General features: G+C 64.0%; 51 protein-coding genes and 1 tRNA gene (1 of these 52 only partly in view). 30 read left to right on the plus strand and 22 right to left on the minus strand.

The genetic code is table 11. The features are described from left to right. Window positions 1-32: 32 nt before the first annotated feature. From HXX15_RS05085 to HXX15_RS05100, 4 genes are all read left to right on the plus strand, one after another. Window positions 33-491 carry a hypothetical protein gene (locus HXX15_RS05085; RefSeq protein ID WP_296513322.1) on the plus strand — a complete coding sequence of 153 codons (459 nt, stop codon included), beginning with the start codon at window positions 33-35 and terminating at the stop codon, window positions 489-491. A 365-nt stretch (window positions 492-856) separates the two neighbouring features. Next, the gene (locus HXX15_RS05090; RefSeq protein ID WP_296513324.1) at window positions 857-3,601 is read left to right on the plus strand and encodes an EAL domain-containing protein; all 2,745 of its coding nucleotides are present in this window, start codon (window positions 857-859) and stop codon (window positions 3,599-3,601) included. Between the two features lie 144 nt (window positions 3,602-3,745). Further along, window positions 3,746-4,852, plus strand: coding sequence for a RuBisCO large subunit C-terminal-like domain-containing protein (locus HXX15_RS05095; protein WP_296513326.1), 1,107 nt, complete (start codon window positions 3,746-3,748; stop codon window positions 4,850-4,852). Beyond that, window positions 4,839-5,333: a cupin domain-containing protein gene (locus HXX15_RS05100; RefSeq protein WP_296513327.1), complete on the plus strand. Its 495-nt coding sequence runs from the start codon at window positions 4,839-4,841 to the stop codon at window positions 5,331-5,333. Before HXX15_RS05095 ends, HXX15_RS05100 begins: the two co-directional genes overlap by 14 nt. Here the strand turns inward: HXX15_RS05100 and HXX15_RS05105 are convergent. After that, entirely contained in the window at window positions 5,320-5,811 is a 492-nt protein-coding gene (locus tag HXX15_RS05105; protein WP_296513329.1) for a hypothetical protein, read from the minus strand. The genes HXX15_RS05100 and HXX15_RS05105 overlap by 14 nt on opposite strands. Here HXX15_RS05105 and HXX15_RS05110 point away from each other — a divergent pair. After that, window positions 5,782-7,404: a gamma-glutamyltransferase gene (locus tag HXX15_RS05110; RefSeq protein ID WP_296513332.1), complete on the plus strand. Its 1,623-nt coding sequence runs from the start codon at window positions 5,782-5,784 to the stop codon at window positions 7,402-7,404. The genes HXX15_RS05105 and HXX15_RS05110 overlap by 30 nt on opposite strands. A 99-nt stretch (window positions 7,405-7,503) precedes the next feature. Here HXX15_RS05110 and HXX15_RS05115 read toward each other — a convergent pair whose 3' ends face one another. From HXX15_RS05115 to HXX15_RS05150, 8 genes are all read right to left on the minus strand, one after another. Beyond that, the gene (locus HXX15_RS05115) at window positions 7,504-9,861 is read right to left on the minus strand and encodes a DUF3141 domain-containing protein (protein ID WP_296513335.1); all 2,358 of its coding nucleotides are present in this window, start codon (window positions 9,859-9,861) and stop codon (window positions 7,504-7,506) included. 26 nt (window positions 9,862-9,887) lie between these two features. Beyond that, a complete protein-coding gene (locus HXX15_RS05120; RefSeq protein ID WP_296514843.1) occupies window positions 9,888-10,553 on the minus strand; it encodes a 3-oxoacid CoA-transferase subunit B in 666 nt (221 codons plus the stop codon). Continuing rightward, a complete protein-coding gene (locus HXX15_RS05125) occupies window positions 10,553-11,206 on the minus strand; it encodes a CoA transferase subunit A (protein ID WP_296513338.1) in 654 nt (217 codons plus the stop codon). Before HXX15_RS05125 ends, HXX15_RS05120 begins: the two co-directional genes overlap by 1 nt. Before the next feature lie 17 nt (window positions 11,207-11,223). Next, a complete protein-coding gene (locus HXX15_RS05130) occupies window positions 11,224-12,420 on the minus strand; it encodes an acetate/propionate family kinase (RefSeq protein ID WP_296513340.1) in 1,197 nt (398 codons plus the stop codon). 9 nt (window positions 12,421-12,429) lie between these two features. Next, window positions 12,430-13,863: a bifunctional enoyl-CoA hydratase/phosphate acetyltransferase gene (locus HXX15_RS05135; protein WP_296513343.1), complete on the minus strand. Its 1,434-nt coding sequence runs from the start codon at window positions 13,861-13,863 to the stop codon at window positions 12,430-12,432. A gap of 31 nt (window positions 13,864-13,894) precedes the next feature. Then, window positions 13,895-14,665 carry an enoyl-ACP reductase FabI gene (gene fabI / locus HXX15_RS05140; RefSeq protein ID WP_296513345.1) on the minus strand — a complete coding sequence of 257 codons (771 nt, stop codon included), beginning with the start codon at window positions 14,663-14,665 and terminating at the stop codon, window positions 13,895-13,897. Between the two features lie 167 nt (window positions 14,666-14,832). Then, window positions 14,833-15,375 carry a GNAT family N-acetyltransferase gene (locus tag HXX15_RS05145; protein ID WP_296513348.1) on the minus strand — a complete coding sequence of 181 codons (543 nt, stop codon included), beginning with the start codon at window positions 15,373-15,375 and terminating at the stop codon, window positions 14,833-14,835. 30 nt (window positions 15,376-15,405) lie between these two features. Continuing rightward, complete coding sequence (locus HXX15_RS05150; protein WP_296513350.1) at window positions 15,406-17,763, minus strand: Orn/Lys/Arg decarboxylase N-terminal domain-containing protein; 2,358 nt, start codon at window positions 17,761-17,763, stop codon at window positions 15,406-15,408. 284 nt (window positions 17,764-18,047) lie between these two features. Between HXX15_RS05150 and HXX15_RS05155 the strand changes: the two genes are divergently transcribed. Beyond that, window positions 18,048-18,332 carry a DUF427 domain-containing protein gene (locus HXX15_RS05155; RefSeq protein WP_296513352.1) on the plus strand — a complete coding sequence of 95 codons (285 nt, stop codon included), beginning with the start codon at window positions 18,048-18,050 and terminating at the stop codon, window positions 18,330-18,332. Between the two features lie 140 nt (window positions 18,333-18,472). Here the strand turns inward: HXX15_RS05155 and HXX15_RS05160 are convergent, their stop codons facing one another. From HXX15_RS05160 to pqqA, 10 genes are all read right to left on the minus strand, one after another. Further along, on the minus strand, window positions 18,473-19,855 hold the full coding sequence (locus HXX15_RS05160) for a ribulose-bisphosphate carboxylase (protein WP_296513355.1): 1,383 nt from the start codon (window positions 19,853-19,855) through the stop codon (window positions 18,473-18,475). Window positions 19,856-19,904: 49 nt separating this feature from the next. Next, window positions 19,905-20,996 (minus strand): class II fructose-bisphosphate aldolase, encoded by a 1,092-nt coding sequence (gene fba / locus HXX15_RS05165; protein WP_296513357.1) that lies wholly within the window; start codon window positions 20,994-20,996, stop codon window positions 19,905-19,907. Between the two features lie 37 nt (window positions 20,997-21,033). Next, window positions 21,034-23,049, minus strand: a complete 2,016-nt coding sequence (gene tkt / locus HXX15_RS05170; protein WP_296513359.1) for a transketolase — start codon at window positions 23,047-23,049, stop codon at window positions 21,034-21,036. A 34-nt stretch (window positions 23,050-23,083) separates the two neighbouring features. After that, complete coding sequence (locus HXX15_RS05175) at window positions 23,084-23,959, minus strand: phosphoribulokinase (RefSeq protein WP_296513360.1); 876 nt, start codon at window positions 23,957-23,959, stop codon at window positions 23,084-23,086. 9 nt (window positions 23,960-23,968) lie between these two features. Next, window positions 23,969-25,003, minus strand: a complete 1,035-nt coding sequence (locus HXX15_RS05180; RefSeq protein WP_296513361.1) for a class 1 fructose-bisphosphatase — start codon at window positions 25,001-25,003, stop codon at window positions 23,969-23,971. A 408-nt stretch (window positions 25,004-25,411) separates the two neighbouring features. Beyond that, complete coding sequence (pqqE, locus tag HXX15_RS05185; protein WP_296513363.1) at window positions 25,412-26,620, minus strand: pyrroloquinoline quinone biosynthesis protein PqqE; 1,209 nt, start codon at window positions 26,618-26,620, stop codon at window positions 25,412-25,414. Further along, window positions 26,617-26,925: a pyrroloquinoline quinone biosynthesis peptide chaperone PqqD gene (gene pqqD / locus HXX15_RS05190; RefSeq protein WP_296514845.1), complete on the minus strand. Its 309-nt coding sequence runs from the start codon at window positions 26,923-26,925 to the stop codon at window positions 26,617-26,619. The genes pqqE and pqqD overlap by 4 nt, the downstream gene beginning before the upstream one ends. Before the next feature lie 18 nt (window positions 26,926-26,943). Next, window positions 26,944-27,708, minus strand: a complete 765-nt coding sequence (gene pqqC / locus HXX15_RS05195) for a pyrroloquinoline-quinone synthase PqqC (RefSeq protein ID WP_296513364.1) — start codon at window positions 27,706-27,708, stop codon at window positions 26,944-26,946. Then, window positions 27,705-28,634, minus strand: coding sequence for a pyrroloquinoline quinone biosynthesis protein PqqB (gene pqqB / locus HXX15_RS05200; protein WP_296513367.1), 930 nt, complete (start codon window positions 28,632-28,634; stop codon window positions 27,705-27,707). The genes pqqC and pqqB overlap by 4 nt, the downstream gene beginning before the upstream one ends. A gap of 150 nt (window positions 28,635-28,784) precedes the next feature. Next, complete coding sequence (gene pqqA / locus HXX15_RS05205) at window positions 28,785-28,865, minus strand: pyrroloquinoline quinone precursor peptide PqqA (RefSeq protein ID WP_296514847.1); 81 nt, start codon at window positions 28,863-28,865, stop codon at window positions 28,785-28,787. Window positions 28,866-29,379: 514 nt separating this feature from the next. Between pqqA and HXX15_RS05210 the strand changes: the two genes are divergently transcribed. Next, on the plus strand, window positions 29,380-30,636 hold the full coding sequence (locus HXX15_RS05210; protein WP_296513369.1) for a PQQ-dependent sugar dehydrogenase: 1,257 nt from the start codon (window positions 29,380-29,382) through the stop codon (window positions 30,634-30,636). A gap of 131 nt (window positions 30,637-30,767) precedes the next feature. Beyond that, window positions 30,768-31,355, plus strand: coding sequence for a c-type cytochrome (locus HXX15_RS05215; RefSeq protein WP_296514849.1), 588 nt, complete (start codon window positions 30,768-30,770; stop codon window positions 31,353-31,355). A 192-nt stretch (window positions 31,356-31,547) separates the two neighbouring features. Here the strand turns inward: HXX15_RS05215 and HXX15_RS05220 are convergent, their stop codons facing one another. Then, entirely contained in the window at window positions 31,548-33,464 is a 1,917-nt protein-coding gene (locus HXX15_RS05220) for a caspase family protein (protein WP_296513371.1), read from the minus strand. A 526-nt stretch (window positions 33,465-33,990) separates the two neighbouring features. Between HXX15_RS05220 and HXX15_RS05225 the strand changes: the two genes are divergently transcribed. Then, window positions 33,991-34,067 (plus strand) — tRNA-Arg (locus tag HXX15_RS05225). Between the two features lie 260 nt (window positions 34,068-34,327). Here the strand turns inward: HXX15_RS05225 and nikR are convergent. Continuing rightward, on the minus strand, window positions 34,328-34,777 hold the full coding sequence (gene nikR, locus HXX15_RS05230) for a nickel-responsive transcriptional regulator NikR (protein WP_296513373.1): 450 nt from the start codon (window positions 34,775-34,777) through the stop codon (window positions 34,328-34,330). A 185-nt stretch (window positions 34,778-34,962) separates the two neighbouring features. On the opposite strand from nikR, the gene HXX15_RS05235 reads away from it, so the two are divergent. Continuing rightward, a complete protein-coding gene (locus HXX15_RS05235; protein WP_296513375.1) occupies window positions 34,963-37,263 on the plus strand; it encodes a TonB-dependent receptor in 2,301 nt (766 codons plus the stop codon). A gap of 9 nt (window positions 37,264-37,272) precedes the next feature. Here the strand turns inward: HXX15_RS05235 and HXX15_RS05240 are convergent, their stop codons facing one another. Continuing rightward, window positions 37,273-38,346, minus strand: a complete 1,074-nt coding sequence (locus HXX15_RS05240; protein ID WP_296513377.1) for a HoxN/HupN/NixA family nickel/cobalt transporter — start codon at window positions 38,344-38,346, stop codon at window positions 37,273-37,275. 249 nt (window positions 38,347-38,595) lie between these two features. On the opposite strand from HXX15_RS05240, the gene HXX15_RS05245 reads away from it, so the two are divergent. The 20 genes from HXX15_RS05245 to HXX15_RS05340 all read left to right on the plus strand — a co-directional run. After that, a complete protein-coding gene (locus HXX15_RS05245) occupies window positions 38,596-39,618 on the plus strand; it encodes a HupU protein (RefSeq protein ID WP_296513378.1) in 1,023 nt (340 codons plus the stop codon). Beyond that, window positions 39,615-41,054, plus strand: a complete 1,440-nt coding sequence (locus HXX15_RS05250) for a nickel-dependent hydrogenase large subunit (protein WP_296513380.1) — start codon at window positions 39,615-39,617, stop codon at window positions 41,052-41,054. The genes HXX15_RS05245 and HXX15_RS05250 overlap by 4 nt, the downstream gene beginning before the upstream one ends. 327 nt (window positions 41,055-41,381) lie before the next feature. Then, entirely contained in the window at window positions 41,382-42,500 is a 1,119-nt protein-coding gene (locus HXX15_RS05255; RefSeq protein ID WP_296513382.1) for a hydrogenase small subunit, read from the plus strand. A 15-nt stretch (window positions 42,501-42,515) separates the two neighbouring features. Next, window positions 42,516-44,309 carry a nickel-dependent hydrogenase large subunit gene (locus tag HXX15_RS05260; RefSeq protein WP_296513384.1) on the plus strand — a complete coding sequence of 598 codons (1,794 nt, stop codon included), beginning with the start codon at window positions 42,516-42,518 and terminating at the stop codon, window positions 44,307-44,309. 109 nt (window positions 44,310-44,418) lie between these two features. Continuing rightward, window positions 44,419-45,153 (plus strand): Ni/Fe-hydrogenase, b-type cytochrome subunit, encoded by a 735-nt coding sequence (gene cybH / locus HXX15_RS05265; protein WP_296513387.1) that lies wholly within the window; start codon window positions 44,419-44,421, stop codon window positions 45,151-45,153. Then, window positions 45,150-45,779 carry a HyaD/HybD family hydrogenase maturation endopeptidase gene (locus tag HXX15_RS05270; RefSeq protein ID WP_296513388.1) on the plus strand — a complete coding sequence of 210 codons (630 nt, stop codon included), beginning with the start codon at window positions 45,150-45,152 and terminating at the stop codon, window positions 45,777-45,779. Before cybH ends, HXX15_RS05270 begins: the two co-directional genes overlap by 4 nt. A gap of 10 nt (window positions 45,780-45,789) precedes the next feature. Next, window positions 45,790-46,086 (plus strand): HypC/HybG/HupF family hydrogenase formation chaperone, encoded by a 297-nt coding sequence (locus HXX15_RS05275; RefSeq protein WP_296513390.1) that lies wholly within the window; start codon window positions 45,790-45,792, stop codon window positions 46,084-46,086. Between the two features lie 220 nt (window positions 46,087-46,306). After that, the gene (locus HXX15_RS05280; protein ID WP_296513393.1) at window positions 46,307-46,750 is read left to right on the plus strand and encodes a hydrogenase accessory protein; all 444 of its coding nucleotides are present in this window, start codon (window positions 46,307-46,309) and stop codon (window positions 46,748-46,750) included. Beyond that, a complete protein-coding gene (locus HXX15_RS05285; protein ID WP_296513394.1) occupies window positions 46,747-47,619 on the plus strand; it encodes a hydrogenase expression/formation protein in 873 nt (290 codons plus the stop codon). Before HXX15_RS05280 ends, HXX15_RS05285 begins: the two co-directional genes overlap by 4 nt. Further along, entirely contained in the window at window positions 47,616-47,831 is a 216-nt protein-coding gene (locus HXX15_RS05290) for a rubredoxin (protein WP_296513395.1), read from the plus strand. The genes HXX15_RS05285 and HXX15_RS05290 overlap by 4 nt, the downstream gene beginning before the upstream one ends. A 19-nt stretch (window positions 47,832-47,850) precedes the next feature. Then, entirely contained in the window at window positions 47,851-48,330 is a 480-nt protein-coding gene (hybE, locus tag HXX15_RS05295; protein WP_296513396.1) for a [NiFe]-hydrogenase assembly chaperone HybE, read from the plus strand. Further along, window positions 48,327-49,358 (plus strand): nickel-dependent hydrogenase large subunit, encoded by a 1,032-nt coding sequence (locus tag HXX15_RS05300; RefSeq protein ID WP_296513400.1) that lies wholly within the window; start codon window positions 48,327-48,329, stop codon window positions 49,356-49,358. Before hybE ends, HXX15_RS05300 begins: the two co-directional genes overlap by 4 nt. Further along, on the plus strand, window positions 49,351-49,692 hold the full coding sequence (gene hypA / locus HXX15_RS05305) for a hydrogenase maturation nickel metallochaperone HypA (protein WP_296513401.1): 342 nt from the start codon (window positions 49,351-49,353) through the stop codon (window positions 49,690-49,692). The genes HXX15_RS05300 and hypA overlap by 8 nt, the downstream gene beginning before the upstream one ends. Next, window positions 49,692-50,663: a hydrogenase nickel incorporation protein HypB gene (gene hypB / locus HXX15_RS05310; protein ID WP_296513403.1), complete on the plus strand. Its 972-nt coding sequence runs from the start codon at window positions 49,692-49,694 to the stop codon at window positions 50,661-50,663. The genes hypA and hypB overlap by 1 nt, the downstream gene beginning before the upstream one ends. A gap of 7 nt (window positions 50,664-50,670) precedes the next feature. After that, window positions 50,671-52,956, plus strand: coding sequence for a carbamoyltransferase HypF (gene hypF / locus HXX15_RS05315; RefSeq protein WP_296513405.1), 2,286 nt, complete (start codon window positions 50,671-50,673; stop codon window positions 52,954-52,956). Then, the gene (locus HXX15_RS05320) at window positions 52,947-53,183 is read left to right on the plus strand and encodes a HypC/HybG/HupF family hydrogenase formation chaperone (RefSeq protein ID WP_296513407.1); all 237 of its coding nucleotides are present in this window, start codon (window positions 52,947-52,949) and stop codon (window positions 53,181-53,183) included. The genes hypF and HXX15_RS05320 overlap by 10 nt, the downstream gene beginning before the upstream one ends. Continuing rightward, window positions 53,180-54,322 (plus strand): hydrogenase formation protein HypD, encoded by a 1,143-nt coding sequence (gene hypD / locus HXX15_RS05325; RefSeq protein ID WP_296513409.1) that lies wholly within the window; start codon window positions 53,180-53,182, stop codon window positions 54,320-54,322. The genes HXX15_RS05320 and hypD overlap by 4 nt, the downstream gene beginning before the upstream one ends. Beyond that, on the plus strand, window positions 54,319-55,359 hold the full coding sequence (gene hypE, locus HXX15_RS05330; RefSeq protein ID WP_296513412.1) for a hydrogenase expression/formation protein HypE: 1,041 nt from the start codon (window positions 54,319-54,321) through the stop codon (window positions 55,357-55,359). Before hypD ends, hypE begins: the two co-directional genes overlap by 4 nt. A 1-nt stretch (window position 55,360) precedes the next feature. Next, on the plus strand, window positions 55,361-56,866 hold the full coding sequence (locus HXX15_RS05335; RefSeq protein WP_296513414.1) for a sigma-54 dependent transcriptional regulator: 1,506 nt from the start codon (window positions 55,361-55,363) through the stop codon (window positions 56,864-56,866). Next, a protein-coding gene (locus HXX15_RS05340; RefSeq protein WP_296514851.1) for an ATP-binding protein crosses the window boundary here: on the plus strand, window positions 56,844-57,671 show its 5' portion. 600 nt of this gene lie beyond the right edge of the window; 828 of the gene's 1,428 nt are visible here — the first part of the coding sequence; it begins with the start codon at window positions 56,844-56,846; its stop codon lies off the right edge, out of view. Before HXX15_RS05335 ends, HXX15_RS05340 begins: the two co-directional genes overlap by 23 nt.

Raw genomic sequence — 57,671 nt, forward strand, 5'->3', positions numbered from 1 at the left:
GGCCCCCACGACCGGGGTGAAAAGGTAAATCAATGCAATATTGGATCGCTGCTTTCGCAGTTGCAGTTGTGGTCGTCGTCGGATACGCCGCCGGCCCGCTGGGAGCCGTCATATCGGTGCTGGCATTCCTGATCGCGCTGTTTCTTCTATGGGCGCGCGAGCTCGGATTCGCCGGAGCCTGGACCAAGTTCGGTCTCAATCGTTTCTCTCCGCCGCTGTGGAAGCGGGAGAATTGGGAACAGTTCGAGGGAATCTTCGCCGATCGCGAGAAGGTGGTTAAAGCCGGCTCGATCGCGGCGTCGCTGATCGCACTCTCGATGATGTTGCCGCGGAACATGGTGGTGATCGCCTTCCTGGCGATTGCTGTCTGGGCCGTGGTCGAGATCTACCGGGCCAACGGTTCAGTCGCCAGGGCGGCGGGGAACAACAATCTGGACCAGTTCGCTTCGCGGCCCGGTTCGACCCGCACTGATAACCCCCGGATCAACTAGCACGCCGAGCCGGTGATCGCCGGCAGCTCCGCAGCAAAGGCCGGCGGCATAAGCCGCCGGTTTTTGTTCGCATTGGGTTCCACACCCGATTGATCATATTCTTGATACTCACGATACCTATGGCCGCGTGGTCGCCAGGCCGAACTGCTACGCCGATTGTGGCAAGATCCCTGCTGCGGCGGTCGATCGCTCGAGCTCCTTCCCGAATATGCATTTTCTGCCAGACCCGCGAAAACTGGACGCGGTCGGCTGGCCCCCTGTGTGCTGCGGTGCGAACAAGCGCCGATACCCCGCGCCTCGCGTTAAGATTTAGATAACGCTGAATCCTAACCTACCTTCCATCTGTAAGATTTACCGTTGGGAGCATGGACAGGTTCCAAGACCGCGAAAATGATAGCGATATCAACCCGCCGGAGGGCACCAGCCGTCGATTCGTGGTCGTATCTGCGCTGCGCCAGGGACCGATCGGCTGGCTGGTGACTTGCGGGTTCTTGCTGATTGTGGCGATTGCGGTCGCGACCGTGATGGCGATCGGCAATTTCCGCGAGCAGGCGCTGCAAAACGCTGAGCGCGAGTTGAGCAATACCGCATTATTGCTGGCCCGGCATTACGACCGCGAGCTCGGCGATTTTCTGGCGATTCAAAGTGCCGTCGCCGCAATGGTCGAGCAATCGCGGTTTGCGTCGCCGGACGATTTCAGCGGCGAGATGTCCACCCTGGCGATGCACGAAGTGCTGCGGACCAAGCTCGCCGGCGCAGCCGGGGCCTCCAAGATCAGCATCTTCAATTCCAATGGGCTGTTGATCAACGCGTCGGCAAGCTGGCCGGTCGCCGACATCACGATTGCCCACCGGGCCTATTTTCAGGCCATGAAGGCCGGCTCCGCGGCCTCTTCCGTGGCCATTGAGCTGGTTCAAAGCCGCCTTTCCGGAGGAAGACAAGCTTCCGAAGAATGGAAGATTGCGATCGCAAAAAGACTCTCGAGCGCGACGGGAGAGTTTCTGGGGCTCGTCGTCAGAGCCATCCCGATCGCTGATCTCGAACAGTTTCTGGCGTCGGCCGCGCTGGGAAGGGATTCGGCGATATCGATCCATCATCGCGACGGCGTTCTGCTGGCGCGGTATCCCCGCTCCGAGGCGATGATCGGCCAGAACTTGCGTACCGGTTCAGCGCTCCAGCAGGGGGTATTCAACACAAACAACGGCGTGCGACTGACGAGCCCGGTGGATGGCCAGGACCGGCTGGTGTCGTCGCACGCGCTGGTCGACTTTCCGATCGTGATCGTGGCAGCGACCACCGCCGCGGAGGCGTTGGCCGATTGGCGCAACCAGACCCGGTTTCTGATCGTCGCGGCCTGCGTCTCGGCGCTGGTGGTCGCCATCATCCTGTTCTTGATCATCCGCCGCCTGACCAACCAGCATCGGGTCTCGCAACGCCAGCTGACGCTGGACAAGCAGCGACTCTCCACCGCCATCAATAACATGTCGCAGGGCTTGTTGCTGTTCGACGCGTCCGAACGCATGGTGATCTGCAACCAGCGCTACCTCGACATGTACGGGCTTTCGGCCGACGTGGTGAAGGCGGGCTGCAGTTTTCGCGAAGTCATCGCGCATCGCAAGCAGACCGGATCGTTCAAGGGAAGCGTGGAGGAGTACTGCGATCGGGTCATCGACAGTGTTTCGGTCAACGGCGTCTCGATCGTCCAGACCTCCGACGACCGTTCGATCCAGATCACCAGCGTGCCGGTGCTGGGAGGCGGATGGGTCGCGACCCACGAGGACATCACGGAGCGCCAGCGCTCCGATCAGCGGATCGCTTACCTCGCGCATTACGACGGCCTGACGGATCTGCCCAATCGCGCGCTGTTCCGCCAGCAGCTCGAGCAGGAATTGCAGCGCGCGAATCGCGGCGCGCGGCTCGCGCTGCTCTACATCGACATCGACGAGTTCAAAGCAATCAACGACACGCTTGGCCATCCGATCGGTGATGAGCTCCTGAAAGCGGTGGCGGTCCGCCTGCGCGAATGCATCCGGGAGACCGATTTCGTCGCCCGGCTCGGCGGCGACGAATTCGCTATTATTCAAACCGCGGTGACCAGTCGCTCCGACTCCATCGAGCTTGTGGAGCGGCTGTTTCGGGCAATCCGCCTGCCCTATCAATGCCTCGGCCACCATCTTTCGACCGATGCCAGCATCGGCATCGCGATGTTCCCCGACGACGGCGTCGATCTGGACGAGATCGTGAAGAACGCCGACCTTGCAATGTACAGCGCCAAGGCGGAAGGACGACGGACCTATCGGTTCTTCGAGCAGCAGATGGATGCCGACGTGAAAGCCCGCCGCGAACTGGAATCCGACCTGCGTAAGGCGATCGCCGATCGCGGCTTTGAAATCCACTATCAGCCGATCGTCGATCTGCTGAATGACGAAATTGTCGGCTGCGAGGCGTTGCTGCGCTGGCGGCACCCGACGCGCGGCATGATTTCCCCCGCCGAATTCATTCCGATCGCGGAAGAGACCGGCCTGATCGACCAACTCGGCGGCTGGGTGCTGGCGACGGCCTGCGCCGAAGCGGCGAAATGGCCGGGCGAGATCAGCCTCGCAGTCAATGTTTCGCCGATTCAGTTCAAGGGCCAGGCCCTGCCGCTGACGGTTGCGGCCGCGCTCGCGGCTTCGGGCCTGACCGCAAATCGGCTCGAACTTGAAGTTACCGAGGCCGTGCTGATCCGCGATGACGAGACCGCATTGACGACGCTGCATCGGATCCGCGCGCTGGGCGCGCGCGTTTCGCTGGACGACTTCGGCACCGGCTACTCGTCGCTGAGCTATCTGCAGCGCTTCCCGTTCGACAAGATCAAGATCGATCGCAGCTTCGTCGACAGGATCGACGTCTGCGAGGGCTCGGCGGCGATCGTTCGCGCGGTTGTCGATATCGCGGCGGCCCGCCATATGACCACAACGGCGGAAGGTGTGGAAACGGTGCAGCAGCGCGAACTGCTCCGCAAGCTCGGCTGCACCCAGATGCAGGGCTACCTGTTCAGCTCGGCGATATCGGCCGCCGCTTTTGGGCGCCTGCTGCACTCACGCCTTCCCGCAGCCGAAGTCGCGTAAACACAGGCTTGCAGCGTCGGCCGTCGCCGCACCGGCTGGCCGCATCCAGCCCTGTCCGTCATAGGATGGTTGTGATCGGTTGTGATACAGGGACGGCGACCGGCCGGACGATTCACGGCAAGCGGAAACAGGATCAAGCCGCCGATGTTCTCCCAGCGCATTGTCGCGACCTACCATGTCGATAGCGACGCCTCGCGGATCGCCGACCGCGCCAAGAGTCTCGCCATCGAGCAGAGCGTCGAATGCCCGCTGGAGGCCGTGCCCGACCCCGAATTGCTGGAAACCATCGTGGCAAGGGTCGAGGACATCGCCGAGCTGACCGCCGGCCGCTTTGCGGTCCGGATCGGGCTGGCATCGGCCACCGCGCCGGCCGAGCCTGGTCAATTGATGAACATGCTGTTCGGCAACAGCTCGATTCAGCAGGACGTGGTGCTTGCCGATGTCGAGTTGCCGGAGGCCTATCTGCACGCCTTCGGCGGCCCGAGGGTCGGCCTTGCCGGAATTCGCGCGCTCACCGGCGCATACGACCGGGCGATGACAGCCTCAGCGCTGAAGCCGCAGGGGCTGTCGCCCGACGCGCTCGCCGGCATCGCGCGGCAACTGGCCTTGGGCGGCGTCGACCTGATCAAGGACGACCACGGTCTCGCCGACCAGGCCTACAGCCCGTTCGCGGCCCGAGCGGTCGCGGTCGGCCGTGCGGTGCGCGAGGCCAACGCCACGACCGGCGGACGGACGATCTACGCGCCGAATATTTCCGGCACGCTCGACGACATGCGCCGGCAACTCGACGTGATCCGGACCGAAGCCATCGGCGGATTGCTGGTGGCGCCGATGATCGTCGGGCTGTCGAATTTCCACGCCATCGTCAAGGAAGCGGACGGACTGGTGGTGGTAGCGCATCCGGCGCTGGCCGGCGCCGCCAGGATCGCGCCGCCGCTGCTGCTCGGACGGATGTTCCGGCTGCTCGGCGCCGACGCCACCGTATTTCCGAATTTCGGAGGGCGATTTTCCTATACGGCCGACACCTGCCTGGCGTTGGCGGGCGCCGCGCGCAATCCGTGGGCCGGATTGAAATCGTGCATACCGATGCCGGCAGGCGGCATCCATGTTGATCGCATCGCCGAGCTGCTGCAATTCTATGGCCAGGATGTGATGCTGCTGATTGGTGGCGGCCTGCTTGCCGCGCGCGAGCGGCTGACCGAGGAAGCCTCGCAATTCGTGATGAAAGTGGCTGCGCATGGCAAAGGATAAAGCAACGGCGGAGATAGCGGCCGAACCGCACCGCGAACAGCCGGGCGTGCGCTCGGTCGCAAGCCCTGGCCGCTGGCACGGCGTCAATGTGATGGCCTACAAGCAGGATGCTGCCGCGCCGTTCCGCGCGGTGACGCGGCAGGTGCTGTTCGCCGATCCGCGGCTGTCCTGTGAATGGCGCTATTTCGAGGTGGCCGAGGACGGCTATTCGACGCTCGAGCAGCACGAGCATGTGCATGCGGTGATGATCCACCGCGGCCGCGGCCAGTGCCTGGTCGGGCGCAGCATCAGCGACGTCGCGGTCGGCGATCTGGTGTTCATCCCGCCGATGACCTGGCATCAGTTCCGCGCCAACGCCGGCGACGTGCTCGGCTTTCTCTGCCTCGTCAACGCCGAGCGCGACCGGCCCCAATTGCCCGGGCCGCAGGATCTCGCAGCGCTCAGGCAGGACGAAGCCGTCGCGAACTTCATCCGCGCATGATGTTCGGCGCGACGCGTTTGAACGGCGTCAGATCGTCGAACTGGGCCGGTAGATATTCGCGCCCCTGCGCGTCGATGATCACGACACGCCAGCCTTCGCTGGCCCAGACCCGCGCTTTCGCGATTGCGATCAGCGAACTTGCCCGCTCGCTTTCCATCTTCTCATTCTCGCGCGCCGCTGAGATCGTGTAAGCCAAATCTTGGTCCCTCCGGCAATGTGTTGGTGAGTTGTGGCCGATGGATTTGGCCGCAATTCGCCGGCACCGCGGCGAATTGGAGTCCGGCGAAACCGGTACGCCGCTTGCGAAGCAGGAGACACGATTCAAGCGCAGGTCTGTTGCATGACGGCGCGACACGCCGCAAAGTCGCCGACGACGCGCTCCGCCCGATCCTGCGCGACCCGCCCGCGCGCTCGACGACAAATCCAAAAGAACAACGAAGGCAACGCCATGCGTGACCAGTTCAGCAATGCCCAGCAAATCCGCAAACCCGCCGTGGTCTCCAAAGCCGGCATCGTCGCCGCGCAATCGCGCAAGGCGGCCGAAATCGGCGTTCAGGTTCTCGCCGCCGGCGGCGATTGCGTCGACGCGGTGATCGCCACCACCTTTGCGCTGGGCGTACTGGAACCCTGGATGAGCGGCCTCGGCGGCGGCGGCGCGATGGTGCTGTACCGGGCCAAGGAAGACCGCCATGAAGTGATCGATTACGGCATGTGTGCCTCAGCCAGTCTGCGCCCGGAAGATTATTCGCTGACAGGCGATGGCGCCGCCTCCGACCTGTTCCCCTGGGCGCGGGTGAAGGACGACCGCAATCTTCATGGTCCCGGCTCGATCGCGGTGCCCGGTGTCGTCGCGGGCATGGAAGAAGCGCATCGCCGCCACGCCAGACTTCCATGGCAGGAGCTTCTCGCGCCCAGCATCGCCCTGGCCGGCGAAGGCCTCGCGGTGGATTGGTGGACAACTTTGATGATCGGCAGCGCGGCAGCGGATCTCCGACGCTACCCGGCGAGCGCCGCCGCGTATCTCCAGGACGGCCTGCCGCCGCAGTCGCCTTGGGGCATCAAATCCAGCGTGTGCCTGCCGCAGGATCGCCTGAAGGCGACGCTGGCGCAGCTTGCCAAGCAGGGGCCGCGTGATTTCTACCAGGGCGACCTGGCGCGCAGTATCGCGTCTGATATGAAGGCACACGGCGGCGCGCTGACCGTCGAGGATCTGGCGTCGTTCCAGGCGCAGCTACGCGAGCCGCTCGCGATCCCTTACCGCGGCGGCACGGTCTACGCGACCCCCGAACTCACTTGCGGCCCGACTCTGGCACACACGCTACGCCTGCTGCAGCAGAACCTGCAGGCCGGGCAGGATGGCCCGGATGCGGCGGCCTACGCGGCCTATGCGATTGCGCTGCAATCGGCCTATCGGGAACGCCTGCAGGATATGGGCGATGCGGACGGCCGCCGCGCGCTCGGCGCCGAGCATCTGGCGCCGGCCTGTACCACGCATTTTTCAGTGGTTGATCGCGACGGCAACATGGCCGCGGTGACGCAGACGCTGCTTTCGACGTTCGGCTCCAAATTCGTCCTGCCGCAAAGCGGCGTCATGATGAACAACGGCATCATGTGGTTCGATCCGACGCCGGGCGGACCCAATTCGCTGGCGCCGGGCAAACGCTGCCTGACCAACTATACGCCGGTGCTGGCGCAGGCGGGCGATGGCCGACGGCTGGCGCTCGGCGCCTCGGGCGGACGGCGCATCCTGCCGGCGGTGACACAAATTCTGTCGTTCGTGATGGACTACGGCATGGACCTGGACGCGGCGATCCACCAACCGCGCATCGACGCCAGCGAAGGCGCGGTGGTGATCGGCGACGTGCGCCTGCCCGCTTCGACGCGAGACGAGTTGCAGCGGCGGTTCGATTACGAAGAGGCGCGCGTGCAGACCTTCCCGATGAAATTCGCCTGCCCGAGCGTCGTGATGCGCGACGGCGGAACCAATAGCGGCGCCACCGAGATTTCCCAACCGTGGGGCGACGCGGTGGCGCAGGCCGGGACACCGGATGCAAGTTCGGTGGCGCGCTGAAACTTCAGATACGAGGCAAGATCCGCCACGGCAATCCGCGCGCTCCAAGTGTCGTTTGCCGTCAAGACTTGCTCCGGACCGCCGGAATTTCTTCTCCGGTCAGGCGGCCTCCGGCTCGCGCGGCGACTCGATGGCGGCGTCGGCCGGCCGCGCCTCAAGAGTCGGTAGACCCAGCGTGCGACGGAAGCGCTGCAACGCTTGGATCGTGTGCGGCTCCATCTCTTCCAGCGGCCCGGCGATGAATTCGACGACGTCGACCGCCTCCCGCCTGTCCTTGTCGGTGGGCAGCAATTTTGTCAGGGTTTGCACCGCCGCCTCGGGTTCGAATTCGACGATCACGGTCTGCTCGTGGATCAGCGCGGCGCGCCGCTCGGACCCAAGCGAGGCGAACGGCTCGTGCATCGTCAGCACCTGCGCCGAACGCTCGAGCCTTGTGCGGCGCACCGAACCGCGCGCCTGCGCCAGCACGATCAGCATGCGAATGACGCCCTCGGCGAAGCCGCCGCGGTCGACATTGAGCAGATGCGCCTGCACCTCGGGAAGGAAGCGCAACTCGGTTGGGTCCTTCAGGGTGCGCTGGAAATTGTACGAGCGCCCGACGATCTTCATCATCGGCGAACCGAAGATGCCGTAGAACATCGTCTCGTAGCAGGCATCGCGCATGTCGCGGAACAGGTCGAGCCCCTGTTCGACGCTGTCGGACCAGAGCTGTTCAAGTTCGCGGAACGGATGGCTGGCCGGCACCGCCGCCCGCGCACTGGTGATCGCCTGGACCGTCGGCTCGACCCAGGACATCCACGGATTGCGATCAGATAAGGCAAGACGCTGGGCACGGGCCGGATGCGCGGTCCGCAACGCTTCGGCAATCTGCGGGGTGATCGAAGCCTGCACCAGCGGTCGCAATCCGAGATCGTAGGCCTCCGCGCCGAGCTGGGACAGCCGATCCACCGCCGCGAAGGCTTGCTCTTCCTCGCGCTGGCCGTCGTCGAGCGCCCGGATATCGTCGAGCTTGCGCTCGGTGAAACTGACCGTGAAGCGCGCATGGACGCCTTCGCCGTGCTGGTCGGTGATCGCCATCTCGTAGAGGCCCGGCGCCAGCGCCTCGATCGTCTTCATGGTCGAAGCGACTTCGGAGTGTTCCTTGTTGGCGATCGACGACGACACGAAGATGCCGAGATGGCCGACCTTTTCGTGCACCATGTAGATGATGCGCTGGCCGCGGATCTTGATCTCGTTCTCATCGGTATAGGTGTCGACAATCCAGTTCAGCGCCTGCTGCGGCGGGGTGATGTTGTCGCCGTGGCTGGCGAACACGATGATCGGCGAGCGAATCTTCTTCAGATCGAGGTGGCGGCCGTGTTCGAGCCGCGCCTCGCCGCGGGCGAGTCTGTTGCCGACGAACAGCTGTTCGACGATCCAGCGGATCTCGGCTTCGTTCATGAAATGAAAGCCCCCCCACCAGCGCTCGAATTCCAGGAAGCGCTCGCGCCCGGCATCGACGTCGCTGTAGAGGTCGTAATACTTGCCCCAGTGGTTGCGGGCCGGGTTGAGACCCTCGAAATTCGAGACCAGATGGGCGCCGTCGAACTGGCCATGGCCGAGGTCGGAGAACAGCAGCGCAGGCATCAGGCCGCCGAGCAGGCCGCCATTGTAGCGCATCGGATTCTCGCCGACCCGACCCGACCAATAGGCCAGCGGCGCGCCGTTGATCACCAGCGGACCGGTGATGTCGGAATTGGCGGCGGCGAGCAGCATCGTCGCCCAGCCGCCTTGGCAATTGCCGACCACGATCGGCTTCGGCGATTTCGGATGCCGCCGCGCGATCTCGCGGATGAATTCGACCTCGGCGCGCATCACGTCCGCCAGCGTCTGGCCGGGCTCGGGATGCGGGCGGAACGCGACGAAATACACCGGGTGGCCGTCGCGCAGCGCAACGCCGACCTGGCTGTCTTCCTTGAAGCCGCCGATCCCGGCGCCGTGGCCGGCGCGCGGATCGATGATCATGTAGGGCCGCTTCCAATCGAAAATCTCGATACCTTCCGGCGGCAGAATCCGCAACAGCATGTAGTTCACCGGGGTCTTCAGCTTCGCGCCGTCGACCACGATCTCGTATTTGTAGATCAGCACCGGCGGCGTGCCGTCGGCCTCGTGGGCGATGTCGTTGTTGCCGCGTTCGCGCAGCACGTCGAGCGTCAGCACGCCGCGCTGGAACGAATCGGTGACGTAGGACGATGCCAGCTCGAACCAGCTGCCGCCGCTGGCGGGCACCGCGCCGAGCTGTTTCAGCACCGCCATCGTCCGTTCCGAACGGTCGCGGAGCCGCTTGCCGTGGGTCCGGCTGATCCGCTCGGTGTGACGCTGGATCGCCTTCGCCATCAGTTCGCCCTGCCGGATTGTTCCATCGAATGTGGCGGCGGCGCGCTCGGCTGTCTGGTCCGGGCTGAATTGCGGTTCCATAGAAAGCTCCTGTGAGGTGATATTCATCAGACGGCGATTCGGAGGAATTGCATTTCGGCAATGTCGGTCGGCACGATCAGCCGCGCCGCAGTCGCGCCCAGAATCGCTTCAACGGAGACGCCAGGCGCCCGTTCGCGCAGCACCAAGCCGTCGTCGGTCGGCTCGATCACCGCCATGTCGGTGACAATCATGGTCACCCGGCGGGTCGAGGTGATCGGCAGGGTGCACACTGGTACGATCTTCGGTCGCCCCTTGGCAGTGTGCTGCATCGCCACGATCACACGACGAGCGCCGGTGACCAGATCCATTGCGCCGCCCATGCCGGGCACCATGCGGCCTGGCACCATCCAATTGGCGAGCCGGCCGGCCTCATCGACTTCGAGCCCGCCGAGCACAGTGGCGTCGAGATGTCCGCCGCGGATCAATCCGAACGAGAACGCGCTGTCGACCGTCGCCGAACCCGGCACCGCGGTCACGAAACCGCCGCCGGCGTCGGCGAGGTCCTCGTCCTCCATCCCTTCCGGCGGCCGCGCGCCCATGCCGACGATGCCGTTCTCGGACTGGAACAGGATTCCCCATTCCGGGGATACGAAGCGCGATACGCCAGTCGGCAGCCCGATGCCGAGATTGACCAGTGTGCCGGGATGCAGTTCGCGGGCGACGCGTTGCTGGATGATCTCCTCGGCATAAATCACGCGGCTCTCCGAATCAGGTGATCAACCAGCACGCCCGGCGTATCGACGGCGTCCGGCGGGATGGCGCCGACCGGGAGAATCTCCCGCGGCTCGCAAATCACGGTCTTCGCCGCCATCGCCATCAGCGGATTGAAATTCGTCGCGGTGAGCTGGTAGGTGAGGTTGCCGTTGTAGTCGGCGCGGTCGGCGTGCAGCAGCGCGAAGTCGGCGGCCAATGGCGGCGCGTAGAGCCATTCCTCGCCGTCGATCTCGATAATCCGCTGGCCGTCGGCCGCCAGCGTGCCCAGGCCGGTCTTGGTCAACACCCCGCCGAGTCCGAAGCCGGCCGACCGGATCCGTTCGGCCAGCGTCCCCTGCGGCACCAGTTCGACGGCGATCGCGCCGCTCAGCATGCCCTTCTGGGTGTCCGGATTGAGCCCGATATGCGAGGCGATCACCCGACTGACGAGTCCGGCGCTGATCAGCCTGCCGATGCCGAAGCCGGGTCGCGCGGTGTCGTTGGCAATGATCGTGAGTTCACCACGGCCGGCGGCGACCAGAGCATCGATCAGGCGGTGTGGCGAACCGACGCCCATGAAGCCGCCGATCATCACGACGGCGCCGCTCGGAATCAAATCGGCCGCGGCTTCAGGCGTGATGGCGTTTTTCATTTGATCGATCCAATATGTTAGGCGGCCCTTGAACGTCCGGCCAGGCCGGTGACTTCGAGCGTATGGCGCGCGATCATTCGTTCCTCGTCGGTCTTGATCACGAAGGCGCGCGCGCGGCAGGCCGGGCTGGAAATCACCGTGTCACCGCGCTCGTTGGCTTCGTCGTCAGGCTCCAGACCGAGCCAGCGCAGCCGGTCGAGCACGCCCTTGCGGACGGCGGCCGAATTCTCGCCGATGCCGCCGGTGAAGACGATCGCATCGAACCCTTCCAGCGCAGCCACCAGAGAACCGATCTTGCGGCAGGTGCGAAGAATGAAATGGTCGATGGTCTCGCGCGCCTCGCGACTGTCCGAGGCCTGCAGATCGCGCATGTCGCTGCTGAGGCCCGACAGTCCCTTGAGCCCGGACTGGTTGTAGAGCAGGTCGGTCAGCGCATGGACGTCCATTCCCTTCTCCGCCATCAGATAGAGCAGCACGCCGGGATCGATCTGTCCGCAGCGCGTCCCCATCGGCAGGCCGTCCAACGCGGTGAAACCCATGCTGGACGCGATCGATCGGCCGTCGCGGACCGCGCACAGCGAGGCGCCGTTGCCCAGATGTGCGATGATGACTTTGCCAGCCGCCTCGACCGGTGCAATGCGGCGCAGACAGCCGGCAATGTATTCGTAGGACAGGCCATGAAAGCCGTAACGGCGGACGCCTTCATGGTAAAAATGGCGCGGGATCGCAAAGGCATCTGTCACGAAGGGATGGCCGCGATGGAACGCGGTGTCGAAGCAGGCGACCTGCGGCACATGCGGAAATTCCGCGCGCGCGGCGACGACGCCTTGCAGATTGTGCGGCTGGTGCAGTGGCGCCAGTGGAGTCAGCGCCCGTAGCTCTTCGATCAGGTTGTCGTCGATCGGCAGCGGCGTGGCGTGACGCGGGCCGCCATGGACGATGCGGTGACCGATGGCGACCACGCTACGGCCCGCGAGCCGTGACTCGATCCATTCCAGGATCGCATTGACGGCCCGGACATGATCGGCCCGGCCCGCCGGCGACAACTCGAAGCATTCCTTTTCCGTCGCGGCGGCGCGTGCCGTGAAAATGGCGTGCGAAGCGAGGCCGTCGATCTGACCTGTCGCCATTGCGGGGCCGTCGTCCAGCGCGGCGTCGAACAGCGCGAACTTGACCGAGGAAGAGCCGGCATTCAACGTCAGGACCATCGGCATGGTGCGCTCCTATTCGGCGGCCATCGCGGCTTCGCCGGTCGCCAGCAACGGCTCGCCGGTGCGGCGGAAATGGTCGTAGAGCTGCGCGAGCGCGCAGGATGCCAGTCGCGATCGTTCGTTGTCGGCGCGGCTGGTCAGGATCACCGGGACGGTCGCGCCGATCACCAAGCCCGCGGCCTCGGCGCGGGCGACGAAGGTCAGTTCCTTGGCCAGCATGTTGCCCGCCTCCAGATTCGGCACGATCAGGACATCGGCGCGTCCGGCGACCAGCGAGGCGATGCCCTTGGTGCGCGCCGCTTCGAGATCGATGGCGTTGTCCATCGCAAGCGGTCCGTCGACGATGCCGCCCTTGATCTGGCCGCGCTCGGCCATTTTGCTGAGAATGGCGGCATCGAGCGTCGAGGGGATGTTGACATTCACCGTCTCGACCGCTGACAACACCCCGACCCGTGGTTCGCGCACGCCACAGGCCCGCGCCAGATCGATCGCGTTCTGCACGATGTCGACCTTGGTGGTGAGATCCGGCGCGATGTTGATGGCGGCATCGGAAATAAATAGCAGCGAATTCAGCGTCGGCACATCGAGCGCGAAGACGTGGCTGATGCGGCGATGACCGCGTAGGCCGGTATCCTTCTTCACGACTTCCGCCAGCAGTTCGTCGGAGTGGACATTGCCCTTCATCAGCGCGTTGGCCTCGCCGGCCCGCGCCATCGCCACCGCCTTGGCGGCAGCGGCGCGGTGATCGGAGATCGCCACCAATGCATAGCCGGAAATGTCCTCGCCCAGTTCGTCGGCGGCGCGGCGGATCTTGTCGGGGTCGCCGATCAAGATCGGGCTGATCACGCCGCGGCTGGCCGACAGCAAAGCGCCGCCGAGCGCGTGGTGGTCGTCGGGGCACACCACCGCGGTGACCAGCGGCGGGCGTTGCGCGGCCAGCGCGATCAGCGTCGCGAACTGATCGCCATGATCGAGAATCAGACCCGGAAGGTCCTGCATTTCGGTGACGTAGCTCTGCAGCGGCGCCTCGACCTCCGCGGTGCCCTCGCACACCACGGCGCCCGACAGATCGAGCACGCGGGTCTCGAAAATCGCGGCAGGGCATTCGTTCTTGGCGATGCAGCTGACCGTTACCTTGAGCCGGTCGCCGACATGAACGCGCTTCAGGAAGCGCAAATTCTGCGAGCGATACAGCGTCCCGGGGCCGGGCAGAATGTTGCCGAGCACGGCCGAGACCAGCGAGCCGACCCACATCGACGGCGCCACGACATGCGTCACGCCGCCATGGTCGGAATGAAATGCCGGGACCACGGCCGGATTGACGTTGCCGGAGACGTGGGCGAACAGATAGAGGTCCTGCTCGGTGCAGACCCGCTCGACGCTGGCGCTGGCACCAATCTCGAGCTCGTTCCAGGTGGTGTTTCTGATCATCTTGGCGCTGGACATTTCGACATCCATTGTTGATTGATGACCGGCATCAGCCCATGGCGTGATAGCCCGCGTCGATATGAAGGACAGTGCCGGTGATGTTTCGCCCGGCATCGCTGGCGAGAAACACCGCCGCGGCGCCGACGTCGTCGATCGTGACCAGCCGGCGCATCGGCGACCGCTCGGTCGCCTCGCGCATCATCTCGTCGAAGTTGTCGATGCCGCCGGCGGCGCGGGTCGCGATGGTGCCCGGCGACAGCGCATTCACGGTGATCGATTTCGGCCCGAGCTCGGAACACAACTCCCGCGTGGTCGCCTCGAGCGCGGCTTTCACCGGCCCCATCACGTTGTAGGAAGAAACCACCTTCTCGGCGCCGTAGAAGCTCATGGTCAGGCAGGCGCCGCCGTTCGTCATCAGCGGTTCGGCGCTGCGCGCCAGCCGGATCAACGAATGCACCGAGATGTCCATCGCCTTGGTGAAACCGTCCGCGGACGTATCGGCCACCCGGCCGCACAGCTCGTCGTGGCTGGCGAAGGCGATCGAATGGACCAGGATGTCGAGCCGGCCCCATTTCTGCCGGATCGCATCGAACAACGCGTCCTGCTCCTCGGGGCGCGAGACGTCGAGCGGCATGACGATCGGCGCGCCCACCGCCTCGGCGAGCGGACGGACGTGCGGCTCGGCCTTGGGGTTGAGATAGGTGATCGCCAGTTCGGCGCCGGCGGCATGCAGGGCGCGAGCGATGCCCCATGCAATCGAGTGATCGTTGGCGACGCCAACCACAAGGGCGTATTTTCCGGCGAGATTGAAAGGCGACATCACGGCTGGACCGGGCTCTGGGGACAAATGCTGCACCGCAACCTAGCCTTCCCGAATAACGCCGCGATGACAGATCGCACCTCGGATTCCGCAACCGTGAGCTATTTGCTCCGTCGCAGGGCAATTGCTGCGTCTCAAGGCAAGGAATGTTCAGGCTTTTTCGGTCGTCACAAGACCGGCGGGACGGTCGAACCCGCGCCGAGCGAACGCTGGACCATGACGCTGTCGGCCCAGCGGCCGTATCGATAGGCGACCCCGCGCAACAATCCGGCCGTGGAAAAGCCGAACGCCTCGTGAAGACCGAGGGAAGCCGTGTTGTCGGCATCGATATAGCCGATCATCTGGCGGAAGCCCGCGGCCGCGCAGGCATCGATCAGTTCGCGCATCAGCAGCCTTCCGATGCCGCGGCCCAGGTGATCATGGTGGACGTAGATCGAGTGCTTGACCGTGTAGCGATAGGCCGGTCGCTTGCGGAACAGCACCACATAGGCGTAGCCGACAATCTCGCCGCCGCTGGTCGCCACCAGATGCGGGAATCGGCGGTTGCGCAGGTTCTTGCGCCGATCGCGCAGGTCGTCGGGCTGCGGTGTGCCGCTGTCGTCCAGCGCTTCCTCGATGCCGCGGCGAATGTGGTGGCGGTAAATCGCCAGCATGGCGTCGACGTCGGCATCGCGTGATGGCCGGATCACGACCGGTTGCGTGTTCTCCATGACTGGCCCTCGGACTTCCCGTGCGCCGGCCTATTCGGAAACCACGTAAGTATGCAGCCGGATCTGTCCGGACGCATCGACTTCGCGGTAAACCCCCTGGATCTCCACGTCGAAGCCGGGGAAAGCGTTGAAACTCGCCTCGAACATCTTGAGATAGTCGATCATCGGCTGCGCCCGCGCGGTCAGCCGCTCGCCCGGCACGATCGTGGCGATCCCGGGCGGATAGACCACGAAAGGCGTCGTGGCAATGCGGCCGGCGATGGCGTCAATGGGCAAGTAGTCAACGTCATTGCGCACGAGGCAGCGCGCCGCGTCACGGGGCGACATGGCGATGTCCGGCAAGTGCTCGGGCGAGAATTGCTTCGCCTGAAGAGTACTGACGTCGGCCGCGCGGAAGAAGCGATGCATGTCGGCGCAGAGATCGCGCAGCCGCACACCCGCATAACGCGCTGGCCTCCGCCTGTAGAATTCGGGGATGGCCTCTTCCATCAGCGCGTTGTCATCGTGCAGTTTTTTGAAGGCGACGAGTCCGCTGATCAACGTACCGGCCTTGCTGGCCTCGACGCCCGGCGTCAGCAGGAACAGCAGCGAGTTGAGGTCGTTCTTCTCGGCGACGATGCGGTTCTCGCGCAGATACTGGGCGACGACCGGAGCCGGGATGCCGTGTTCGGCGTAGCCGCCGGCGCCGCGTTCGAAACCCGGGGTGAGCAGCGTCAGCTTGTTGGGATCGGTCATGGCCAGCCCCGACGTCATGCCGGCGAAGCCATGCCAGGCGGCGCCCGGCGCGAGCTGCCAGTAGGCCGGGTTGCTGGCGAGCAAGTCGGTGCTCACCGTCTCCCACGCGACGTCGTGCACGGCGCCGTCGCGGGAGGCGTCGGGAATCTCCACGCGGTCGGGCACAAAAGGCTCGAAGAACCAGCGGCGCTCGGGACGCGTCTCCTTTTCCTCGAACTCGCGGCCGATGGCGCGGATCTTCTTGCGTAACTCGATGCCGAGCCTGATCGTGTCGTCCCACAGCACCTCGCCGGAGCGCCCCTTCATCATCTGCGCGCCGACGTCCAGCGACGCGAACAGCGGGTAGAATGGCGACGTCGACGCGTGCTGCATGAAGCTTTCGTTGAAGCGGCGGTGCTCGACCCGGCGCTTCTGGCCGCGGATGTGGCGGTCCTTGATGTGGATTTGCGAGGCCTGGGAGAAACTCGCGAGTTGCTTGTGGGTCGACTGGGTGGCGATGATGCCCGGCGAATCGGGACCGAGATTGGCGAGCCCCATGGCGAAGTGCCCGGCATACAGCGGATGGAATTTCATGAAGCCGGCCCAGGCTTCGTCGAACAGGATGTACTCGCAAAGATGGCCGATCCGCGCCAGGATCATTTCGGCGCTGTGAATCGTGCCGTCATAGGTGCACTGCTCGATCACGGCGACGCGAAACGGGCGCGGCTTGCGCCATGCCTCCGGATCCTTGACGAGCGGATGGTTGCGGATGCCGTTACGCAGCGCCGCCTCGTCGAGAGCCTCCCAGGCCATCGGGCCGATCAGCCCCCAGGCATTGCGGACGGTTGGAACATACACCGGAATGCCGCCGCTGATCATCAGCGCGCCATGGTGCGCGGCCTTGTGATTGTTGCGGTCGAACAAGATCAGGTCACCGTCAGTAACCAGCGCGCCCAGCACCACCTTGTTGGAGGTCGAGGTGCCGTTGAGCACAAAATAGGTCTTCTCCGCGCCGAAGATCTTCGCGGCCTCCTTCTGCGCCTGCAGCGCCGGCCCCTCATGGGTCAAGAGGTCGCCGAGGTCGAGCACCGAATTGTCGAGGTCGTCGCGGAAGATCGCTTCGCCGAGGTGCTCCATGAAGACCCGGCCGATCGGGCTGCGACTATAGAACATGCCGCCATTGTGCCCCGGGCAGGTCCAGAGCTGATTGCCCTCTTCGGCGTAATCGACCAGCGCACCGAAGAACGGCGTCTTTAGCGTGTCGGCATATTGCTTCAGACGGCTGATCAGGCTCTTGGCGATGAACGCGGGCGTTTCCTCCGACAGGAACACATAGCCATCGATGAAGTCGAGCACCTCGACGGGCAGATCCTCGAACCGCTTGCGCCGGATCAGCAACACGATGGGGAAATCCAGGCCGCGGCGACGCATCAGGTTGATCAGCGCCGCGGTCTTGCCTTCCAGGCCCTTCTTGCCCCAGTCGACCAACATGCAACCGATGGCAGCGTCGGTCTGCACCGCGATCTCGGCGTCCTCCAGCTTGCGTGCCTTGACCACCTCGAAGCCGGAGTGCTCGATTTCGGTGACGATCTGATTGAATCGCATACCCTCGAGATCGTCGGCGTCAAAGGTGGGCGCCGAGAACAGGAACGTGAAACGTCTGAAATAGTCCATGAATGTACCGTTTGAATGCAGCGCAATCTCTCGACGCGTTATGTGACGCTGTGGTGACAATCGTCAAACAAGATCCTGATCCGAGGCCGATGGGTGTCGCGAAGATCGTTTGAACCAGGGTCACGCCCAGCTGAGGCGATCAGGAATTCGCTTGCCCTCGTCGCCGATTGAACGCCACCCACATCCGATCGGGCCTCGCCGCCATTCCTGCAGCCGAATTCGTCGACTACACTTGACGCCCGTTTGCGTTGACGTTGAACAGCCTTCAAACCAAGGAGCTGCCCGTGGTCAAAGCCGTCTGGAATGAAACCATTATCGCCGAATCCGACCGCACCGAGATCGTGGAGGGCAATCACTACTTTCCGCTGGATGACGTCCGCAAGGATTTTCTGGTCGCGAGCACCCACCAGACGACCTGTCCCTGGAAAGGCATCGCCAAATATTACAGCCTGACGGTGAATGGCGCACAGAACCCCGACGCGGCATGGTTCTATCCGAACCCTAAGCCCGCAGCCAAGAATATTGCCGGCAAGGTGGCGTTCTGGAAGGGCGTCAAAATCGTGGCCTGACGCGCTCATGGTCGGCCGGCCAAAGCAGCGCCTGGTTGAGCGCCCGGATCACCCCGCGCCCGTTTCCCGGCGCGCCCGGCCTATATGAAAATTCTCCCGGACCAAGATCGAGGCCCGGGAGAAGTTGTGCTTGTGCGGGATCAGGCGGCCAACCCAAGTCTGCCGCGCCAGTTCGGATACAGTGCGTCGGCGTCGTGCGGGAAGCTCTCGAACGCGCGGGCGAATTCGCGGTGGTCCTTGGCGAAGGCCACCGGGTCGGCGCCTTCCTTCCAGCATTGTTCGGCCTGCCGCAGCGATTTCGCGCCGGCCGCGCCGCCGTCGATATGGCCGAAGGCGCCGCCGCCCGCGGTCATGATCAGGTTGGAATGGCCGAGATTCTGGAAGAAGCCGGGCATCCGCAGCGCGTTCATGCCGCCGGAGATGATCGGCGTGGTCGGGTTCATGCCGAGCCATTCCTGATGGAAATACGGCCCGTCGGCGGAATCCTCGGTGATCATATAGGCCATCGCGCGGTCGGCGGCTTCGCCTTCCATCTTGCCGTAGCCCATGGTGCCGGTGTGGATGCCCGAGGCGCCCTGCAGCCGCGCCATCTTCGACAGCACGAAGGCGGTGTAGCCGCGCTTGGACTGCGGCGAGGTCACCGCGCCATGGCCGGCGCGATGATAGTGCAGATACTGCTTCGGGAAGGCGCGGCGCGCGGTGGTCACCGCGGCGGGACCGGCGACATAGCCGTCGACCAGAAACGCAATATGGTCGGCGTTGTCGGCGAAGGTTTCCAGGATGTAGTGGCCGCGGGCGACCATCTCGTGATGATCGTCGGCGGTGATGTTGAACGAGAACAGTTTCGGCTGGCCGGTCTTGTCCTGGGCGCGGCGCATCGCGTCGTTGACCGCGCGCACGGTTTCCTTGAACGGCGCGAACACCTGGTTGCCCTGCGGCTCGTCGTTCTTGATGAAGTCGCCGCCGAGCCAGAAATCGTAGCAGGCATTGGCGAAGGGCTGCGGCCGCAGGCCGAGCTTCGGCTTGATAATGGTGCCGACGATGAAGCCGCCATCGACCACCGGACGGCCGAGCACACGCCACAGATCCTTGATCGTGGTCGAGGGGCCGTCGAACAGCTTGAGATAGGCCGGCGGCACGTAGAAGTCGTACATCTTGGCGTATTCGACGTCGCCCATGCCCTGGTTGTTGCCGATCGTCAGGGTCAGGAACGAGGCGATCATGGCGCGGCCGTCGATGATGTTGCGGTCGAACAGATCGACCGGATAGGCGATCTTCATCAGCTGCTTGGCTTCGTCGATCTCATAGACCAGCGCGTCGACGCCGCGGGTAAAATCGTCGGTGGTGGAGACTTCGACATTGGTGCCAGTGGAGGATTCCGCGGCGAAATGCGCCGCGGTCTGCAGGTAATTGCCGAAGCCCGGCTTCGGCTTCATGATGTAGGCGCACAGCACGTGCTTTCCGCCCGCGATCAGGTCTTTTTCTGTGAGCTTGAGATTCGAATAGCGGTCGGACTGGTCCATTTTGGTCTCCTGAAATGTCACGAGGCCGGCGGCTCACGCCGGCGCGAACTTATTCGGCGGCGCGCGCGGTGGCGGAGGCGCTGATCTGCGGATCGAGCGCGCCGGATTTGTAGCGCTTGGCCATTTCCGACAGCGGGATCACCTTGATCTTGCTGGCATTGCCGGCGGTGCCGAATTGCTCGAAACGCAGCCGGCAGATGTCGCGCATCGCATCCATCGCCGGCTTCAGGAACTTGCGCGGGTCGAATTCGGCCTTGTTCTGGGTTGCGACCTTGCGGAACACGCCGGTCATCGCCAGCCGACAGTCGGTGTCGATGTTGACCTTGCGGACGCCGTGCTTGATACCGCGGACGATCTCCTCGACCGGAACGCCGTAGGTCTGCGGCATCGCGCCGCCGAACTCGTTGAAGATGTCCTGCAGGTCCTGCGGCACCGAGGACGAGCCGTGCATCACCAGATGGGTGTTGGGCAGCCGGCGGTGGATCTCCTCGACCACCTTCATGGCGAGGATATCGCCGTCGGGCTTGCGCGAGAACTTGTAGGCGCCGTGCGAGGTGCCCATCGCGATCGCCAGCGCATCGACTTTGGTGGCGCGGACGAAGTCGACCGCCTGGTCCGGATCGGTCAGCAATTGATCGTGGCTGACGGTGCCCTCGAGGCCGTGACCGTCTTCCTGCTCGCCGCCGCCGTGTTCCAGCGAGCCGAGCACGCCGAGTTCGCCTTCCACCGAGGCGCCGACCCAGTGCGCCATGTCGGTGACGCGCCGGGTGATGTCGACATTGTAATTGTAGTCCGCGGCGGTCTTGGCGTCGGCCTTCAGCGAGCCGTCCATCATCACCGAGGTGAAGCCGTGCTGGATCGCGGTAGCGCAGGTGGCCTCGTCGTTGCCGTGGTCCTGATGCATGCAGAGCGGGATCTGCGGATAGATCTCGGCCAGCGCCTCGATCATCTTCGCCAGCATGATGTCGTTGGCGTAGGCGCGGGCGCCGCGCGAGGCCTGGATGATGACGGGAGCGTCGACCTTCGCCGCCGCCTCCATGATCGCCAGCCCCTGTTCCATGTTGTTGATGTTGAACGCCGGCACGCCGTAGCCGTGCTCGGCGGCGTGATCCAGCAATTGCCTCAGAGTAATGCGGGCCATGTTGCCTCCTGAAGGGTGTTGGGTGAGAACGAGCCGGTCAATGTTGCGAGCGCTTGATCGCGCGGTGCGCGGCGTCGACCACCGCCTCCGCCGTGATACCGAACTTCTGGTACAGCACGCCGGCCGGCGCCGAGGCGCCGAAGCCGGTCATCCCGACGAACTCGCCGTTGTCGCCGATCCAGCGATACCAGTCCGACGCTATCGCAGCCTCGATACCGACGCGAGGCGCTTTGCCCAGCACGCTGTCGCGATATTGGGCAGGCTGCTCGGCGAACAATTCGAAGCACGGCGCCGACACCACGGCGGCCTTGATACCGATGCCCTCGAGCTTGCAGGCGGCGTCGAGCGCAAGCGCAACTTCAGAGCCGGTGGCGATCAGAGTGACGTCGCGCCGACCGGGATCGACCACCAGATAGGCGCCGCGAGCGACCGGGTTGGATGTATCGGTGCCGTCGCGCGGCAGCGTCGGCAGCGCCTGCCGCGATAGTGCCAGCACCGAGGGACGATGTTCGGACTTCAGCGCGCAGTCCCAGGCCTGCGCGGTCTCGATCGCGTCGGCGGGGCGGAACACCAAGAGATTTGGAATCGCCCGCAACGACGCGACGTGTTCGACCGGCTGATGGGTCGGACCATCTTCGCCGAGCCCGATCGAGTCGTGGGTCATGACGTGGATCACCCGGACGCCCATCAGGGCGGCGAGCCGGATTGCCGGACGGTTGTAGTCGGCGAACACCAGGAAGGTGCCGCCGAACGGGACGAAGCCGCCATGCAGCGCGATACCGTTCATCGCCGCCGCCATCCCGAATTCGCGGATGCCGTAATGGATGTAGCTGCCGCTGTAGTCGTTCGGCTTCACCGAAGCGGTGCCCTTGGCGTGGGTGAGGTTGGAATGGGTCAGATCGGCCGAGCCACCGAGGATGTTCGGCGACGCCGGAACAATGGCGTCGATCGTCAGTTGCGAGGCCTGGCGAGTGGCGATGCTGGGCTTCTCCGCGCTGAACTTCTGCACCAGAGCCTGCAGCGCGGCTTCGTAGCCGCCCGATAATTTGCCGGCCAGCGCGTTCTCGAAGCTGGCGCGCGTGATGGCGTCGAGCTTGCCAAGGCGTTCGGTCCAGGCGACGTGCGCGGGTTTGCCGCGACTGCCGATCTCGCGCCAGCGGGCGACGATGGCTTCCGGTACCTCGAACGGACCATGCGGCCAGCCGAGCGCCGCGCGGGTCTTCTCGATTTCTTCGGGGCCGAGCGGGGCGCCATGGGCCTTTTCGGTGCCCTCAACCTTGGGTGAGCCAAAGCCGATTTTGGTGCGGCAGGCGATCAGCGACGGCCGGTCGCTGAGCTTGGCCTGCGCGATCGCGGCGGCGACTGCCTCCGGATCGTGACCGTCGACCCGCGTCGCATTCCAGCCTGAAGCGGTGAACCGCGCGACCTGGTCGTCCGAACACGACAGCGAGGTGGCGCCGTCGATCGAGATCTGGTTGTCGTCGAACAACACGATCAACTTGCTGAGCTTCAGATGTCCCGCCAGCGAGATCGCCTCGTGGCTGATGCCTTCCATCAGGCAGCCGTCGCCGGCGATGACATAAGTAAAGTGATCGACCACGGCGTCGCCGTAGCGCGCATTCAGCAAACGTTCCGCCAGCGCCATGCCGACCGCGGTCGCCAATCCCTGACCGAGCGGACCGGTGGTTGTCTCGACGCCCTTGGTGTGGCCGTATTCCGGATGCCCAGGGGTTTTCGAGCCCCATTGCCGGAACGCCTTGATCTCGTCGAGCGTGACATCGTCGTTGCCGGTCAGATGCAGCAGCGCATACAGCAGCATCGAGCCGTGGCCGGCCGACAGCACGAAGCGGTCGCGGTCCGGCCAAGCCGGGTCGGAGGCATCGAACTTCAGGAATCGCGAGAACAGCACGGTGGCAACATCGGCCATGCCCATCGGCATACCGGGGTGACCGGATTTGGCCTTCTCGACCGCGTCGATCGCCAGAAAGCGGATCGCGTTGGCCATGTCGCGATGCGACACCTGATCGTGGATATCGCGCACCGGAATGTTCAAGCTGACCTCCCCAAATGACCCATGCCGCCCATTGTTACTTTGCCCCCTTCTTGCGCTCGATCAGTTGCATGATCAGCGGCGTCAGGATCAGCTGCATCGCCAGGTCCATCTTCGAGCCGTGAATCACGATCGAATTGGCCCGCGACATGAAGCTGCCTTGGATCATCGACAGCAGATAAGCGAAGTCGATACCGCGCGGGTTCTTGAACCGGATCACCACCATCGATTCGTCCGGCGTCGGGATCCAGCGCGCGATGAACGGATTCGAAGTATCGACGGTGGGGACGCGCTGGAAGTTGATATCGGTCTCGCCGAACTGCGGCACGATGTAGTGCACATAGTCGGGCATCCGGCGCAGGATGGTGTCGGTCACTGCCTCGGTGGAATAGCCGCGGTCGGCGCGGTCGCGGTGCAGCTTCTGGATCCACTCCAGATTGATCACCGGCACCACGCCGATCTTGAGGTCGGCATGCTGGGCCACGTTGACCTTCTCGGTCATCACCGCGCCGTGCAGGCCTTCGTAGAACAACAGGTCGGAGCCTTCCGGCAGCGACGCCCATTCGGTGAAGTTGCCTGGCGCCACACCGTGCAGCGCCGCCTCGGTATCGTCGTGGACATAGTGTCGGGTCTTGCCGGTGCCGGTCGCCGAATAGTCGCGGAACGTGGTCTCCAGCTCCTCGAACAGATTGGTCTCGGGGCTGAAATGGCTGAAGTGCTTGTTGCCCTTCTCGGCCTCCTCGGCCATTCGGGTCCGCATGTCGACGCGGTTGTAGCGATGGAACGCATCGCCCTCGATATAGGCGGCGTTGACGTTCTCGCGGCGGAAGATCTGCTCGAAGGTGCGCTTGACCGAGGTGGTGCCGGCGCCGGACGAACCGGTGATGGAAATGATCGGATGTTTGCGGGACATGGGTTACTTTCAGACTCGGAACAGGCCGCGACGCGCGAACAACGGAGCGGTCCGCGACGCGGCGTCGGGATCGTTGTGCAACAGCTCGATGCGCTTGACCTTGTCGATCGAACCCATGATCAAGGGTGAGCGCTGATGGATCGATTTCGCGGCGAGATCGAGCACGCGCTCGCGGCCGGTCGAAGCCCCGCCGCCAGCCTGCTCCATCACCATCGCCATCGGATGGGTCTCGTACAATAGCCGCAGCCGGCCATCGCCATAGCCCGGACGGGAGTCCGCCGGATACAGGAACACGCCGCCGCGGGTCAGGATCCGGTAGGCTTCGGCCACCAGCGATCCGATCCAGCGCATGTTGAAATCCTTGCTGCGCGGACCGTCGGCGCCGGCCAGGCATTCGTCGACGAAATCACGCACCGGCTGTTCCCAGTGGCGATGGTTCGAGGCGTTGATGGCGTATTCGGCGGTGTCGGCCGGAATTTTGACCCGCTCGCGGATCAGCCGGTAGGTCCTGGCGGCGCGATCCAGCGTAAAGATGTCGACGCCGTCGCCGAGCGTCAGCACCAGCGAAGTCTGCGGCCCGTACACCACGAAGCCCGCGGCGAGTTGGCAATTTCCGGAGGCGGTGAACGGCGCGACGCCCGGATCGTTGGGGATGATCGAGAAGATCGTCCCCACCGTCATATTGGTGTCGATGTTAGAAGAGCCGTCGAGCGGATCGTAGGCGATCGAGATCAAAGCCTTTGGATCGCCGGGCACCAGAACCTCGGCCTCCTCCGAGGCCAGCACCGCATAGGGTACCGACTTAAGCGCGCCCTGCACCATCTCGTCGGCGCGCACGTCGAGGTCCTTCTGCACGTCGCCATCGGCATTGGCGGAGCCCTGGGCCTGCCCGGTGATGCCGGCCAGCGCGCCCTGCCCGATCAATTCCGAAATCGCGATCGACGCCGCGGCGATCGCCCCGACCGCCGCCGCAACCGCCCGACGCTGCGGGTCAGCCCCCGCATACAGCTCGATACGACGCAGAAGCGTCTGTCCCTGTTCCATCGTCATGTCCCCGGATCGATTCCCAGTCGCGACATCAATGCGCCCGCGCGAGCGGCGCAGCTATCGAATGGATCAACGAAATAGGAAAATGCTATTTTCAATGCTACCACCAAAGTAATTCTTATATTGTGAGTATTGGGGGCGCGCTTTCGGGTCTGCGGCAAGCAAATGCGAACTATTCGCAAAGCCCAAACAATAATCATGAACCTTCGCGGTGAGGCCGGAAGTCCGCCCGACATCAATCGACCCTTTTCAGGCCAAGATGGCGTTGGCTAAACCATTGCCGAAGGACAATTCGTCTGCCCGAGCGTATTCCTGCGGGACAGCCTACCCAATAATGGCGCTACCAAGATCTGCCAGTGCTGGGCAACGCGATGGCGCAGACCTGATCCGGACCAAGCGTCAATGTCAGGCGTCCTGGGCGTCGTCCGGCTCCGGCGTGCCGCCGCTGAAATTGCGATAGATGAAGCGGCTGGTGTCGCCGCTTGCTTCGGTCTCGGCGAGCTTGAAGATCTGCTCGTGCAGCGGCGACAGCGCGCAGGCCGGATCGGTGTTGCCGGCATCGCCGGTCAGAGCGAAAGCCTGACAACGACAGCCGCCGAAATCGATCTCCTTGTAGTCGCAGCTTTGGCACGGCTCCGGCATCCAGCCGGTTCCGCGATAGCGATTGAAGGCCTCGGAATTCTGCCAGATCCAGGCGATCGAATGATTGCCGCGCACCGATTCGAAGTCGAGCCCGGTGATGGTCTCGGCGGCGTGGCAGGGAAGCACCTTGCCGGTCGGCGAGATGTTGAAGAACTGCCGGCCCCAGCCGCCCATGCATTTCTTCGGCCGCAGCGCGTAGTAATCCGGGATCACATAGTCGATCGCCAGAATTCCCTTCAGCCGCTTTTGCGCCGCCTCGACGATTGCCGTGGTGTCCTCGATCTGTTGCAGCGTCGGCATCAGCGCGGCGCGGTTCTTCAGCGCCCAGCCGTAATACTGCACATTGGCGACCTCGAGCCGGTCGGCGTCGAGCTCCACCGCCATCTCGATGATGTCGCCAAGCTGATGCAGGTTCTGCCGATGCATCACAGCGTTGACGGTGAGGGGCAGGTCCAGCTCGCGGGTCCAGTGCGCCACCTCGATCTTCTTCCGATGCGCGTCCTTGAGCCCGGCGACGCGGTCGGCGACGACGGGCTCATTGCCCTGAAAGCTGATCTGCACATGGCAGAGCCCGGCCTCCGCCAGCGCGGCGAGCCTGTCGCGGGTCAGCAGCACGGCGGAGGTGATCAGGTTGGAATACAGCCCGACATCGCTGGCGTGCTGCACCAGCTCGACCAGGTCCTTGCGCGCAGTTGGCTCGCCGCCGGAGAAGTGAATCTGCAGCACGCCGATCTCGGCGAGTTCGCTCAGCACCTTCTTCCATTCCGCGGTGGTCAATTCGGAGCTCGCCCGCTCCAGTTCAAGCGGGTTGGAGCAATAGGGGCATTGCAGCGGGCAGCGGTGCGTCAGCTCGGCGAGCACCGCGAGCGGAATCCCGAACGTCTCGGCGGTCGAGCCGCGCTGCTCCAGAATCGCGACGCCGTCGGACGGATCGGCTGCGAGAGGCGGCGGATCGGTCAAGATCGGGCTCATGCCGTGTTCTCCCGCGCTTCGGTCAGGAATCCCTTGTCGGCCAGATCCTGCAGCATCGCGATCACGTCGGCGCCGATCAACTCGCGCACCGCGACGTATTTCGCGGCCAGCGAATCGATGATCGCGGCGACGTTGCGGACGCCGTCGCACAACTGCAGAATTTCCACCGCGATGTCGTCGGGCGCCAGCACCCGTTCCGGCGCCAGGATCACCCAGCGGTGCCGCGTCTCGTCGAACCGCAGCTTGGCATGCCGCGGCAGCACCGGCCGGCTAGCCTCACTGACGGTGACATGGCGGCTGCGCAAGGTGGCCATCGGTTGCGCTCAGCTCGCCGCGGGCACGAACGCGCCCGGCGGTACATGACCGTCGACATAGGCGTGATGCAGCGCGTCGAGCTGGGCCCACAGCACATTGGTCTTGAAGATCAGCGCGTTGCAGACCGCCTCGCGCTCGGCCGGGGTGGTCGCATGCTGCTTGACGTAGTGCAGCGCGAAATTGGCGTCGCGCGGCGCCTGCTCCAGCCTTCGCTTGAAATAGCTCATGATGTCGGGATTGACGAAGTCGTAATGCGCCAGCATCCCCGCTATCCGCTCCTCATGCAGGCTCGGCGCGAACAATTCGGTCAGCGAGGAGGCGATCGCCTCAAGTGGAGATTTGTCGCGGACGAAGTGCACATAGGCATCGACCGCGAAGCGCGTCGCCGGAAGGATGCCTTCGGTGGATTCCACATAGGCGCTGTCGAGCCCAAGACCCTCGGTCAGCTTCAGCCAGCGCTCGATGCCGCCTTCGCTGCCGAGATCGCCGTCGTGATCCTCGATCCGATGCCGCCATTCGACCCGGGTGGCGCGGTCCCGGAACCGGGAGATCACCACCGCATCCTTGATCGGAATCGAACTCTGATAGTAGTAGCGATTCAGCGCCCAGGCCTGCACCTGCCCCTTGTTCAGCTTGCCGCCGTGCAGCAGGCGATGGAACGGATGCAGATTGTGGTAGCGTGTCGCGCCGATATGGCGCAGCGCCGCTTCGAGATCCTCGCCGCTGTGCAGCGGTGCGCTGCCGGCGATCGAAAAGGCTGTCATCGCATTCACAGTGTCACCTCCGTTCCGTCGGCGGGAATCTGCCAACCGGCGCGCTCGGCGGTCTGCCATTCGACCGAATCGCGCAGCAGCACCGGGTTGGAATTATTGATATGCAGAAAGAACTTCCGGCCGATGCCGAGACCGGCGAGCGCCGCAATCGCGCCCTGTTCGCCCGACATCGCGATGTGCCCCATGGCTTGCCCGGTCTTGTTGCCGAGTCCCGCGGCGATCAACTCGTCGTCGCGCCAGACCGTTCCATCGAAGAACACCAGCGATGCGCCCTTCAGACGCGCCTTGAGATCGTCGGTCACCTCGGCGCAGGCGGCGACGAAATAGAGCGTCGTTCCATCGGCTTTGTCTGTGATGCGCAATCCGAGCGTATCGCCGGCGCCATCGGCGCCGCCCGGATGCTCCTTGCCTTCCAGATACCAGGCGCCCTTGCCGGCCACGGCAAACGGCAGGATCTCGAAGCCGGAGGGCGAACCATCGGGCAAGGTCGGCTCAAACGGCTGGTCGATCGCGATCGGCTGGCGCCGGACATGCTTTTCGCTCAGCACGTTGAAGATGCTGTTGGCCTTCAGGATCGAAAGCACCCTGGGATGGGCGTAGATCGTGAACGGCCAGCCCTCGCGCATCGACAGCAGCCCGGCGACGGCGTCAACTTCGCTGTTGGTCAGGATCACGCCGGCGATCGGGCTGTGACGAAGCTGGCCGGATTTTGGATGGAGCTGCGGCGTCGCGATCAATTGCTGGCGCAGGTCCGGAGACGCGTTGATCAGGAACCAGTGCTCGCTATCGGCGCTGATCGCGATCGACGCCTGCGTGCTTCTGAGATTGGGATCATCGAGTCGCGCGGTCTGACAGACCGGGCAGCCGCAATTCCATTGCGGCACACCTCCACCTGCAGCAGCTCCCAGAACGACGACGCGCAACATGACTCGTCTCCGGGGGCACCTTTAGCTATCTCAGGCGTCTTGATCCTGGGTACCCAAGCGCCCACACTCACCGCCCACCGGCAACATCTCCCAAAGGAAGCTGTCGCGGCCGACGGCATATTTCGTGAAACGCCGATTTAACCCAAACTGTTACTTGCGGACCGCGCAGGCATACATGTTGATTTCCATGCCCACGGCCAGCTCGACGATCTTTGGAGTGTTCCAGGCCATCGCGTCCTCCCGATTGGTTGCGGTCCGATCGCCGCAGTGGTGAAAAGATAGTGCCGTCTCGGTGTCCGCGCAAGCAGACACTTGTCACCGCAGGCTCAACGTCACGTTTTTGAAGTGTGCATTGCGAAACAACATGCCCGGCACACGAACCTTCGCACCTGCACAAACAACTCTGCGTGAAGTCGAGCGCGCGCCAGCAACGTCGGCCGCCACGCGCATGGCTGGCTTGACGGCGCACCGATGGTGGATCGCAGTGCAATGCAGGTCGGCCTTTGCAACCATATCAACCAAGAAAGCGCCAGCGCAGCATAGCATTGATGCCTTGAATCGAATTGACTCGACCGAACGCGGAGCGAAACGACGCGTAGTTGCGTCGGAGCCGTATTACGCTTCTCTCTGATGGTGGATGTGCTAGCATTCAAAAGTTGCGGCCTGCATGCGGGCCACGACAATTTACTTCTAGGGCTCAAAACAATAATCGCGGCCGGCCATCGGCCGCATAGGGAGTGGCGCGATGAAGTCGGTGTTCAATCGATCCGTTGTTGCGTGCGCGGCGATCCTTGCGATCGCGGCGATCGGGCAGGCCAGCGCACAGGGCAAGCTGAAGAGCTATCAATCCGGCACCAAGGAATTCTGGACCCATCCTCCGGACGATTGGTTCCTCGGCGACGAAACTGAAGCCCAGAAAGGCCTCGCGCCGCCCGCGGGCCCGCCGACCGGCGCATCCGAGGCCGAACTCGCGGCGATGATGAAGAAGATCAAGCTGCCGCCCGGCTTCAAGATCGAGGTCTACGCCTCGGGCGTGCTGGCCGCGCGGCAGATGGCCTGGGGCGACAAGGGCACGCTGTTCGTCGGCTCGTTCGGGCTCGGCAACGTCTATGCCATCACCGACAAGGGCGGCAAGAAGGACGTCAAGACCGTCATCAAGGGCATGAAGATGCCGACCGGTCTCGCGTTCCGCGACGGCGCGCTCTACGTGATCGATATCGACAAGCTGATCCGCTACGACAACGCCGAGGCCAACCTCGACAAGCTCGGCGACGGCAAGGTGGTGTATGACGACATGCCGTCCTACGTCGCCCATGGCTGGAAATACCTCGCGGCCGACAAGGACGGCTGGTTCTACGTGCCGTTCGGACCTCCCTTCAACATTGGCATTCCGCCGACCTCGGTAGCGCAGATCCGCCGTGTCGATCCGAAAACCGGCAACGCCGAACTGGTGGGCCTCGGGGTGCGTAACTCGGTCGGCGGCGACGTCGATCCGCGCACCGGCAAATACTGGTTCACCGAAAATGCCCGCGACTGGATCAGCGACGACATGCCGAGCGACAAGCTCAACATGATCTCGAAAATGGGCGAGCATTTCGGCTATCCGTATTGCCATCAGGGCGACATGCCGGATCCGAAATTCGCCATGGGTCACAAATGCTCCGAGTTCACGCCTCCGGTGCTGAACCTCGGCGCCCATGTGGCTCCGCTCGGGATGAAGTTCTACACCGGCAATCAATTCCCGGCGAACTACAAGAACTCCATCCTGATCGCCGAACACGGGTCGTGGAACCGGCACAAATATCAGGGCGCGCGGATCGTGAAAGTCACCGCGGATCCGGACGGCAAGAACGCCAAGCAGGAAGTGTTCGCGTCCGGCTGGCTCGAGGGTGCCCAGGGCTATCTCGGCCGTCCCGCCGATATCCTGCTCGCGAAGGATGGCTCGATCCTGGTCGCCGACGACTGGGCCGGTGCGATCTATCGCATCAGCTACAGCAAGTGATCGGCTGAGACACCGCGGGACTGCGGCCCGGCCGCAGTCCCAACGTGGTCAAAGTGCGCGCCTCTCCACACGGGGAAGGCGCGGCGAATTCCAAGAAAACGCTCTCTGGACATAACAAGAAAATGCCACTCATGACTCGCGGCCTGGCCGCTGCTGCCGCGCTCGGACTCGCCTTGTGCCAGCCATCGCCACTACGCGCCGCCGACATCGAGGCCGGCAAGGCCAAGGCCGAACTGTGCGCGGGTTGCCATGGCGACAACGGCGTGTCGATCATCGAATACACGCCGTCGCTGGCGGGACAGCCGGACCTCTTCCTGCAATGGCAGTTGGTGTTCTTCCGCAGCGGCACCCGGCAGAATGCCCAGATGCGGCCGATCGTCGAGGATCTGAGCAACGAGGACGTCCGCAACCTCGGCGCCTATTATGCTTCACTACCGCCTATGCCGGGCAAGAAATCAGACGACAAGCCAGAACTGTCGCGCAAGGGCGCCGAGGCCGCGGCCGGGCGGCGCTGCGCTTCCTGTCACACCGACAGCTATGCCGGCACCAAGGCCACCGCGCGGCTCGCCGGACAGCGCGAGGAATATCTGATCAAGGCGCTGAACGAGTTCAAATCCGGCCAGCGCTCCGGCGGCGCCATGGCGGCGATGGCCGACGTCGCCTATCCGCTGAGCGAAGAGGAAATCTACGCGCTGGCGCATTATCTGGCGCATCTTTAAGCGCCGCCGGCTGTCCGGCTGGACGATCTGCACCTCGTTTTATTTTGCTCGCTGTTCGCCAGGGCTGCGCCGGATCCCGCACCAGCCGTGATCGTGTCGGCCTGCGCCAATGATCCTTCGAGCAGTACTCACAGGCCTCCCCGCGATGTCGCAAAACTGGCCATCACTGACGATGGACTTGCTGCGCTGCGATCACTGCACCGGAAAGAAGAAGAAACTCGCGCCCTCCGTCAGACCACCTGTGAGGGCCGGACGCTGTCGTCCCTGGGTGCCGGTCGCCACATCCTCCCGAACCCGTTCGAAAAACAGTCGCAAGTCGAGATTCGGCGTCGGCAGCCTTGATACGAACGCTCGCGTGAAAGGACTGTTCAGCTCGTTACCATCGAGCGTGACCTCACCCGGTTGTGTCGAAAACAACGCGACCGTGTTGGGCTGGGTGAGCTGCAAGCCTGCCAATCCTCCGCCGATTGCCTTTCGGCGAGCAATCAATGAAGCAAGTCCGACGTCGGCGGTTTTGTCGAGCGCTCTCTTGGCGGTGGCACGATGCGACTGCTGGACGAACGGGTCGTCACGGCAAGCATCGAGAACGACCATATGAAGATCTTTCGCTTGATCAACGGCGGAAATCATCTGATTGATTGAGACCGCGCGCACGGGGGCGTCGATCAAGGTGGCCATATCCGCATCAACCGGTATGGCATAGTTGACGCCATCTATCTCGACGCCGTGGCCGGCATAATAGACGATCGCCCAATTCGCCTCGGCCACCTCGCGGGCAAATTGCTGCAACAAGCCATCCATTTGGCTCCTGTCTAGGTCAGTCGCCACCGTCACGCTGGTAAAGCCGGCTTCGCTCAATGCTGCGCCGACGCTCTCCGCGTCACGGTCCGAGTTCATCAACGCCGGAACATGCCGATATGCGGCGTTGCCGACGACGAGAGCGATGCGCCGCCCGCGATCGTTGCGGGTCGGGTGTGACAGCACGTTGATGTTCGGCGGAAGCGCCGGGTCCCCCGCCTTCCGCGAACGTCGGGCTTGCAGCACCTCCAGCCGGAATACCGAATAGTCGTAGATACTCTTCTCGAGGAGATTGTCTCGCGTCATATCGCCCGCCTTGCGGTAGTCGCTTGACGCATCGTCAAACCGATTGCCGCGTTCGAAGGCGATGCCGCGCTGGATCAACGCGTCGGCATGGCGAGGTGAGACAGCAAGCGCATGCGCGTAGGACTGATAGGCCTTTTCGAGGTCCTTCAGGTAGTCCCGTGCGAGATTGCCGGCACGGACATGGAACTGCGCGGCCAGCATCGGCAGCGGCGCGGTTTCGGCGGCCGCCGTCCAATCGGCGAACCCCCGCAAAGGCTCGCCAAGACTGACCGCAAGCCTTGCGCGGCCGCTGAGCGCATACCAGGTTTGGCTTCCGCCAACGGCTTCGGCTTGGCTGAAGTCCGCAAATGCGCGTTCAACGTCGCCATATCGCGCCCACAGCATCGCACGGTTGATCCAGGCGTTCTGATTTCTTGCTTCTAGCTCGACGGCAGTGTCGAGATCGGCGCGCGCTTGAGAAAATCGGTCGAGGCGTTCCAAGATCAGGGCGCGCTGGACAAAATGTGATGATATTTTTGGATCGGCCCGGATTGCGTGGTCAAGATCGTCGAGTGCATTGTCGAACCGCTCCAACACCGTCTCGATCGTCGCCCGCAGGCTGAAGGGACGCGGATCAGGCGTGGGAGCCGTGGCAATACACGCCGCAAGATCGTCAAGAGCAGCTGTCACCTCGCGCTGCGCGGCAGCGCCAGAGCCGATCGGTTTCCTCTCGGCGATGGCAATCCGTGTCGCCTCGAGGAAATGGTTCAGGCCTCTGAAATAGAGCGCATAGGCACGCTGCTCTGCTGATGCGGACGGTTTTTGCAACACGCGCGCGCACGCTGCAATCGTAGCCGCTATCGCGCTTTCGGTCCTGACCGTGTCGTATTGCAGAGCGACGCAATCATCGTAATCGCTCTGCTGCGCTTTGCCTTGCCGCGGCATGACTGCCGTTAGCAAAACTACAAGCCCGACAGTTGCGATCAGCCTAATACGTCCCGGGATGACTTTCATGACAACGAACAATTGATCATACTCCGCTGAGGTCTCATTGACAGACATCAAGAGGTCAAGGCTCCCGCCTTCCGTCGAGATCCCCGAGGTCAACTTTTTGACCTTGCTGTCGGGGTCGCGGAGACATCGGCCTCAAGCGGAAAGTCGGTGAGGCTGTCCGTCGTCAGAGGATTGCGACAGTTCGCCCATCTCCCGATTCGCCGAGCCCGGCGCCCGTGAGGCCGACTGTGGGAATTTGCTGTTGAGCTCGCCGGCCGCCTTGATTGCCTGCTCGACCAGTTCCTTGACCTCGGATGCGACCAGGGGACAGTCACGGCTTGCTTCTCCGGGCCTCGCCGCCTTGATGGTGGCGCTCGGACCAATCTGCCCCCGCGGTCCGGCGCACCCGGGCCACGCACTCCTGGCGCACCCGACACGATGAACGTGTGACCGTTGCCTGAAGGAGGGCCACGCGACCTTCCGTCGAGCCGTTTCGGGCCATTTCAGGGCTTTCCGACCGTTGCCGAAGGCCGGTCAATCGGCTACATCAACCGCTGAAGCACCCGTAGCTCAGCTGGATAGAGCGTTGCCCTCCGAAGGCAAAGGTCACACGTTCGAATCGTGTCGGGTGCGCCAGCAAAATCAACGGCTTATTAAAATCAGACCATCCGCGACAACTGCATCCGGGAGCACACCGGAAGCGATCGGCATTGCGCGGGACGTGGCGCCGGCCACAAGATCAACGCGTTCGCACTAGATTACGTCCCCGAGCAAGGTTTTCGCAGAACAGATGCGTTTGCGCTGGACGTCGTTTGGAGAACCAAAACGAGTGACAGCGATCGATCCACGCACACGCTGCGGGAGATGACGAGTGTCTGCGGAAACACTCTTCGACATCAATGCGCATGCCCCGTTGACTTGCGGCTTGATGGCGACGTCTTGGCGGCTTCGTTCGGGATCATCACCAGGCGCCCGTAGCGGACGCCGCGTTCGGCGATGATGTGGTCGGCAAAATGCTGGACCTCGCGGCTCGGCCCCTTCAGGGCGGTGATTTCCATGCAGTTGTCGTCATCGAGATGAACGTGCAGCGTCGCAAGCGCGAGATCGTGGTGGCCGTGATAGTTCTCCACCAGGCGGCGCGACAGGTCGCGCGCGGCGTGGTCGTAGACATAGACCAGCGCGGCGACGCACTCTCCGGCTTTTCCGGATTTCTGCGCCGCCTGCTGCATCCCGGCGCGGGTGAAATCCCGGATCGCTTCGGAGCGGTTCTGATAGCCCTGCTCGGCGATCATCCGGTCTAGGTCCTCCATCAGATCGTCGTCGAGCGTGATGGTGATGCGCTGCATGGCAGTCTCCCGGCCCGCTCGGTATGATGATTTATTGACATCATCATACTCGACGTGGCAGTTTTCGATTATCGGCGTCAACATAGCGCGCCTGGCAATTTGGCTGAAACCTTTAATCGAGCATCGGCATCGATCAAACTGCCGTGCGCGTGCGCCATCCAACGGTCGCGTGAGCGATGAGAAAGATGTTTGACACCGGGCGCCGCCGTTCGCGCCGCCGCGCCTGGCTGACGAAGTCCGAACTGATCCTGGCCGGCTTGATCGGCGCGTATGCCGACGCGCAGGCGCAGGATGCGCCGCCGGCGCAAAAACCGAACCTGTTGCCGGTCGTGGAAGTGATCGCGCCGCGCCACAGCCGCGCCAACAAACCGAAACCCGCGATCAGGCGGCCGGAGCCGCCGAGCACCGCCGCGACCGAGACCGTTTCCAGCGCGCGCGCCGCTGCCCCGGCGGCATCCAGCGAACGCACGGTGTCCGGCGAGGCCGTCAACGCCCGCCCGTTTTCCAGGCCGGCCGAAGCGCTCGAGGTCGCGCCCGGCCTGATCGTCACCCAGCACAGCGGCGACGGCAAAGCCAATCAGTATTTTCTGCGCGGCTTCAACCTGGATCACGGCACCGATCTGGCGATCTTCGTCGACGACATGCCGGTGAACATGCGCACCCACGCCCACGGCCAGGGCTATGCGGACCTGAATTTTCTGATCCCTGAGCTGATCGGCTCGGTCAATATCCGTAAGGGCCCCTACTTCGCCGATGAAGGCGATTTCTCCTCGGTCGGCGCGCTCCATGTCGGTCTGCTGGACAGCGTCACCAAGACGATGGCGTCTTTCACCGCGGGCAGCTTCGGCTATCGCCGCGGCTTCGGCATCACCTCCAGCAAGGTTGGCGACGGCACGCTGCTGATCGCAGGCGAAGCCAACAGCTACAACGGTCCGTGGGACGATCCCGATCGCTTGCGCAAACTGAGCGGCGTCATGCGCTACAGCCAAGGCACCGCAGAGGACGGTTTTTCGCTGACTGGCATGGCCTATGCGAACCGCTGGAACTCCACCGACCAGATCCCGTCGCGCGCCATCGCCTCCGGCGAGATCGGGCTGTACGGCGCGATCGATCCCAGCGATGGCGGCAATGCCGATCGCTTCTCGCTGTCGGCGCGCTGGGCGCAGACCGAGCAAGACGGCTCATCGAAAGCCAATTTCTACGTCATCAAGAGTTCGCTGAACCTCTGGAACAATTTCACCTATTATCTCAGCGATCCCGTCAACGGCGATCAGTTTCATCAGCACGATGACCGCATCCTTGGGGGCCTCAACGCCTCGCATACCTTCAAGAGCCAATTCGCCGGGCTGCCGATGGAGACCGAAATCGGCGTGCAAAATCGCTATGACGATATCAGGCTCGACCTCACCAACACGCTGCAGCGGCAGTTCCTGTCGCCGATCCGCAGCGACAAGGTCGCGGAAGGCAGCGTTGGCGTCTTCGTCCAGAATACGCTGCACTGGACCGACTGGCTGCGCAGCAATCTCGGCTGGCGCGGCGACTACTACCAGACTTCAGTGACGTCGTTCTTCACGCCAGCCAATTCCGGCAATGCCAAGGCCTTCATTGGCAATCCCAAGTTCGGCGTGGTGTTGGGCCCATTTGCCAAAACCGAATTCTTCGTCAATGCCGGCGAAGGCTTTCACAGCAACGACGCCCGCGGCGTGACGATCACGGAATCGCCCGCCGATGGCTCCGCGCTGCAGGCCTCGCCTTTTCTGATCAAGACCCGCGGCGCCGAGGTCGGCCTGCGCAGCAAGCTGGTCCCGGGGTTGAACAGTTCGATCAGCCTGTTCCTGCTCGACTCGGCCTCCGAAATCTTGTTCTCCGGCGACGCCGGCGATACGGAAGCAAGCCGACCGAGCCGCCGCTACGGTTTCGAATGGAGCAACGATTATCGTCCGCTGTCCTGGCTCGGTCTGGAGGGCGATCTGGCGATGACCCACGCGCGGTTTCGCGGCGAGGACACCGAGCAGGCCGCGGTCTACGCTTCGCTGGCGGGATATCCCGCATCGCAGATCGGAAACGCGCCCGGCAATTACATTCCTGGCGCGCCGAACATGATCGCCTCGGCCGGCCTCACGCTCGGTGAGAAGACCGGCTGGTTCGCTGGCCTGCGCTATCGCTATTTCGGGCGGCGGCCGCTGACCGAAGACAACGCCTTCGTCTCGCCGGCGACCGGAATTTTGAACGGGCGCGCGGGCTATCGCTTCGACAATGGCTGGCGCATCCAGCTCGATGGCTTCAACCTGTTGAACAGCAAATCCGACCAGATTTCCTATGCCTATGGCTCGCTGCTGAAATCCGACTCGCTGTTCGCGCTATGCTCCCCGGCCGCGGGCGTGCCGCTCGCACCCGCGGCGGTGTGCCAGACCGGAGTGATGGATCGGGTACTGCATCCGGTCGAGCCGCTGGCGATCCGGCTCACTCTCGCCGGTCAGTTCTGAAGGCAGTCGCTACTCCGCGGGCTGCGCCGCACCGATCCGGTCGTAGCCCTTCAGCCAGTAGATCGTCGCCGAGAGGATCCACGCGGCTACGAAGATGCCGACGATCACGAAACCGAAATTGGCGAGGTTGCCGTTGAGATCGCCGAACCAGCGCCACACCCGGCCATCCCATCCGAATTTGTCGGAGATAAGCGCGATCGCCTCGATGCCGCCGATCAGCAGCGCGACCGCCACCGACACCGCGGTGATCGTCAGGTTGTACCAGAGTTTCCGGATCGGATTGACGAATGCCCAGCCATAGGCGCCGACCATCAGCGCGCTGTCCGCGGTATCGACCAGCGCCATCGCGGCGGTGAACAGCGCCGGAAACATCAGCGCGTGCCACGGCGACAGGCCGTTGGCGGCTTCCGAGCCGGCGATGCTCAACAATCCGATTTCGGTGGCGGTATCGAAGCCGAGCCCGAACAGCAATCCGATCGGATACAGATGCCAGCTCTTCGCCACCACCCGGAACAGCGGACGACAGATCCGGCCGATCAGGCCGCCGGCTTCGATCGCATGGTGGTCGTCGTAGATGCCGTGATGCGCCGCATTGCGAAACGAGCGCCAGACCGAGACCAGAATCATCAGGTTGAGAGCCGCGATCAGCAGCAGGAACAATGCCGAGACCGACGCGCCGATCGCGCCGCCGAAGTTCTTGAAGCTGGCCAAATCATCCTTGAAGGCGGCGGCGGTCGCCACCAGCAGCAGCACGGCGGCGAACACCACGGTCGAATGCCCGAGCGAAAAGAACAGCCCCGCGGTCACCGGGCGCTGTCCCTGCTGTATCAGCTTACGCACAGTATTGTCGATCGCGGCGATATGGTCGGCATCGACCGCGTGGCGCAGCCCGAACACCCAGGCCAGCAGCGCGGTGCCGAGCAGCGCCGGCCGGCCCTGACAAATCACGAGCGCCCAGATCCAGGCCGCGACATTGCAGCCGATCAGGACAGCGAACAGGCCGACACTCGGGGATCGCTTCGGAACGGCCGCCGAGTGCGTAGCAGCGACCGCGGACTCGCCCGACATGACTTCCAACTTCATCGTCATCGCACACCTGATCGAGCAGCCGGTATGACAAATATAGAGAGAAAGCATACTGGCGGTCAACCGGACGCGGCGATGCGACGATCGTCTCAACATCGCCGATCGGATTTTCCGACCTCCGGGATCATCCCGATGCGCGAACTGCGGCAAAGATTGACACGGCGGATTGAAAACCGATTAGGGTGATAGCTCGGCCGCCCCGCGCGATTGATCCGGAATGCGGTTTGAACACCGATGGCTTCGCGCATGCAGCAGTCACTTCAATCGCCGGCGTTCAACGTGCTCTGGCTGCAGGGCGCCAGTTGCGGCGGCTGCACCATGGCGGTGCTTGAATCCGGACACTCGGGCTGGTTCGACGAACTGAGATCATTCGGGATTCGGCTGATCTGGCATCCCTCGGTCAGCGAGGCGACCGGTGCCGAGGTGGTCGCGATCCTCGACAAGGTGCGCGCCAGATCGATCCGGCTCGATGCGCTGATCCTGGAGGGATCGGTGCTGCGCGGCCCGCACGGCAGCGGCCGCTTCAACATGTTCGCCGGTACCGGCAAATCGATCTATCACTGGGTCGCCGAGCTCGCCGCCGTCGCCGACTATGTGGTGTCGGTCGGCAGCTGCGCGGCCTATGGCGGCATCCCCGCGGCCGGCATCAATCCCACCGACGCAACCGGACTGCAGTTCGACGGCACAGCGCCAGGCGGCGCGCTCGGCGAGGCATTCCGGTCCGGACGCGGATTGCCGGTGATCAACATTGCCGGCTGCGCGCCGCATCCCGGCTGGATCATGGAGACGCTGATTGCGCTCTCCACCGGTGATCTCGCCGGCAATGATCTCGACCAGGTTGGCCGTCCGAAATTCATCGCCAACCACCTCGCCCATCACGCCTGCTCGCGCAACGAGTTCTACGAATTCAAGGCCAGCGCCGAGAAGCTGTCGGAGCGCGGCTGCCTGATGGAGCACCTGGGCTGCAAGGCGACGCAGGCGGTCGGCGATTGCAATCAACGCTCCTGGAACGGCGGCGGCTCCTGCACCAAGGGCGGCTATGCCTGCATCTCCTGCACCTCGCCGGGATTTGAGTCGTCGCGGCATTTTCTCGAGACCAGCAAGCTCGCCGGCATTCCGGTCGGCCTGCCGCTCGACATGCCAAAAGCCTGGTTCGTGGCGCTGTCGGCGTTGTCGAAATCCGCCACGCCGAAGCGGGTGCGCTCGAATGCCACCTCCGATCACATCGTGGTGCCGCCGAGCCGCGACGGCAGCAAGAAGATTCCATGACCCGGATCATCATCGGTCCGTTCAATCGGGTGGAGGGCGATCTCGAGGTCAAGCTGGACATCGAGGATGGCATGGTCGCCTCCGCCGAAGTCACGGTGCCGCTGTATCGCGGTTTCGAGCAGATCCTTGACGGTCGCCCCGCGCTCGACGCGCTGGCGCTGGCGCCGCGGATCTGCGGCATCTGTTCGGTGTCGCAATCGATCGCGGCGGTCGCGGCGCTCCGCGGCACGCTCGGGATCGAGCCGGCGCCGAACGGCGTGCTGGCCGCCAATATCGCGCATGCGGCGGAAAACGCCGCCGATCATCTGACGCATTTCTACATCTTCTTCATGCCGGATTTTGCCCGCGACGCCTACGCATCGGCACCGTGGCACCATGCAGCCGCCGAGCGGTTCACCGCCACCCGCGGTAGCGCCGGCCGCGAGGTACTGCCGGCCCGCGCGCGCCTCCTCGAAATCATGGGCATCGTCGCCGGCAAATGGCCGCACAGCCTGGCGTTTCAGCCCGGCGGCACCACCCGGGCGATCGATCTCGGCGAACGCATTCGCCTGCTGTCGATCGTCGCCGGATTTCGGTCCTTTCTGGAGACGGTTGTATTCGGCGACCGGCTCGACGCCGTGCTCGCGATCCAAACCATCGCCGAATTCGATCGCTGGCGCGACGGCCGCGCCGGTGATTTCTGCCGCTTCCTCGCGATCGCCGATGCGCTGCAGCTCGATCGCCTCGGCAACGGCCCGGGAATTCTGATGAGCTTTGGCGCCTATCACGGCGAGCACGGCGCGCTGTTCGCGCGCGGCGTGTTCGATCAGGCCAGCGGCGGCGCGGCGCTGGCGACCACCGATATTGCCGAAGACGTCTCGCATGCCTGGATGCGCGACGGCGCCACCGATCCGGCGCTCAGCACGACGATTCCCGACGCTGACAAGCCCGGCGCCTATAGCTGGGCCAAGGCCCCACGCCTCAATGGTCGGCCAGCCGAGGTCGGCGCGCTGGCGCGGCAGGCCGTTGCGGGTAATCCACTGCTGCGTGAGTTGGTGGGACAGTCCGGCAGCAACATCCGCAACCGGGTGATCGCCCGAATGATCGAGACCGCACATTTGGCAGTGGCGATGGAGAGTTGGATTCGCGCGTTGCGACTCAACGAGCCGTTCTGCGCCGACGTCAGGCAGCCGGGCGAAGGCCGCGCCGCCGGACTGGTCGAAGCCGCCCGCGGCAGTCTCGGTCACTGGATCGAACTGAGCAACGGCAAGATTTCGCACTATCAGATCATCGCGCCCACCACCTGGAATTTTTCCCCACGCGACGCCGCCGGACAACCTGGTCCGCTGGAGCACGCGCTGGTCGGGACCGCGGTCGGCAGCGACGGCGCCGGCTCGGTCGCTGTGCAGCATGTGGTGCGCTCGTTCGACCCCTGCATGGTCTGCACCGCACATTAGTGTGCGCTTGCCGACAAACCGCACGCCTCACGGCATTCCCTCTTGGGCTTCGCTGCTTACGACGCGGATTGTATCCACCCGCCGCCGGCCGGCTCATCTGTCGCAGCGCGCCGGTTAGCTACTTGCCAGTGAAGAAAACTTTCTTTCGTTTCAGCCTGACGATGCTGCGTTGCATCACTCGCGTCGGCCGACAACACACAATGAAATCACTCACTTTGTGGTGCCGGAATGTGCCCGGCGGCGCTGGCCTGCTTCTTGCTAATACCCTCTTTACTATCGACTTCGGTCAAGATGCCGGGGCGATCGAGGAAACAGAAGAGAGGGGCCATGGGCGCCGGCACAGAGACTTTTTACGACGTGATTCGCCGCCAGGGCATCACGCGTCGCAGCTTTCACAAATTCTGCAGCCTGACGGCGACCAGCCTCGGCCTCGGCCCACTCGCCGCCACCAACATCGCCAACGCACTGGAAACCAAGCCGCGCGTGCCGGTGATCTGGATGCACGGGCTGGAATGCACCTGCTGTTCGGAAAGCTTCATTCGCTCGGCGCATCCGCTGGTCAAGGATGCCGTGCTGTCGATGATCTCGCTCGATTACGACGATACCATCATGGCCGCAGCCGGCCATCAGGCCGAGGCCATCCTCGAGGAAACCCGGGCCAAGTACAAAGGCCAATATATTCTCGCCGTCGAAGGCAACCCGCCGCTCAATGAGGACGGCATGTACTGCATCGACGGCGGCAAGCCGTTCGTCGAAAAGCTGAAACTGATGGCTGACGACGCCATGGCAGTGATCGCCTGGGGCGCCTGCGCCTCGTGGGGCTGCGTCCAGGCCGCGAAGCCGAACCCGACCCAGGCGGTGCCGATCGACAAGGTCATCACCAACAAGCCGATCATCAAGGTGCCGGGCTGCCCGCCGATCGCCGAAGTGATGACCGGCGTGGTGACCTTCGTCACCACCTTCGGAAAACTTCCCGAACTGGACCGGCAGGGCCGGCCGAAGATGTTCTACTCGCAGCGCATCCACGACAAGTGCTACCGCCGGCCGCATTTCGACGCCGGCCAATTCGTCGAGGAGTGGGACGACGACGCCGCGCGCAAGGGCTATTGCCTCTACAAGATGGGCTGCAAGGGCCCCACCACCTACAACGCCTGTTCGACGGTGCGCTGGAACGGCGGCGTCTCGTTCCCGATCCAATCCGGACACGGCTGCATCGGCTGTTCGGAGGACGGCTTCTGGGATCAGGGCGGGTTCTACGACCGCCTCACCACTATCAAGCAATTCGGCGTCGAGGCCAATGCCGACAAGATCGGCCAGACCGCGGCCGTCGTGGTCGGTGGCGCCATCGTGGCTCATGCGGGCGTCACTGTGGTGCGCAACATGGCGCGTCGAAGCAAAGAAAATTCCACTGACAACAGCAGATCGAATGGCAAGTCGGCCGGCTGATCGGAAGGAAGCATCATGACCAACGTCACCACGCCGAACGGCTTTTCGCTCGACAATTCCGGACGCCGCGTCGTCGTCGATCCGGTGACCCGGATCGAGGGCCACCTGCGCGTCGAGGTCAATGTCGACTCCGACAATGTGATCCGCAACGCAGTGTCCACGGGAACGATGTGGCGCGGCATCGAGACCATTCTGCGCGGCCGCGATCCGCGCGACGCCTGGGCCTTCACCGAACGGATCTGCGGCGTCTGCACCGGTACCCACGCGCTGACCTCGGTGCGCGCGGTCGAGAACGCGCTCGGGATCATGATCCCGGACAACGCCAATTCGATCCGCAACATCATGCAATTGACGCTACAAGTGCACGACCACATCGTGCACTTCTATCATCTGCACGCGCTCGATTGGGTCGATATCGTCTCGGCGCTGAAGGCTGATCCGAAGGCGACCTCGCTGTTGGCGCAATCGGTCTCGGACTGGCCGCTGTCGTCCCCCGGCTACTTCAAGGATCTGCAGACCCGCCTCACCAAATTCGTCGAGTCGGGGCAGCTCGGTCCGTTCAAGAACGGATATTGGGGCCACGCCGCCTACAAGCTGCCGCCGGAAGCCAACCTGATGGCGGTCGCGCACTACCTGGAAGCACTGGATTTCCAGAAGGAGATCGTCAAGATCCACACCATCTATGGCGGCAAGAACCCGCATCCGAACTGGCTGGTCGGCGGCGTGCCCTGCGCCATTAACGTCGACGGCACCGGCGCGGTCGGGGCCATCAACATGGAGCGGCTCAACCTGGTGTCGTCGATCATCGACCGCGCCATCGAGTTCACCGAGAAGGTGTACCTGCCGGACGTGGCGGCGATCGGCTCGTTCTACAAGGACTGGCTGCACGGCGGCGGGCTTTCCGGCAAGAGCGTGATGAGCTACGGCGACATCCCGGAAAACGCCAACGACTACTCGGCGAAGAACCTGAACCTGCCGCGCGGCGTCATCATCAACGGCAATCTGGCCGAGGTACTGCCAATCGATCTCGGCGATCCCGAGCAGGTGCAGGAATTCGTCACCCACTCCTGGTACAAATATCCCGACGAAACCAAGGGATTGCATCCCTGGGACGGCGTCACCGAGCCGAACTACCAGCTCGGCCCGAATGCCAAGGGCACCAAGACCAACATCCAGGCGGTCGACGAAGCCGCTAAATATTCCTGGATCAAGTCGCCGCGCTGGCGCGGCCACGCGGTGGAGGTCGGCCCGTTGGCGCGCTATATCGTCGGCTACGCGCAGAACAAGCCCGAGTTCAAGGAGCCGACCGACAAACTGCTGAAGACGCTCGGGCTACCGCTGACCGCGTTGTTTTCCACGCTCGGCCGTACCGCGGCGCGCGCGCTGGAATGCCAATGGGCCGGCCATCAGCTGAGGCATTTCCAAGACAAGCTGGTCGCCCGGATCAAAAACGGCGATTCCTCGACCGCCAATGTCGAGAAGTGGAAGCCGGAGAGCTGGCCGGCCAACGCCAAGGGCGTCGGCTTCACCGAGGCGCCGCGCGGCGCGCTGGCGCACTGGATCAAGATCAAGGACACCAAGATCGACAATTACCAGTGCGTCGTTCCCACCACCTGGAACGGCTCGCCGCGCGATCCCAAGGGTAATATCGGCGCGTTCGAGGCGTCGCTGATGAATACCCCGATGGCGGATCCGGAAAAGCCGCTTGAGATCCTGCGCACGCTGCATTCCTTCGACCCATGTCTGGCCTGCTCGACCCACGTGATGAGCGAGGACGGCCAGGAGAAGAGCCGGGTCACGGTTCGCTGATGCGTTTGGGGGCGGCGATCACCCTCGCCGCTCCGTCCGGCAGAATTGCAACGATTGGCCGTCGCGACAGTCGCTCAAAGGGCGGACCGCGGGCCACAGGGAGTGGATCATGACCGAGATAGCGCGGGTGCATGGCGTCGGCGACGCCAACGGCGAGCGGGCGAAATCGCTGCAGACCATCTATGTCTACGAAGCGCCGGTGCGGATCTGGCATTGGGCCAACGCGGCGTTGATCCTGGTTCTCTGCGTCACCGGCTATTTCATCGGCACCCCGCTGCCCTCGGTCCCGGGCGAAGCATCCGCCAGTTTCCAGATGGGCTACATCCGTTTCGCGCATTTCGCCGCCGGCCAGACCCTGATCGTGTTCTTCCTGCTGCGGCTTTACTGGGCCTTCGTCGGCAACAAATTTTCCCGCCAGATCTTCTATTTGCCGATCAGCAAGCGGATCTGGTGGTGGGGCATCCTCTACGAGCTGAAATGGTACATGTTCCTGGTCAAGGACCCGAAGAAATACGTCGGCCACAATCCGCTGGCGCATGTGGCTATGTTCTCCTTCATGCTGTTTTTGGTGTTCATGATGGCGAGCGGGATGGCGCTGTATTCGGAGGGCCAGGGCATCGACAGCTGGCAGTACAAGATCTTCGGCTTCATGTTTTCGATCTTCCCGAATGCGCAGTCTCTGCACACCTGGCATCACCTCGGGATGTGGGCGATCACTATCTTCGCGATCGTCCATGTCTACGCCGCGGTACGCGAGGACATCCTGAGCCGCCAGAGCATGATTTCGTCGATCGTGTCCGGCGAACGCCTGTTCCGCGACGACATCGACGACTTTCCCCGATGACCGCCGTGCTGGACACAGACTCGTCGGCAACGGGCGCGGCCGCCGCGGATCGGCGCGTGCTGGTGCTCGGGATCGGCAACATACTGTGGGCCGATGAAGGTTTTGGCGTCCGTGTGGTGGAGGAATTCCACCACCGCTACATTCTGCCCGACAACGTCACGCTGCTCGACGGCGGCACCCAGGGTCTCTACCTCGTCAATTTCGTCCAGGAGGCCGACGATTTGATCGTGTTCGACGCGATCGACTACGGCGTTGCCCCCGGCACATTGAAGCTGGTGCGCGACGACGAGGTGCCGAAATTCACCGGCGTCAAGAAGATGAGCCTGCATCAGACCGGCTTCCAGGAAGTGCTGAGCGCGGCCGATCTGCTCGGCCAGTATCCGAAGCGGTTGGTGCTGATCGGATGCCAGGCGCAGGATCTGGAAGACTGGGGCGGGCCGCTGACCGAGCCGGTGCGTGCGCAGATCGGCCCGGCGATCGAGGCGGCCTGCGCCGTGCTCACTGAGTGGGGCGTGCCGGTCACGCCGCGCACTACGCCGCTCGCCGACTCCGAAGCCCTGCTCGGCAATGACATCGACCTCGCCCGCTACGAGCGGCGCGAGACCGCCAACGCCAGCGGCGGATAGGTCAGCCTCGATGTGTCTCGGCGTGCCCATGACGATTGTCGAAACCGACGGCATGTCGGCGCTGTGCGAGCGCCGCGGCGAGCAGCGCCTGGTGTCGGTGCTGCTGCTCGACCGCCCGCCGGTCGGCGCGCAGGTGCTGGTGTTCATCGACAGCGCAGTGCGGCTGCTCGACGCAGTGGAAGCCGAACAGATCGACAATGCCATCGACGGCTTGGCGGCCGCCTGCAACGGCGAGAGCTTCGAGCATCTGTTCGCCGACCTGATCGACCGCGAACCGCAACTGCCGCCGCACCTGCGGCAGAGTTAGGCCACTCGATTAGAAGTATTGTCGCTCGCGCACATGCGGCATGGAAAGATAGTATCCGGCGCGAGACGGAATCAGACACCGCTCCTGGATAAGTCATTAGCGACGCAATAATAGAGCCGTATTTGCAATAGGTTACAGATGGATAATTGATATCCATCGTTGGCACATGACTTGCTATAATGACAAGCAAGAGCCGGAAACCTGTCCAATGGGAGGAAACATGACATCGCGAGAGCAACCCATTCTTCGTCGGCGTGGTCTGCCGACGCTCGATGTCGCGGATGTGGATGCTTTCCTTTCGGCAGCCGAAGCTGCCGGCGCGGTGCCGGTGCTGCTGTTCGCCGGCGACGCCGTGCGCTGGCCCGAGTCCGCCGACGTCGCCGTCGTGCTTCCCGAATTGATCGAGGCGTTCCAGGGACGGCTTCAAGGCGCGGTGATCGCGCCACAGGCCGAGACCGCATTGGCGCCGCGCTTCGACATTCAAGTCTATCCGAGCCTGGTGCTGTGGCGCGGCGGCGAAGTCCTCGAGGTGATTCCCAAGATCAAGGACTGGTCGGTCTATGTCGCGCGGATCAGCGCGGCGCTCAACGGCGGCGGCAAGCCGGCGCGTAGCAGCGCCACGGTCGTCAAGTCGATGTCGTTTCTGAACCGGGGGGTGTCATGAAGCAGGGATTTTGGGTGGCGCCGGAAGGCGCCGAGCAGCCGATCAACGTGTTCCCGATCGGCGATGAAAGTCTCGATCTCCAGCACAGCAGCCTGACCGGCGCCGGCACGATCAAGGCGCTGGCCTCGCTGGACGGCGCGGCGCTCGCCGAACAATGCCCACGCGCGATGGCGCTGCTGGAGCAAATCACCGCGGCATTGGCCAGCCAGCGGGCCGGCTCGGCCTCAAGAACATTCCGGCTCGACGACTTCACCGCGATGGAGCGCAAGCTGGTCGCCGACGTATTCGGCGAAGGCGAAGTCAGCGGCGTCGTGGCGCTGCCGGACGGATCTGTCGCGCAAATCCAGGAGTCCGTGCTGGCCGGTCTGTGGCAGATCAGGCTCGAGAGCGGCATCGGGGACGCACCCAAGGAATATGTCGAGGTCGCAGCAATTCCCGAACTGGTGCTGCGTGCCGCCAGCGATTTGACTGCGCCGGATTTCGACATCGGCGCGCCGCCGCCCGACGCGATGAACGTGATGCCGGTGCTGAGCGAAATCCGCGACCGCGCCCAGGCCTATCGGCCCGGCGACCGCTCGCAGATCATCAACTTCACGCTGCTGCCGATGAACCCCGTGGACATGGAGTTCATGCAGGCGACGCTGCGCAACGGCCCGATCCAGTTGGTGTCGCGCGGCTACGGCAGCTGCCGCGTGCTCGCCACCGGCACCCGCAACGTCTGGTCGGTGCAGTTCTTCAATGCGATGGACACTATCATCCTCGATACGCTGGAGGTGGGCGGGGTGCCGACGGTGGCGATCGCGGCTGATGAGGATTTCGAAGATTCCGCCGAGCGGCTGGCCGAAATCAGGGAGGCCTATTTCAAGTGAGCGGCTTCGAGAATTTCGGCGTTCGCCAGGACGTCGCCGACGCGGCGCGGATGGAATGCGGCATCTGCTGGACGGTGTACGACCCCGCCGAGGGCGACACTGTCGCGCAGATTCCGCCCGGGACACCTTTTGCAGCATTGCCGGCGGATTGGACCTGCCCGAACTGCGACGCAGTGCGGGCCAAATTCATGATGATCGAAGGTGACAACTGAAGCGGGTGAAGGGACGCGGATGACCAGTGCCATCGAATATGCCGCCGCGCTTGAGGCGCTCTATCGTCGCATCGGCGAGCGTTCGATGCATGACCTGCCGATCTACAACGAGGCGCTCGCGGTCGAGGCCGTCGGCTTCGATGCCCATGACGACGCCATCAGCGGCATTCTGATCACGCCCTGGTTCATGAACCTGATGTTGCTGCCATTGGACGGTTCGCTGGCCGCTCGCGCGCTCGGTTCGTCTTTCAGCCACGGCTTTCCGGTCGGCATGTTCGATTTCACCGTCGGCGATATCGAGGGCGTCGGCCGGATCGCCAGCTGCTCGCTGTTCTCGCCGATGTTCGAATTCGCCGACATGGCAGCTGCGCGCGCCACCGCGGCGGCCGCGATGGCGGAAATCCGCAATCCCGAGCCGGAGCAGCCAAAGACCCGCGTCGTCGCAGCGCTCGACCGCCGCAGTTTTCTGCGCGGCGCCCTGACGGAGCCGCGGCCATGACGACCGCGTCCGCCGACATCGCCATTGCACTCGACCTGATTGACGGTCGCGTGGCCGGGGTCGACATCACGCCGCGCCGCTTGCCGCCGATCGATGCCATGATGGCGGGCCGGCCCGTTGCCGAAATGATGGCGGTGCTGCCGCGGCTGTTCGCGCTGTGCTCGACCGCGCATGCGGTCGCGGCGACGACCGCCGTCGATGCCGCGCGCGGCATCGAGCCGTCGCCGGCGCAGCAGCGCCAGCGTCATGCGGCGGTGCTGGCAGAGCGGCTGGTCGAGCAGTTGCGTAGCGCCGTGACAAAACTGCGACTGCTCGACCGGCCACCGGTCGCGCACGCGACGCGCCAGGCGATCGGCGCCGCCGCGCAGTTTGGGCTCTCGGCTAACTCCGACGTTCCAACCCTGTTGCGCGCCATCGATCAGATCGAAGCCGCGCTGAACGCGATCCACATCGCCGATCTGCAGCCGGCGGAAAGCACCGCGCGCTTCGGCTCGTCGGGACCGCTTGCTCTCACGGCTGCGGATGACCTCAACGTCATCGCGCGGCTTCTGCAAGGCGGCACGCGCTATGCCGCCGCGCCCGATCTCGACGGCGCCATTCCTGAAACCGGCGCCTGGGCGCGGTCGCGTGCATCGACGGCGCCCGACACCGCGGCGGCGCGGTTGCGGGCGCGGCTGGATGAGCTGGCGACCATGCCACAGACGCTGCGCGCCCTCGTCAGCGGCGACGCGCCCTGCCCCGACGCGCCGATCGGCTATCGCGTCGGCAACCGTCGCGGCGCTGCCGCGGTCGAGACCGCGCGTGGCCGGCTCTATCATCTGGTCGAGCTCGGCAGCGACGGCCGCGTCGCCGCCTTCCAGATGGTGGCGCCGACCGAATGGAATTTTCATCCCCGCGGTCCGCTGGCCCAGATGCTGCGCCACGCGGCGCTCGGCGCCGACGCTGACGCGGCCGCCGGGCAATTGATCGCCGCATTCGATCCCTGCGTCGGCTGCAAACTTTCGATCCGCGAGGCCGCCGATGCATGAAATGGCGCTGTGCGAGGGCGTGATCGATATCATCGAGGCGGAGGCGCTGCGGCAATCGTTTTCGCGGGTGAAGACGGTGTGGCTGGAAATCGGCGCGCTGAGCCAGGTTGAGCCTGACGCGATGCGATTCTGCTTCCCCGTTTGTGCGGCGCACTCGGTCGCGGCGGAGGCGAAACTGGAGATCATCAGCGCCCCCGGCGAAGCCTGGTGTATGAGCTGCATCAAAACCGTGCCGGTAAAACGACGCTACGATCCCTGCCCGTGCTGCGGCGGCTACCAGCTGCAGGTCACCGCGGGGGAGGAAATGCGGGTCAAAGAATTGGAGGTCGCCTGATGTGTACGGTTTGCGGTTGCGGTGATCAGAATTCCAGCATCGAGCCCGGCGCAAAGCCGGAGTCGCATGTTCACGATCATCATCACCATCATGGCGAGCACGGCCACGGCCATTCGCATGCCCATTCCCATGACGGGCACCACCACGATCATGATCACCCACACGATCACCATCATCACGACCACAATCATGATCACCAGCATCCCGGCCATGACCATCCGCACAGCCACGCGCCCGCACCAGACGCGATCCACTATGGCGGCGGCCTTGCCGGCGTGCATGTGCCGGGCTTGAGTCAGCAGCGCATCGTCCAGATCGAACGCGACATCTTGGGCAAGAACGACGAACTGGCGCAGGTCAATCGCGCCCGGTTTGCCGCCGCGCGCGTATTCGCACTCAATCTCGTCTCCAGCCCCGGCGCCGGCAAGACCGCGCTGCTGGTCAAGACCATTTCTGACCTCAAAGGCATCCGCCCGATCGCCGTGATCGAGGGCGATCAGCAAACCTCGAACGACGCCGAGCGGATTCGCGCCACCGGCGCGCCGGCGATCCAGGTCAACACCGGCAAGGGCTGTCACCTCGACGCATCGATGGTCGGCGACGCCTTCGCGCGGCTGCCCGCAATCGACGGCGGGCTGTTGTTCATCGAGAACGTTGGCAATCTGGTCTGCCCCGCCGCGTTCGATCTCGGCGAGGCGCACAAGGTGGTGGTGTTCTCGACCACCGAGGGCGAGGACAAACCGCTGAAATACCCTGACATGTTCGCGGCCTCCAGCCTGATGCTGATCAACAAGATAGATCTGGTGCCGAATCTCGATTTCGATCTGGCGCGGACGGTCGAATATGCCCGCCGCGTCAATCCGAAGATCGAGGTACTGACGGTGTCGGCGAAAACCGGCGAAGGCATGAAGGCGTTCTATGCCTGGATCGCCAAGCGCGCCGCGTCGCTTGCCGCCGACGCGGCGGAGTAAGCAGCGCATGACCCTCGCCCGCCCGATCGCCACTCGGCAGCGCATCCGCGTCCGCGGCACGGTGCAGGGCGTCGGTTTTCGGCCGTTCGTGCATCGGCTGGCACAACGCTTCGCGCTCGGTGGCTTTGTCGGCAACGATGCCGATGGCGTGCTGATCGAGATCGAGGGCGCGCGGGTCGCCGAGTTTGTCCCCGCGTTGCGCCGCGAGGCGCCGCCGCTGGCGCGGATCGAGGCGGTTGAGACGTTCGAACTGGCCTCGCGCGGCGAGACAAGATTTGCCATTGCCCCGAGCGTCGCGGGCAAGGTGACGACACAGATCGCCGCCGACGCAGCGACCTGCGAGCACTGCCTCGATGAGCTGTTCGATCCGGCCAGCCGTTTTCATCTTTATCCGTTCGTCAACTGCACTCATTGCGGCCCACGCTACACCCTGACCCGCCGGCTGCCCTATGATCGCGCCAACACCTCGATGGCGGCGTTCGCGATGTGCGCCGATTGCGCCGCCGACTATCGCGATCCGGCCAACCGGCGCTTTCACGCCGAGCCGATCGCTTGCTCGCGCTGCGGGCCGCAGCTGAGCGCCGGCATCGACGCGATTGTCGCGGCGTTGCGCGGCGGACAGATCGTCGCGATCAAGAGCCTCGGCGGGTTTCAGTTGCTGTGCGACGCCCACAACGAGACCGCGGTCGCGCGGTTGCGCGCGCAAAAATGCCGGGACGCCAAGCCGTTCGCGGTAATGATTGCCTCGCTGGCGTCGCTCGACAGCATTGCTGAAGCCGACGCGCAAGAGCGCGAGCTGCTGCATTCGGTCGCGCGGCCGGTCGTGCTGCTGACATCCCGCCGCAAACTGGCGCCGTCAGTGGCGCCCGGATTGTCGCGGCTCGGCGTGATGCTGCCCTATACGCCGCTGCATCATCTGTTGTTTCACGCCGCGATGGGCCAGCCGGACGGCCGCGGCTGGCAGAACGACCCGTGCGATCTGGTGCTGGTCGCGACCAGCGCCAATCCCGGCGGCGAGCCGCTGGTGATCGACGACGACGACGCCAGGCGCCGGCTGTCCGGCATCGCCGATCTGGTCGTCACCCACGACCGCGCCATCGTCATCCGTGCCGACGATTCCGTCGCCTCCGTCGTCGCCGGCGCGCCGATGCTGATCCGCCGCGCGCGTGGCTATGCGCCGGCGCCGATCAGGCTGGCGCGCGAGATGCCGCCCCTGCTCGCGCTCGGCGGCCATCTGAAATCTACCGTGACGGTGACGCGCGGGCGCGAGGCCTTCGTCTCGCAGCATATCGGCGACCTCGACTCAGCCGAGAGCATCCGCTTCTTCGAACAGACCGTGGCGCATCTGCTGAAGATTCTCGACGTCGAGCCGGTAGCGGTGGTGCATGATCGGCATCCCGATTTCGCCTCGACCCGCTTTGCCGAAACGCTGCCATGGCCGGCGATCGCGGTTCAGCATCACCACGCCCATGTCGGCGCGATCGCCGCCGAGCACGGTATCGACGGTCCGCTGCTGGGTCTGGTGCTCGACGGTTTTGGCTATGGCAACCATGGCGAGAGCTGGGGCGGCGAGCTGTTGCTGTCCGACAATGCCGGCTTCACCCGGATCGGCCATCTTGCGCCGCTGCCGCAGCCCGGCGGCGACGTCGCGGCACGCGAGCCGTGGCGAATGGCGGCGGCGGCGCTGCAACTGATCGGCCGCGGCGACGAAATTGCCGGCCGTTTTGCCGCGCGGCCACAGGCTGCCATGCTCACACAACTACTAGAGCGCAAGAATGTGCAGCTGACGACCAGCGCCGGCCGGCTGTTCGATGCGGTCGCCGGCCTGCTGGGCATCTGTGGATCGCAGCACTACGAAGGTCAGGCGGCGATGGAGCTGGAGGCGTTGGTGCGCCGGCCGACCGTCGATCCCTCCGGTTGGCGCATCGACGACGGCGTCGTCAGCTTCGCGCCTTTGCTGGAACGTCTCGCCGCACCGGGCGTCGATCCGGTTGCCGGCGCCGAATTGTTTCACGGCACCTTTGCGGCGGCCATGGTCGATCTGGCGAGCCGCATAGCTGCCGCGCGCGACCTCAACACGGTCGCGCTTGGCGGCGGCTGTTTCCTCAACCGGGTGCTGGTCACCGAGATTGGGGCCGGCCTGCGCGCGCGCGGCATCACGCCGCTGATGGCGCGGGCGGTGCCGCCGAACGACGGCGGCCTCAGCCTCGGCCAGGCCTGGATCGCCGCCAGCGCGCTTGAACGAGCCGATGCCAGCGACGCTATGACCGGAGGTCAACCCACATGTGTCTAGCCATTCCAGCCGAAGTCACCGAGCTGCTGCCCGACGACATGGCCAAGGTCTCGATCGACGGCGTCGGCAAGATCATCTCCGTGGCGCTGATCGAAGATCTTAGCGTCGGCGACTATGTGATTCTGCACGTCGGCTACGCCCTGACCAAGATCGACCCGGAGGAAGCCAAACGCACGCTGGCGCTGCTGGCCGAACTCGGTGCCGTGCAAACGGAGCTGGCATCATGAAATACGTCGACGAATATCGCGACGGCGCCACCGCGCGACGGCTCGCCGAGGTGATCGCCAGCGAGGCCGCGCCCGGCCAACACTACCGTTTCATGGAATTCTGCGGCGGCCACACCCATGCGATCTCGCGCTACGGCATCGAAGACCTGCTGCCGCGCAACATCCGGATGATCCATGGTCCCGGCTGCCCGGTCTGCGTGCTGCCGGCGGGACGGATCGACATGGCGATTGAGCTGGCGGAGCGGCCCGAAGTGACGTTGTGCGTCTATGGCGATCTGATGCGGGTGCCCGGATCGCGGCGCACGTCGCTGCTGCGCGCCAAGGCTGACGGCGCCGACATCCGCATGATCTATTCCACGCTCGACGCCATCCGCATCGCCGAACAGGAGACGCAACGCGAGGTCGTGTTCTTCGCCATCGGCTTCGAGACCACGACGCCGCCGACCGCGATGGCGATCCGACTTGCGCAGAAGAAGCAGCTCGGTAACTTCAGTATCTTCTGCAACCACGTGCTCACGCCGCCGGCGATCCAGGGCATTTTGGAGGGCGTCGACCTTGGCGACCCCGAGCAGGTCGCGCTCGACGGCTTTGTCGGTCCCGCCCATGTCTCGACCGTGATCGGCACACGGCCTTACGAATTCTTCGCCGAGACATTTCGCAAACCGGTGGTGATCGCCGGCTTCGAGCCGCTCGACGTGATGCAGGCGATCCTGATGCTGGTGCGGCAGGTCAATGACGACCGCCACGAAGTCGAGAACCAGTACATCCGCGCCGTCACCCGCGACGGCAATCAGCGCGCTATCTCCGAGGTCGCCGACATTTTCGAATTGCGCGAGCAGTTCGAATGGCGCGGCCTCGGGCACCTGCCTCATAGCGGCCTGCGGTTGAAAGCCGCCTATGCGGCGTTCGACGCCGAGCGCCGCTTCGACATGCCGGAACTCACCGCCGCCGACAATCCGGCCTGCGAATGCGGCGCGATCTTGCGCGGCGTCAAGAAGCCGGTCGACTGCAAGCTGTTCGGCGCCGTCTGCACGCCCGAAAATCCGATGGGCTCCTGCATGGTATCCTCCGAGGGCGCCTGCGCCGCGCATTGGACCTATGGCCGCTTCCGCGACATCCAGCAGAGGAAGGCGTCATGAGCAGCAAACGACGCAAGCTCGATTTCAAGAATGGCAAGGTCGATCTCTCGCACGGCTCCGGCGGCCGCGCCATGGCGCATTTGATCGCGGAAGTGTTTCACGATTCCTTCAGCAACGAATGGCTGGCGCGCGGCAATGACCAGGCGGCGTTCGACGTCGGCCAAGGCCGTATGGTGATGACCACCGACGGCTATGTGATTTCCCCGCTGTTCTTCCCCGGAGGCAACATCGGCTCGCTCGCGGTCCACGGTACCATCAACGACGTGGCGATGGCCGGGGCGCGACCGCTATATCTGTCCGCGAGTTTCATCATCGAGGAAGGTTTTGCGCTCGCCGATCTAAAGCAGATCGCCGATGCGATGGGTGCCGCCGCCCGCGAGGCCGGGGTGCCTGTGATCACCGGCGACACCAAGGTGGTGGAGCGCGGCAAGGCCGACGGCGTGTTTATCTCGACCACCGGCATCGGCGTGGTGCCCGATGGCCTCGATCTGTCGGCGGAGAAGGCCAAGGTCGGCGACCGCGTGCTGCTCTCCGGCACGCTGGGCGATCACGGCATCGCGGTGATGTCGCAACGCACCAACATGACGTTCGAGACCGACCTGCTCTCCGACTCCGCCGCGCTGCACGACTTGGTGGCGGCGATGGTCGCCACCAATGGCCCCGGCATCCGGGTGATGCGCGATCCGACCCGCGGCGGCCTCGCCGCGACGCTGAACGAATTGGCGCAGCAATCCGGCGTCGGCTTCCGCATCGCGGAGGAATCGATCCCGGTGCGGCCGGCGGTGGCCGCGGCCTGCGAACTGCTCGGCCTCGATCCGCTCAATGTCGCCAACGAAGGCAAGCTGGTCGCAATCGTTGCGCCCGAGGCGGCCGAAGCCCTGCTGGCGGCAATGCGCGCGCATCCGCTTGGCAAGGACGCTGTCGATATCGGCGAAGTGGTCGAAGACGACCACCGTTTTGTGCAAATGACGACCAGCTTCGGCGGCGGCCGGATCGTCGACTGGCTATCCGGCGAACAACTGCCACGGATATGTTAAGATGTCACTTGAGCATACCACGCCGCACCGGCGTCCATCCGACGTGAGCACAGCCGCCACCGTTCTTGTGATCGACGACGAAATCCGCTCACTGGAAGCGCTGCGTCGTGTGCTGAACGACGAGTTCGAAGTGCTTTGCGCCAAGGATGCCCAGGAAGCCGAGGAATTTCTCGAGGGTGACATGGTGCATGTCATCCTGTGCGACCAGCGCATGCCGGGCCAATCCGGCGTCGAATTCCTGAAACGGGTTCGCGATCTCTGGCCCGACCCTGTCAGGATGATCATCTCCGGCTATTCGGATTCCGAGGAGATCATCGCCGGCGTCAACGAGGCCGGCATCTATCAATACATCACCAAACCCTGGCACCCGGAAAAGTTGGTCGAGACCGTGCAGGGCGCGGTGCAACTGTTCCGCTTGCAGAAAGAAACCGAGACCGCGAGCGTCGACGTCAAGCTGGCGCCGAACCGGGTCAAGCAGGTGATCTCCGAAAAGCGCGGCGCGGCGCGGCAACTCTATGATTTCGACCGCATCGTGCACGCGCCATCGAGCCCGATGCACGGCGTGATCGATCTGGCCCGGCGCGCCTCCGACTACGACATTTCGGTGATGATCACCGGCGAATCCGGCACCGGCAAGGAACTGCTGGCGCGGGCGATCCATTATCATTCGGCGCGGGCCAACAAGGTGTTCGTGGTTGAGAATTGCGGCGCGCTGCCAGACGAGTTGCTGGAAAGCGAATTGTTCGGCTGCAAGAAAGGCGCTTTCACCGGCGCCTATCAGGATCGCATCGGTCTTTTCGAGGTCGCCAATGGCGGCACCATCTTCCTCGACGAGATCGGCGAAACCTCACCGGCATTCCAGGTGAAATTGCTGCGCGTGCTGCAGGAAAGCGAAATCCGCCCGCTGGGTGCCCAGCGCGTCCGCAAAGTCGACGTTCGGATCGTGGCCGCCACCAATCGCGATCTCGGGGCCGAGGTCGAGGCCGGCCGCTTCAGGCGCGATCTGTACTACCGTCTGGCCGCGTTTCCGATCCACATGCCGGCGCTGCGCGATCGGCCGATGGATATCCCGCTGATCGCCGAACGCATCCTGACCGAAGTGAAGACGGCATTTAATCGCGACATCGTCGGCTTCTCAACGAAGATCCTCGACGACATGAAGCAATATTCCTGGCCCGGCAACGTGCGCGAGATGCAGAATGAAATCCAACGCATGGTCGTTCTCGCCGACAGCAACAGGCTGGAATTTTTGTCGCTGTCCGGTCGGGTGCGCCAGCCACCCGACCCGTTCAACGCAGCGCTGAAAATGAACGGAACATCCACCTTGAAAGACAAGGTCGAAGCCCTCGAAAAGGCCGTGATTGCCGAATCTCTCGAACGATACAATGGCAATATCAGCAAGGTCGCCGGATCACTTGGGCTGTCCCGGGTCGGCTTGCGCAGCAAGCTCGCCCGCTATGAGCTGCGGAAGGACATCGATGGCTATGAAGAGAATCCGGAAGAATGACCGGCCCAAGGGACTTCTGGACAAGGTTGCCTATCCGGGAACGTTAGAATTGGACAACGAGCGCGAGGACGCGTGGATCGAAGTCATCCGCAAGATGGATGAGGTCTATTCCGATCTGCTTCGCTACGAGACAGATCTCGAGCGCAAGAATGCTGCGTTGGAGGAAGCGCAGGCCTTCATTTCCAGCGTCATCGAATCGGTTTCGGACGTTCTGATCGTTTGCGATTCGCACGGCCTGATCCAGCAGGTCAATTCCGCGCTGGTCCGCATCGTCGGCCGTAACGGCGCCGATATCGTCGGACAGGAGCTGTCGCAAATTGTCGACCCCCGGGACCTCTCCAGCGCCGAGCATGTGCTGAAGCCGCGGCTGCCGACAGACGTGATCGAAAGCGAATTGCGTTTTGCGACGCCGAACGGCCCCTCCGACCTGTTTTCCCTCAATGGAGCGGCGCGCTACGATCACGGCGGGCGCTATGTCGGCGTCGTGCTCACCGGCCGTCCGATCGGCGAATTGCGTCGTGCGTATGAGGCTCTACACACGGCACATGGCGAGTTGCAGCGCGCCCAGCGCCAATTGATCGAACAGGAGAAGATGGCGAGCTTGGGCCGGCTCGTTGCCGGCGTGGCCCACGAATTGAACAACCCGATCAGCTTCGTCTACGGCAACATCCACACCCTTGAACGCTATCGACAACGGCTGCGTGAATATATCGAAGCAGTGCACAGCGATGCGACCGACGAAACGCTCGATGCGCTTCGACAGAAATTGAAGATAGACGCCACGCTCGATGACATCGGACCGCTG

Source organism: Rhodopseudomonas sp., from assembly GCF_013377015.1.
Lineage (GTDB): Bacteria > Pseudomonadota > Alphaproteobacteria > Rhizobiales > Xanthobacteraceae > JARJEH01.

Excerpts from the sequence above, each read along its gene's own strand:
- HXX15_RS05085 (WP_296513322.1), top strand. The coding sequence starts at position 33 with ATGCAATATTGGATCGCTGCTTTCGCAGTTGCAGTTGTGGTCGTCGTC.
- HXX15_RS05090 (WP_296513324.1), top strand. The coding sequence starts at position 857 with ATGGACAGGTTCCAAGACCGCGAAAATGATAGCGATATCAACCCGCCG.
- HXX15_RS05095 (WP_296513326.1), top strand. The coding sequence starts at position 3,746 with ATGTTCTCCCAGCGCATTGTCGCGACCTACCATGTCGATAGCGACGCC.
- HXX15_RS05100 (WP_296513327.1), top strand. The coding sequence starts at position 4,839 with ATGGCAAAGGATAAAGCAACGGCGGAGATAGCGGCCGAACCGCACCGC.
- HXX15_RS05110 (WP_296513332.1), top strand. The coding sequence starts at position 5,782 with ATGCGTGACCAGTTCAGCAATGCCCAGCAAATCCGCAAACCCGCCGTG.
- HXX15_RS05115 (WP_296513335.1), bottom strand. The coding sequence starts at position 9,861 with ATGGAACCGCAATTCAGCCCGGACCAGACAGCCGAGCGCGCCGCCGCC.
- HXX15_RS05125 (WP_296513338.1), bottom strand. The coding sequence starts at position 11,206 with ATGAAAAACGCCATCACGCCTGAAGCCGCGGCCGATTTGATTCCGAGC.
- HXX15_RS05130 (WP_296513340.1), bottom strand. The coding sequence starts at position 12,420 with ATGCCGATGGTCCTGACGTTGAATGCCGGCTCTTCCTCGGTCAAGTTC.
- HXX15_RS05135 (WP_296513343.1), bottom strand. The coding sequence starts at position 13,863 with ATGTCCAGCGCCAAGATGATCAGAAACACCACCTGGAACGAGCTCGAG.
- fabI (WP_296513345.1), bottom strand. The coding sequence starts at position 14,665 with ATGTCGCCTTTCAATCTCGCCGGAAAATACGCCCTTGTGGTTGGCGTC.
- HXX15_RS05145 (WP_296513348.1), bottom strand. The coding sequence starts at position 15,375 with ATGGAGAACACGCAACCGGTCGTGATCCGGCCATCACGCGATGCCGAC.
- HXX15_RS05150 (WP_296513350.1), bottom strand. The coding sequence starts at position 17,763 with ATGGACTATTTCAGACGTTTCACGTTCCTGTTCTCGGCGCCCACCTTT.
- HXX15_RS05160 (WP_296513355.1), bottom strand. The coding sequence starts at position 19,855 with ATGGACCAGTCCGACCGCTATTCGAATCTCAAGCTCACAGAAAAAGAC.
- fba (WP_296513357.1), bottom strand. The coding sequence starts at position 20,996 with ATGGCCCGCATTACTCTGAGGCAATTGCTGGATCACGCCGCCGAGCAC.
- HXX15_RS05175 (WP_296513360.1), bottom strand. The coding sequence starts at position 23,959 with ATGTCCCGCAAACATCCGATCATTTCCATCACCGGTTCGTCCGGCGCC.
- HXX15_RS05180 (WP_296513361.1), bottom strand. The coding sequence starts at position 25,003 with ATGGAACAGGGACAGACGCTTCTGCGTCGTATCGAGCTGTATGCGGGG.
- pqqE (WP_296513363.1), bottom strand. The coding sequence starts at position 26,620 with ATGAGCCCGATCTTGACCGATCCGCCGCCTCTCGCAGCCGATCCGTCC.
- pqqB (WP_296513367.1), bottom strand. The coding sequence starts at position 28,634 with ATGTTGCGCGTCGTCGTTCTGGGAGCTGCTGCAGGTGGAGGTGTGCCG.
- pqqA (WP_296514847.1), bottom strand. The coding sequence starts at position 28,865 with ATGGCCTGGAACACTCCAAAGATCGTCGAGCTGGCCGTGGGCATGGAA.
- HXX15_RS05210 (WP_296513369.1), top strand. The coding sequence starts at position 29,380 with ATGAAGTCGGTGTTCAATCGATCCGTTGTTGCGTGCGCGGCGATCCTT.
- HXX15_RS05215 (WP_296514849.1), top strand. The coding sequence starts at position 30,768 with ATGACTCGCGGCCTGGCCGCTGCTGCCGCGCTCGGACTCGCCTTGTGC.
- nikR (WP_296513373.1), bottom strand. The coding sequence starts at position 34,777 with ATGCAGCGCATCACCATCACGCTCGACGACGATCTGATGGAGGACCTA.
- HXX15_RS05235 (WP_296513375.1), top strand. The coding sequence starts at position 34,963 with ATGTTTGACACCGGGCGCCGCCGTTCGCGCCGCCGCGCCTGGCTGACG.
- HXX15_RS05240 (WP_296513377.1), bottom strand. The coding sequence starts at position 38,346 with ATGAAGTTGGAAGTCATGTCGGGCGAGTCCGCGGTCGCTGCTACGCAC.
- HXX15_RS05245 (WP_296513378.1), top strand. The coding sequence starts at position 38,596 with ATGCAGCAGTCACTTCAATCGCCGGCGTTCAACGTGCTCTGGCTGCAG.
- HXX15_RS05250 (WP_296513380.1), top strand. The coding sequence starts at position 39,615 with ATGACCCGGATCATCATCGGTCCGTTCAATCGGGTGGAGGGCGATCTC.
- HXX15_RS05255 (WP_296513382.1), top strand. The coding sequence starts at position 41,382 with ATGGGCGCCGGCACAGAGACTTTTTACGACGTGATTCGCCGCCAGGGC.
- HXX15_RS05260 (WP_296513384.1), top strand. The coding sequence starts at position 42,516 with ATGACCAACGTCACCACGCCGAACGGCTTTTCGCTCGACAATTCCGGA.
- cybH (WP_296513387.1), top strand. The coding sequence starts at position 44,419 with ATGACCGAGATAGCGCGGGTGCATGGCGTCGGCGACGCCAACGGCGAG.
- HXX15_RS05270 (WP_296513388.1), top strand. The coding sequence starts at position 45,150 with ATGACCGCCGTGCTGGACACAGACTCGTCGGCAACGGGCGCGGCCGCC.
- HXX15_RS05275 (WP_296513390.1), top strand. The coding sequence starts at position 45,790 with ATGTGTCTCGGCGTGCCCATGACGATTGTCGAAACCGACGGCATGTCG.
- HXX15_RS05280 (WP_296513393.1), top strand. The coding sequence starts at position 46,307 with ATGACATCGCGAGAGCAACCCATTCTTCGTCGGCGTGGTCTGCCGACG.
- HXX15_RS05285 (WP_296513394.1), top strand. The coding sequence starts at position 46,747 with ATGAAGCAGGGATTTTGGGTGGCGCCGGAAGGCGCCGAGCAGCCGATC.
- hybE (WP_296513396.1), top strand. The coding sequence starts at position 47,851 with ATGACCAGTGCCATCGAATATGCCGCCGCGCTTGAGGCGCTCTATCGT.
- HXX15_RS05300 (WP_296513400.1), top strand. The coding sequence starts at position 48,327 with ATGACGACCGCGTCCGCCGACATCGCCATTGCACTCGACCTGATTGAC.
- hypA (WP_296513401.1), top strand. The coding sequence starts at position 49,351 with ATGCATGAAATGGCGCTGTGCGAGGGCGTGATCGATATCATCGAGGCG.
- hypB (WP_296513403.1), top strand. The coding sequence starts at position 49,692 with ATGTGTACGGTTTGCGGTTGCGGTGATCAGAATTCCAGCATCGAGCCC.
- hypF (WP_296513405.1), top strand. The coding sequence starts at position 50,671 with ATGACCCTCGCCCGCCCGATCGCCACTCGGCAGCGCATCCGCGTCCGC.
- HXX15_RS05320 (WP_296513407.1), top strand. The coding sequence starts at position 52,947 with ATGTGTCTAGCCATTCCAGCCGAAGTCACCGAGCTGCTGCCCGACGAC.
- hypD (WP_296513409.1), top strand. The coding sequence starts at position 53,180 with ATGAAATACGTCGACGAATATCGCGACGGCGCCACCGCGCGACGGCTC.
- hypE (WP_296513412.1), top strand. The coding sequence starts at position 54,319 with ATGAGCAGCAAACGACGCAAGCTCGATTTCAAGAATGGCAAGGTCGAT.
- HXX15_RS05335 (WP_296513414.1), top strand. The coding sequence starts at position 55,361 with ATGTCACTTGAGCATACCACGCCGCACCGGCGTCCATCCGACGTGAGC.